The organism is Rahnella sp. NRRL B-41462, assembly GCF_003263525.1.
Lineage (GTDB): Bacteria > Pseudomonadota > Gammaproteobacteria > Enterobacterales > Enterobacteriaceae > Rahnella > Rahnella aceris.
Map to the genome: position 1 here is coordinate 1 of NZ_JYDF01000090.1, position 51,579 is coordinate 51,579.

A 51,579-nucleotide genomic window follows, 5' to 3' on the forward strand; every position below is an offset into this window, starting at 1 on the left:
TCGGCCAGATGCTGATCCCCAGACCGGTATAGCCGAGGAACACCAGCGCCAGCGTCAGCAGGAACGGCGCGTGATGCGCATTTTTGCTGATGGCGCGATACATCCACGCGGAGACCAGCACCACCAGCACCGGTACCGGCAGGAACCAGTAAAGATTAGGGCGCGAGAACCAGCGGGTGGCGATATCGCTGTGGGTCAGTGGCGTCCACAGGCTGACTGCAAGCGTCACCAGCAGGAATACCAGCAACAGGGGTTTAGCGATTTTGTGCATCGCTTCCTGCAATTCGCCTTCGGTTTTCATAATCAGCCAGGTGCAGCCGAGCAGGGCATAAGCCACCACCAGCGCAAAACCACAGAACAGCGTGAACGGCGTCAGCCAGTCCAGTGCGCCACCGGCATAAGTCCGGTTCACCACCGGAATTCCGTTGATCACCGCGCCCAGCACTACGCCCTGACAGAAGGTGGCGATCACCGAACCCCAGATGAAAGATTTGTCCCACACGTGACGTTTGGCCGGACTGGCTTTGAAACGAAATTCAAAGGCTACGCCACGGAAAATCAGACCGAACAGCATCAGGGTCAGCGGGATAGTCAGTGCATCCAGAATCACCGAGTACGCCAGCGGGAATGCGCCATACAATGCCGCACCGCCGAGCACCAGCCAGGTTTCGTTGCCGTCCCAGACCGGCGCAACGGTGTTCATCATCACATCACGGTCGTGTTCTTTTTTCACCAGCGGGAATAGCAGGCCGATACCCAGGTCGAATCCGTCCATCACCACATACATCATCACGCCGAAGATGATGATCAAAAACCAGATCAGCGGTAAGTCGATACCCATTATCAAGCTCCCTTATTTTCGTCAGTCAGTGATTCTGAAATCGCAGACAGCGGACGCGCAGGCGTGCGGTGCTGGCCCGGACCACCGTGATCAACACTTTCACCTTCGTGCGCCTGCGGACCCTTGCGGATCAGACGCATCATGTAGCCGTAACCGACACCAAACACCGAACAGTAAATGACGATGAACAGGATCAGGCTGACGCTCATTTGCAGCACATTGTGGTTGGATACCGCGTCTTTGGTGCGCAGCAGTCCATAAACCACCCACGGCTGACGCCCCATTTCCGTGGTGACCCAACCCGCCAGCAACGCCAGCAGACCGGAAGGCCCCATCAGGAAAGCAAAGCGCAGGAACGCTTTAGAGGTATACATTTTGCCGCCACGGCGCAGGATCAGGCTCAGCACCCCCAGCAAAATCATCAGCATGCCCAGACCGGCCATGATGCGGAAGGTATAGAAGATGACGGAAGAGTTCGGGCGGTCTTCTTTCGGGAAGGATTTCAGCGCCGGGATCTGATGGGTCAGGCTGTGCGTCAGGATCAGGCTGCCCAGATACGGGATTTCAATCGCGTAACGGGTTTCTTCACGGTTCATATCGGGATAGCCGATCAGCACCAGCGGGGAAGGTTTGTTGTCTTTATTTTCCCAGTGGCCTTCGATGGCCGCGATTTTAGCGGGCTGATATTTCAGGGTATTCAGGCCGTGCGCATCGCCCAGGAATGCCTGAATTGGCGAGACGATCAGCGCCATCCACATTGCCATCGACAACATGGTGCGAATGGCTGGCGTATCGCGACCGCGCAGCAAATGCCATGCCGCAGCAGAGCCCACGAAGAAGGCAGACGCCAGAAACGCGGCGGTGGTCATGTGCATTAAGCGGAACGGGAAGGACGGGTTGAAGATAACCTTCATCCAGCTGACCGGCACCACCAGGTTGTTAACAATCTCGTAGCCCTGCGGGGTTTGCATCCAGCTGTTGGAAGCGAGGATCCAGAACGTCGACATCAGTGTGCCGAGCGCCACCATGCAGGTAGAGAAGAAGTGCAGGCCCGGTCCGACGCGGTTCCAGCCGAACAGCATCACGCCGAGGAAGCCAGCTTCAAGGAAAAATGCAGTTAGCACTTCGTACGTCAGCAGCGGACCGGTAATGCTGCCCGCGAATGACGAGAACATACTCCAGTTGGTGCCGAACTGGTAAGCCATCACCAGACCGGAGACCACGCCCATACCGAAGTTAACGGCAAAGATTTTCGACCAGAAATGATACAGGTCGCGATATGCCTCTTTCTTTGTTTTCAGCCACATGCCTTCCAGAACAGCCAGAAAACTGGCAAGCCCGATAGTAATAGCGGGAAAAATGATGTGAAAAGAGACGGTGAAGGCAAACTGGATCCGGGCCAGTTCTAGCGCATCAAGACCAAACATAACAACCTCTTTTGTGTGTCAGGTTACCCTTCCAAACAGCAATACCGGTACGGGAACCGGCGATGTATGACATTCGCAGGTGAAGTCATGAATGAAAGGGTGGGACTGCCGGGGTTTTGCGAGAAATCGATTTAAGCACATCGCGCGAAGGGATTAACAGGGACCGTTCCGTGGGGAAATTAGTCGCTGAAACACTTTCAGTACGGGTAAAAAGCAGGGGCGGGAAAACTAAATTCGGAGAAAAGCGGGGGAAGGGAATTAACCACAAAAAGTGAGAGGTCATGTTGTTGCATTGATCTGGATCAAAAAGTTGTGATGTTTTTCAAATGTAATTTCCCTGCATTCGGTAATGGCTTGTTGTGTGCAAAATTGGTAACAAGAAAGTTAAATTTGCAGGAGCGGCAGCGCATTCTTATTTTTAATGCAATGTAAATTTATGTCATCGGTTTTGGTGAAAAATGCAGCCGGAAGGTAATTTTTGTAGCATTTTTTTACATTTTAAAGGAAGTCTGCCCGGGTGACAGAGGAAAAAAGACGCCCGAAGGCGTCAGGGTAATAAGCCTTCTATCAGCTCAAAAAAGGCATCTTCACTAAACGCCCGCTCTGGCCCGGTGAAGGGATTTGCAGGGCGCCATGTCCAGTCCCTGTTTTCGCCAGCACGCATAAACAACCGGCACAGGACAGTCACGCGACCCTGAATGCAAAGACTGGCTTCCACACAGCCTGTGACGCCCTGGCCGTATAAATAGACCGGCGTGAATTTCACCTGCCTGTCTTCATAAAACAGCTGTATACCCGGAACGCTGAATGATTTCCCGCCCATCAGACATTCAACCAGTGAGATAGTGGTGCCTTCGATCCGTATACCGGTGCCTTCCAGCCATTCTTCCATGTTTTCCTGCAGCAGGCTGATCCGCTGCCGGAACTCGGCGATATCCGCCTGACCTTTATTTTCAAAAGAGCCAGTGCGAGGCTGGCTGTCTTGTAATTTTTTTAGAAACCGTTCTTTTGCTGACATACTTCCTCTGTATTTAAGGTGGCTGGCGTCCGCCGCCACAAACATCAGTCAGTGATCTGCCTGACCATTTTTTTCGGTTGTCGCCGGTAAGTTCTGGAGGAGCAACACATACCTGTTCAGCAACTGCGTGAACTGGTTATCCACTTGCATAATCCGCTGCGGGGATATGCCTTTTTGCTGCTGTTTATCCTGCGCCAGTTTGCGCAGCGATTCTTCGACTGGCGGCGAACTGTTCAGCGCCTGCTGGATGGCAAACACGGAGGATTTTAGCTGCGACACGGTCATGTATTTACCGCGTTGTTCATCCAGCCCGTTGAGTTTGTCCGCCAGTTGCTGTAACTGCGTATTCGCCTGTTGCCAGCCATCGAGGTTTTCCTGCGGTATCGCACTGGCGTTAAGCTGCTGGGTCCAGTTTTTTGCCAGTTGTTGAGATGCGGGGTTATCCGGCCAGAGGATTTGCGCCTGTTTTACCAGTTGTGCTCCGGTGTCCTGTGCCCAGCGCGGTGACAATGCTGCCAGCTGGCGTGTTTGCTGTTGGGTGGCGGCCAGAAATGCCGGTGCCTCGCGGTGGAGCATCTCAGCCTGCTGGTTCTTAAGTGTTTCCAGCGCCTGTGCGTTCAGCGATTTTGGTAATACCGGCAGCGTCGCCATCAGTTGCTCTGCCGTTTGCGGATGATAAAAAGCATCTATCCCGGCTTTAAAACCGGTACTGGCCAATGCCGTCACCACGATACCTGCGATAAACCCTTTCCACTGCACCGGACGTTTCACTGGCGAAGGCGGTGCAATCACGTGCGGTTCGGCAGGTCCGCTCTGCGCAACATACACCCATTGTTCACCGGGTTGCGCGGTCCACTCTTTTTCCGCTTTTTCTGCCGCTGCCGCCGGTAAAACGATTGCTGCATCGCTGGTCGCGTGCATATTCTCCAGCCTGACGGCAGTACCATGCATGAAACTAGTCAGTGCTTCCAGCTGGCTGACGTGTTTCAGTTCAAGGCGTTGCAACACATTGCAAAGCGAAGCGATCAGTTTTTCTGCCTGATAAATCTGCGATAAATCATGATATTCCAGTGACATACCGCGCAATATTTGCTGAAGACGCTGACTCAGACCCGAAAGAATTTCCATCCGCGCGTGCACCGGCTGCGGCCACAGTCCCGGCCACTGACGTGAAATTAATGCCTCGAGGATCGCCAGCCCTTCATTTAATCCCGGCATGCCCGCTAGCCGCGCTCTGGCCTGTGTGTACCAGGAGGCCGTTTGCAGCTCGATACCGTTTTGCTGGAACAGGTTCAGACACAGTTGTTCCACCTTTTTCCAGTCCACATCGGGACGCGCCGGATGGGTTAATTTGCTCAGTTCTTCGCGTAAAACCGCGTAATCAGCCAGCGCACGCGGGTCATCCCCGGTGCGCAACTGGCGTTCAATAGACATGGTTGTTTTCCTTAACTGACGTAATTCTGCTGTTTCATATGGCGCATCAGTACGCGGCCTTCCGGCATAAACTCTGTTCCGAAGCGCACAAGTCCGAGGTCTTTCAGTTCGGCGTCGATGGCGTATTCGAGATGTCCCGGCTTGGACTGCGGCAGCAATATCACATTGATTTTTCTCAGGCGGGGTTCGTATTTGAGTAACGTGCCGGAAAGCGTGGTCAGCAGCGAGTGCGCCGTACCGGGCATTCCTTGCAGGATTTTGCTCATGTCCGGCAGACCGTAATCCGGCAGATGGGTAAGCGTTCCGGCTCGGCAATTGAGGATGCGCTGCATGTTATCAAGCACAGAGAGGATCACCTGATTTTCTTCGCTGACGTTGTGCAGATCGAGGCCGCCAGCAAAGTTGCCGAGCAGCATTTCGTAAAGTGAGGGTTGCGACATATCACTTATCCTTCAGTGGCAGCAGTTTCATTCCCTGATTATTCAGTTCGATCTGGCGCGCCTTTTCCGGATCCAGATCGTTACGGCTTAGCACGATACGCCAGGTATTGTTGGTAATATCCGGTGAAAGGAACATACCCGCGACCGCCACAAACTGTGCTTTTTCATTCATCGGCACGTCGATAGTCACTGCTGCCCCCGGAAGAACCCGGATATCTTTTTGCTCCAGCAGATCGGCTTTTATCGCCTGGCTGTCTTCGGTAAACAGCGACGGATAATCGGTATCGTCAAAGACTTTTCTGTCTTTCAGCTGATAGATACGCACCACCGTTGAAAGCGGAGCGCCGCTGGCATTGTTGTTGATAGCGTCGCGTGCTGTGATATCCAGATGCAGCGTTTTCACCTGCTTGTAAAAAATGGATTTGGTCACAGCAACCGTACCGTCGCTGACTTTCTGGGTCAGCCCGCATCCGCTCAGGGTCGTTACCATTGCCAGCATCAGTAATGTAAAACGGGTTTTACCAGCGGTAGTCGCCATATTCATCAGTTTCCCTTCTGTGAAGATTTTCCTGAACGCGCTGATAGCGGCCCAGATTAATAGTGATCATTTCAGTTTTATTTTGGGGTGCAGACGTAATCCTTAACCTGCGCATCACTGCGGTTCTTCCCAGCAGCACACCGGATTTTTCCGGGCGGCAGGAAAGCTTTGCATCGGGCAGCAGCGCGCGTGACACCGACAGTTGTAAACGGACGTGCAACCGGGAGCCGAGATACACCTGCAACAACGCCAGCAAATCGGTGTAAAGCTGGCCACCCGGAAGCCATTCACGGGCTTCATCCGGATTTTCAGTTTTCAGTTTCAGCAAAACCTGACAGTTCACATCGACGGTCTGGCGCCCCATCACAGGGCTGCTGCTCATACTGACCGGCGCGCTGGCGCTCATGGTCAATTGCTTGCGCAGGGGAATATTGCAGCGGTCATGCGCCAGTACCTGCGCCTGTGTATCCGGTGCCAGCAACTGAACCAGCGCGATAATGCCTTCGCTGGTGCGTGTCGGTAGCCGCATCATGCTGGTGAGTGCCAGAAAACGGGAAACCGGCGTGGCGATATCTTGCGTACATCCCTCTATGCCCAGCCCGCAAAGGCTCAGCAGATATTTCGAGGTTTTATCCGTCCCGCCGGAGGCAAACGTGGCGGGATATGAGTATTTACGCCAGATCCGGTAATACTGCGTGGTCAGCCGGTGGTTAAAGATATCCAGAAAATCGGCGACAGCCTCGTAACCATCGCGACGCTGGGTAATGTCGTCGATATAGGATGTGGGCAGCGGCGATTCGACACCGTACAGCCCCATAAACGTCGTGCGGATGGTCGGCGGAAGATGCGGATGCTCCGGCATTTCCACCCGTTTAAACTCGCTGGCCGGAAATCCCATCCCCGGATGCGGTCGAAAACGCACGGGGTCGTGTCTGACCTGCCACTGACTGCCCAGCGCCGGTGCATCTGGCTGGCTTTGCTCCAGCAACTGACAAAGACGATAAAACTGGGTATAGGGCAGTTTATCTTGAAGTTGCTCGATCAGCCGGGCAGGCGCTGATTGTGATTCTCTTTCCATCGGATGCATTTCCCGGCAGGCTGAACGATAAGAGTTAACTGATTGAATAAATGGATATCAGCGTAAAGCGCAAAGAAGCGGTTGAGCATTTCCCCGAACAGGTGAATATCACCTTCACCGGTAAAACCATTGCCATCGAGCGTCACTTCAATATCAATTCCGCGCAGCAAAAAACCTTTCTCAAAACGTTGGATTTGATGATGTTGCACCTGCTGAATGGCATCCAGGCGGCGGTTGTTCAGTTCATCGCTCTGCCAGTTATAGAGCTCAAGCGTCCCGCGTAACACGTCTGCATTGCTCATCAGATTAAGATAACTGGAGCCAAGATGACTGAGCACGCGCCACTGGAAGTGATCTTCTGCCGGAGGATAAGAGGGCAGCGTGGGCTTGCTGAGATTTCGGACTTTCAGCGACGTCTGTAATACGGCCTCACAGCGATCAAGTAGGGTGCTTTGTAACGCTTTCCGTGGTAACTGACCGTTGGTACCGGTAATTTTCAGGGAGACGGGCTCGCGGGTGAATTCGCGATCCAGGGGTCCGCTTGGAAAACGGAAAATATCCTACGCTAAGCCTGTTTTTTGTACAGACCACTATCCACTGAGCGTAATGAACGGTATTTACCCTGTCCCAGCTTTAGATTTGTCCGCCAGACGTAATCCCCACTCAGATTGATGTGCTCCCATCCCAGCGGGGACAAATGAGAAATCAACTGGTCATTTAATGGGATCCCTTTTCGTCTCAGGAAATCTATGGCTCTTTCTATATATACCGTATTCCACAGGGAGATCGCCGCAGTCAGCAACGTCAGACCACTGGCCCGGTAGCTCTGATTCTCCAGCCCCCTATCTCTGATCTCACCCAATCGGTGCATAAAGACCGCTCGTGCAAGCGCATTGCGGGCCTCACCTTTATTCAGCCCCGCCTGTACGCGTCGGCGCAGTGATGGATCGCGAAACCAGTCCAGCATAAACAGTGCCCGTTCGATGCGTCCGATTTCCCTCAATGCCTTTGCAAGGCCATTTTGTTTAGGATAACTGGCCAGTTTTTTCATCATCAGCGATGCGGTAACAGTCCCCTGTTTTATCGAGTTTGCGAGGCGAAGTACCTCATTCCAGTGTGTCTCAATGTCTTTAAGATTCAGTGGGGTTGTGGATATCACAGATTGAAGTCCCGGATAACGCTCAGCCTTTCCATGAATAAACAGGCGCTTGTCATGAAGATCCCGGATCCTTGGTGCAAATGCGAATCCCAGCAGATGCATTAGCGCGAAAACATGTTCCGTAAAACCTGCGGTATCGGTGTAATGCTCGGTGATTTCAAGATCACTTTCGTGATATAGCAAGCCGTCAAGTACGTGGGTTGAGTCGCGCACGCGGCTGATGACTTTGGTGTAAAACGGGCTATATTGATCCGAAATATGCGTATAAATCTGCACACCTGGCTCCTGACCGTATTTGAGATTGACCTGACCCGCATAATGGCCGTGACTGCCCACCCGAAAATTCTGCCCGTCAGACGATGATGTTGTTCCATCGCCCCAGAATGCAGCCAGAGGCCGTTTTTTCTGAGCATTGACCAGCTCGGCCAGCGCTGCTGAATAGGTCTCATCCCTGATGTACCAGGCCTGAATCCCCTCCAGTGACGATTTTGTCGTTCCTGGACAAGATTCGGCCATTTTTGTCAGCCCAAGGTTGATGCCATCAGCCAGAATCGTGGTCATTAACAACTTTCTGTCTTTAGGTCTGACGTGATGATTTTTGAGATGTGTGAAATGGCGGGTAAAACCGGTCCAACTATCCACTTCATCCAACATTTCAGTAATCTTAGGGTGAGGCAACATGCCATAAACCAGATCGGCAAAAGGGGATGCTGATGAAGGGACGCTATTATCCAGCGGGGTAATTTTCACGCCTTTATCCGAGATATCCACATCGGGCAAATCACCGGCCAGCGCCATTGCATTCACTTCCTCCAGTCGCGATGCCAGAAGCGTCATGCGGCTCTTGATGTATTCATGGCAATCGGTCGGAATGGCAAGGGGTAACTGGTTATCCCGAAGTGACTTTTCAAAATCGGAAGATGGGATCAGATAATCATCAAAATTCCGGTAGCGGCGCGATCCTTTGACCCAGATGTCGCCAGAACGTAAAGCTCCCTTCAGCTCATTCAGTACGCAAAATTCGTAATATTTTCGGTGAATGCCTGTGGGAGTGAGCACCACCTTTCTCCAGCTTTCCGGAATGAACCCGGTTGGCGCGGAAGACGGTACTTTGCGGAGTTGTTTTCGATACATCTCTCTGACGGCATCAAGCGCATCACTGAGCTGCATTGCGGCAGGTACAGCCATGAACTGCAACGCGGACAGCATCCGGGGGGCGTATTTACGCAGCGTACTGTACTTCTCTGTGATCAGATGCAACGGGTCGAAGTTGTCCTTACGTGACAGGAACCGCGTCTCTTCCACGCTGTTAATGAATTCCTGCCAGGGAAGAACGTCTTCTATTGCGGTCCAGGGATCTTCACCGGACTCTCTGGCGTTAAGCAATGCCTGCCCGACGGTAACGTATTGCTTCAGCTTGCTTTGAATCAGCTTTCCCGTTTGCTGGAGTCGTTCGGCCTGCGTGCGTTTTGCCTTGCTAAACAGACTGCCCAGAATACGCTCATGCAGATCAATAATTTCGTCAGTCAGGGTGGCCCTGGCTTCCGATATGACACAAACCAGTGAGGCATAACGGCGAACATCCGTGAATTTTGCCAGGTCCCGGCTACTCATTTTTCTGCTTTCGCGAGCGAGTTTCAGGAGCCGGTTCTGGTGAACAGAAAGCGCAATGCCATCAGGCAGTGCCAGCGACTCAATCGAATTTAACCGGTCGATATGTTGCAGGACATTTTTGCCATTAATTTTCCCCGGAGGCTGAAGCAGCCAGGCCAGCCGTGAAGGTTGCTCACCCTCGGATACCAGCAGACGGTCCAGCGCCGCTTTATGTTCCGGCTCAAGCTGCGCGGTAAGCGCAGAAAAGACCGCCCTGTCTGCAAGCGTTGTTGCTTCGGCCAGAGTTCGTTCGATGACATCAACAGAGGGGAAAATCACCTTATTATTGTGGAGCCAGGTGAGCATTTCCTCCGCAAGCAAAAAGCCTCTGTCAGTCCGCATTGCGTGGGGATAAAGGTGGCGAATACAGTTTTTTTGTAGCGCCCGGTTGAAGGGAGATAATTCCAGGTAGCGATAAAGTTCGGCCAGATGTTCCCAGCGAGTGACCTCTCTTGATGCATACTCGGCCCACAAATCAGGCAGAAGTTTCAAATGAGCCGCTAGCCGGGAAACAACCCCGTCGTGAGGGGAGATATTTTTGTCGGGAGGAAACCCCGGCCCTCTCAAGTAGCAAAGTAAAACAGCAAATCCCATGCGGTTAGCTGGCCTGCGGTGTTTATTAATAAGCGCGAGGTCAGGTTCACTCAAAAAGCACATGCGCGTCAGAAGAACGTCATCATCCGGCACAATCAGCAAGCGTTCTTTTTCTTCACTGCTGAGTATTTGTCTCCGTGGCATAAATGCTTCCTCTGCATATAGTTCATTTTAGTTATTGATTTGTACTGACCGAAACCGGTCGGTTTCGTACACTAGTCAGCCATACTGTCCGAAAGTGAGTGAATTCACTATCGGACATACGTTATAATTCGTACATCCTTTTCGTACAGAAAATATCCCTATGTCACGTGTTTTTGCTTACTGCCGGGTTTCGACTCTGGAACAGAACACTGAAAACCAGCGCAGAGAAATTGAGTCGGCAGGTTTTGCCATCAGACCCCAGCGACTGATTGAGGAGCAAATCAGTGGTTCGGTTGCTGCCAGCGAACGCCCCGGATTTATCCGACTGCTTGATCGCATGGAAAATGGTGATGTGCTGATTGTCACCAAGCTGGACCGTCTTGGGCGTAATGCCATGGACATAAGAAAAACAGTTGAGCAACTGGCGGCGTCAGATATTCGCGTTCATTGCCTAGCCCTGGGCGGGGTGGATCTGACCAGCCCGGCAGGAAAAATGACCATGCAGGTCATCTCTGCTGTGGCGGAATTTGAAAGAGATTTGCTGCTTGAGCGTACGCACTCTGGTATCGCGCGAGCAAAAGCAGCTGGAAAACGGTTTGGACGTCCTTCAGTACTGAAGGAAGAACAGCAACTTACGGTGATTGCACGGATTAACGCCGGAATAAGTATCAGCGCCATTGCGCGGGAATTTAATACTACCCGGCAAACCATACTCCGGGTAAAAGCAGGGCAGCAATAATCCTGAGTGTAAATACAGCTCAAAACCTCTTAGCTGGATGGTCTGCTATGTGCCAAAAGCGGAAGTCGCAACCATCACAATATGCTAACTTTGGGGAGGAGAGATGCCAGCATGACTGCTAGTTTGTGCAAAACTCAAACGCCTCAGAGTTATCCAACTGGCCAACGCTAAAGGAAAGATGCATGGCTGTTGATAATATATCCAGAATGGGTATCGCCAAAGTGGCACTTTTGATGGATGAATCAGGTCATCAGGTAGTCGAGAAATGTCCTGTCAGTAATGTTGAGTATAGTTTTTATCAACATGCAGCAAAGAGCCTCGCTAAGGTAGACATTGCCACCCCAAAGCTCTTGTACGCCGATCCATCCTTAAGCAAGCTGAGACTGGAATATATCCCACATAAAGTTGGTCAGGACGAAGTTGCAGGAGATGAAGTTTTGTCATTTCTGTCTCGCTTGCATTGCTATCCATCTGACCCTTCGTGGGTTTATCACAATCACACTTGGTCAGAATCAGCGCTCGAAAAATCGCTCAATCTTTTGGCATTACCTGGCAGATCAGCACAACAGTTACGGCATTTCCAGCAGGCAAGTGATGCTCTGTTTAGTGGTCAGTGCTTAATTTCAGGTGATAGTAATGCCGGTAATTGGGGAAAAAGGGATGACGGTGATTTAGTTCTTTTCGACTGGGAGAGGTTCAGCATTGGAAGCCCAGCAATTGACCTTGCCCCCCTAATAAAGGGAATGGGCTCTATACAAAAATTTACCGATTTTTCAGAACGCTATAACTGTATATCTCGCCATTCTAAGCCTAATGATTTGGCTAAAGAAATTGCAATTGCCAAAGCATGGATTGTTACCGAGGTAGTGGTACTGCTTAATGAACGGCAGAAAAGTGATTTTCATTTATATCTCAACTGGTACAAAGAAAATCTTCCCGCTTGGTTAGATTACACTGTAAAAATGCTTTGATGTTCTCAAAACCACAGATCTACCATTGATGTGGATTCAAGTATGAATAGCGATGTCCGCTCCTCGCTCTTAACAAGCAATGAATTCGACGTTTAGACAATTTCGGGTATGAAACGAATGCTAAAAAATGAGTCATTACAGGGGGATTGTAAATTGAAAATAGATTGGCATAGCTCATTGCTTACACGTGCTACGAATGTTGATAAAAACTACAAAAACACTCAAAACGTCCGTCGTTTCATGATTAAGGAGTGTGGGGACGACTTTCGATTTAATCGAGAATTTATGGCCTGGATACGTAATGATGTTCCAAAAAATTTAGGTGATGTAGTCGATGAGTGGAAACGCAGACAGTAATTGCAGGTCTGCATTTCGCTCATAGGTGCCCTGTTCCTGTTTGGCCGTTGTGTGCCAGAAGCGGACGTTGTATCTTTGCACGCTGCGATAACTTTTTGATAATTTTGCAAACGCATTAAAAAGACAATTATCAGAGTGGCCTCTTAAGTGTTCTTATGCAGATTGCGGTAGCCACCTGGCGTTCTTCCGGTATGACGTTTGAATGCCAGCGAAAAAGAGGGAACAGATTTATATCCGGTTAATCTTGCTATCTCACTAATACTTAAGTGATGTTTCCTGAGTTCAGCGCATGCCAGCTCCATTCGCCATGACGTCAGATAATTCCCGGGCGTTGAACCGGTAAGCTGGTGAAACCGACTAGCGAACGCACTGCGGGACATGGCTGATTTAGCAGACAGACTTGCCAGCGTCCAGTCTGCAGATGGAGAAGAATGTATCAGTGACAGTGCGGTTCCTATTTTCCTGTCACCGAGCGCTTTCAGCCAGGATGTCCCTTTCTGATTACCCTCTAAGTATTCCCTCAGCATCTGCACCAGAACAAGTATTGCCATGCTACTGGCCACAATGTCGTGTCCGGGACGAAGCGCTGATGTTTCATGCGAAAGCAAAGTGATAAGGGCGGTGAGTGCAGGAGAAGAACTTTCCTCTCGTCGTGAAACCAGAACCGGAGGCAGATGTTTTAAAAGCAGCGGGCTGGAAGCCTCCTCAAATACGAATCTTCCCCCAATCCCCTCACTGATAAGTTCTCCCTGGCCGTAGCGGACCACGCCATCCGCTTCACGGTGAGAAGAGAATATCTGCCGTCCGTCACTCACCATCAATGCCGGACTTGAGCCACAGCAGTAAGCGTCACCCGAGGTCAGAAGATAGAAGTCCCCTTTTTCAAGCAGCAGAGGCTGCATTCCGACCATCCAGAGCCAGAAGTTCCCCTCAAGCACAGTGCCGAACTTAATGTGTTTATAAGAGGGAAACCGCATTGCCCAGGGGCCACGTGCTTCCATACGGGCCGTAAGAATGGCCTCTACCTTCAGGAGTGAAAGAATATCAGACAGCGGATCCATAACATCCTGGACGAATGAATAATAAAAAAGGGATTTCTATAATAAAAGAAAGCTTTTATCTGCGTCATTATCATTTGGAGCTTAACGGAGAAAACCAAATGAAATACGCAGAACTGGGTAAAACAGGGGTTTATGTTTCACGCATTTGTCTCGGGACGATGACATTTGGCGGGGCGGATAATGCCGCCGGTAATGCCATCGGCCGTCTGACGGGCAAAGAGGCGGATATTATCGTTGGTGAGGCGCTGGACGCCGGCATCAATTTTATTGATACCGCCGATGTCTATGGTTCGGGGGGCTCTGAAAGCGTGCTGGGCGAAGTGCTGGCGCAGCGCCGCGGTCAGGTTTTCCTTGCAACAAAAGCGCACAGCAGAATGAATGCGGGCCCAAATGATGCAGGCCAGTCGCGCTATCACTTGATGCAGGCGCTTGAAGCCAGCCTGCGGCGGCTTAAAACCGATCACATTGACTTATATCAGGTTCACAACTTTGATGCTGCAACGCCGCCTGAAGAGGTTTTACGGACACTGGATGATATGGTGCGACAGGGTAAGGTCAGGTATATCGGCTGTTCGAATTATGCGGGCTGGCAGCTTGCCAAAGCCCTGGGTGTCTCGGCTGAACATAAGCTTGAGAAATTTGTCAGCGTACAGTCTTTTTATTCGCTGGCCTGCCGCGACATTGAGCATGAACTCCTGCCGGCAATCAAGGACAGCCACAGCGGACTTCTGTGCTGGAGTCCACTGGCAGGCGGGCTGCTTTCAGGCAAGTTTGATCGCAGCGGCAATCATGACGCTTCGGGCAGGCGCGCGAAGATCGAATTTCCACCCGTCGACAAGAACCAGGCATGGGATATCGTGGATGTGCTCAGAGCAGTTTCTGAAAAACACAACACCACACCAGCCTGCATTGCGCTCGCCTGGCTGCTTTCGTCACCGCAGGTGACCAGCGTTATAGCGGGCGTGCGTAATGTGGAGCAACTCAGGGGCAACCTCTGCGCACTGTCTGTTGAGCTCAGTGAAGAAGAAAAAGGAATGCTCGATGAGGTCAGTCATCCAGGGATTCGTTATCCGGGCTGGATACAGTCATATAATGCCGCGAGTCGTTTCCCTGCGGGCTTTACCGATACCGGACCCAGTTGGGTGCTGGGCGAGTCACCCGTCTGAAATAAAATATATATGGGATGTCCGGTTCGTATTTAGGCCGAAAAGGGCTGGTACAAAATAAATGCCAGTAGAAGCTGAATATCTCAGTGTCAAAGATCCGCTGCTCGCTCATAGCCGCCCTTGCTCGTAGCAGTGGGCAGCTTTGTGCCATGAGCGTACACCATCACCCGCCATATTGCGGGTGCATTTTTCCGGCGGTTCACCCTCAGCCGTTCGTAGCTGAGCTACTTTTTGCTAACAAGATAAGCAGCAATGGCCGTTAATCCACCTATAAGGGGCATAGGCCCAGCGCCTGCCAGGAAGTTATCGCGATCTATCTGGTTATCTCGGCGAATATCAGCAAAGCGTGCAAGCGCGTTTTTTTCATTCGTGGCACTGACCTCTTCAAACTGTTTTTCGTAGCCTTGTTCAATCAGTTGAGAAGCTTTGCCCACGTCCGAGCTTTCCAGTACAACAATTTGCTTACCCTTTTGAAAAAAAAAGTAATTCAGCATTTCGTGCTCCATGTAGAAAAGGTGATATTTAAAAGAATATGTCCAGTTTGAGGGGATCCTGAAAACATTTTCAAGTTTATTTTTTAATCCGGTAAGAACTTCGATTTCTTATTAGCAATCCTTTGGCCTTGTGAGGGGCATATCCGTTTTTCACTCATAGCCCCATAGTTGCAGCCGTGGGCAGCTTTGTGCCAACAGCAGACGTTACTTCTTGCATATTTCAATTTTCTTCTCCCCACAGCGGTGTATCTCCTAACGCTTTAGCAATAAAATCAACAAAGCTGCGAACCTTGAAAGGAATACGGATCGCGCTGGGATAAACAGCCTGAATAGTAAGTTCAGTCGTCCGGTATGCTGGCAGCAGCTTTATCAGCTTGCCCTGCTTAATATGCTCGCCAAAAACAAAGTTGGGCCCGTAAGCAATGCCTGTTCCGGCCAGTACAGATTCAAGAAGCAACTGAATGTTATTGGCAGTCATACGGCATGGGCCTTCAATACTGTGCGGCCTGCCTTGTGCATCATAAATCGTCCAGTCTCCCGCTGAAACCGCCTGGCTGAACGCCAGTCGAGGCGCACGGGAAAGATCATCCGGCGTCTCTGGTGTGCCATGTTTTTTCAAATACTCCGGTGAGGCGCACAAAACCATCCTGCAAGGTGCCAGCCGCCGCGTAACCAGTGTCGGATCCTCAAGACGCCCAACTCGGATGGCAACATCGATTCGATTTTCGAGTAGATCGGCGTATTTATCCTCCAGTACAACGTCCAGACTGACCTCCGGAAATTGCTCCAGATAGCGTGATACGATCCTACCAAGATGCATTGCACCGAAGGCGACCGGTGCTGCAACGCGAAGCAACCCCTTCGGTGTTTTCTGAACATCACTGGCTTCCCGGTTCGCATCCTCAAGAACCTCAAGAATAACTTTGCAACGTTCATAATACCGCTCACCGGCATCCGTCAGGCTAAGACGGCGTGTTGAACGCTGAAGAAGTCGTACATTTAGATCAGATTCTATAGCGCTGACATGCTTTCCTGCCATTGCAGCCGAAAGCTTAAAACGTCTCGCGGCGGCGGCGAAACTGCCTTCATCCACTGCCGCGATAAAAATCTGCATGCTGGTGAACCTGTCCATTACTTACCACCATTCGATAATCAGAGTATCGGCTGTCGACACAATTACGCTGATTATCATCACTCATGACAGCAATTACCATTACCTTAATTACATGAAGAGGCATGAGACGATGAAAATTAAGGTGAATGGAACGGGTATCCACATTGAGCAACAGGGCAGCGGTGAAATTGCACTGGTATTTTTGCATTATTATGGCGGTTCATCCCGTACCTGGGAGAGCGTGATAAGTCAGTTACCTGACCACTACCGCACAGTTGCAATCGACCACCGGGGCTGGGGGGGCTCAGACGCACCTAAATCAGGATACCGAATTGGTGACCTTGCTCGGGATGCCGAAGGGGTTATTTCAGCGCTTGAGCTTAAACGCTACATTCTTGTTGGCCATTCGATGGGGGGAAAAGTTGCCCAACTGATGGCGTCGCGTCGGCCTGCAGGTCTTGAAGGCCTGATGCTTATCGCTCCCTCTCCACCTTCACCTATGCGTCTCACGCCTGAGCAGCGCGATACGTTATCCAGCGCATATAACAGCCGCGAATCTGTCGGCTTTGTGATTGATAATGTCCTGACAGCGGGGGCACTAAGTTCTGCTCTGCGTGAACAGGTAATCGAGGACAGTTTGAGGGCCTCATCCGAGGCCAAAGAAGGCTGGCCTAATACGGCTATCGGCGAAGACATTACCCAGGAAGTGGCCTCAATTAATGTCCCTGTGACGGTCATTTCAGGGGAGTTGGATCGTGTAGACCTTCCGGCTACTCTGCAAAGAGAATTGCTGCCCCTTATTTCACATGCATCAATGTATATCATTCCAGACGTCGGACATCTCTTGCCTCTGGAGGCCCCTACAGAGGTCGCCAGCCACCTGTTAAAATTTACAGCCGCCATTGAAGGGGGGACAGCAGTCTACCATTCGCCTGTCGAAACGATAGCCGCGTTTGATGATGCTTTCAATGCAGGCAGGGTTGATGACCTGCTGGCTCTGTTCAGTAACCGTGCCACTATGAAAATGACTGATGGTGTGGTCATCGAAAGCGATCCTGAAAAGCTTCGGGACACTTTTTTGTCACTGACATCATCCCAGCCAGTTATCAGAAACCATATCCGCTCGATCCTCTCCGCCGGTGAAATGGCTCTGCTTATTATTGACTGGACTTTGACCATAACCACTAAGGATAGAACACTGCACGAAGAGTCCGGTACAGCAACGCAGGTGTTGTTGCGAAGCGTTGACGGAGGTTGGCGGCTGCTGATTTCAAATCCATCAGGAACGTAGTGAGTTCAGTAAGAATAGCTTGCGCTAGCAATATCGCGTGGCTGCAGAGAGGTAAGTGACATCCGCCACCACCCGCATGCCGTTTTAAGGCATGCGGTAATAACGATGAGCGCAAGATTGCTGTTATGTCTTGCTGCTTTCGGAGCGCCTGCTTTTCGCTCGCAGCAGACCCTCAGCGTCACGTGTTTGTCCCCTGAGTGCCAGGAGCGAAAATCAGCCTTTTTAGCCGTCCTGCGGACGGCTCTTAGTTCATCAAAAGCTCCAGCCCGCCGCGGTCGAAAGCGACACGAACGGTCCGGCAAGCGTAACATTGTGATGTTCAATGATTTCATTTGCTGATAAATGATCGTTATCCATTGTTGTATGCGCATCTGAAATCAGCACGGTCCTGAATTCCAGTTCCGACGCGGCTCTACAGGTAGTGTCCACACAAAATTCTGTTTTCATCCCGGCGATAACCAGCTGCTTCACACCTCGCTGGCAGAGTTGAAGCTGCAGGTCGGTATCGCGGAAACAGTTGGGGTACTTTTTAATAAAGACGCTATCCCGCTCAGCGTTAACGTTCATTTCGGGTATCAGCTGTGTTAACGGACTCTGCTCTGAGAAGGGGGAGTCATCAGGTCCTGTGTGGCGGGCAAAAAAGACGGGCACCTGAACCTGCCTCGCTTTTGCAATCAGCAAACAAATATTCGACAGAACAGCTTCTGCGCAATGCGGAGAGGCCGGGCCACGGAAAAGCCCCTGCTGCATATCAATAACTAAAAGTGCATTATCAGATGAAATCACGATGTGTCTCCATTCAGAATGTTATGAACGGAGAAATTTTCTTCCCCGTCCGGTTTGGCGGGGAGTGAGGATCTGTTTTGTCAGGAGCCAGTCACAGATACGCCCACACCGCCGCAAGATGCGGTGGTGGTGACTGTCATTGTTGGCTGAACTGACTTAATCATTTTCTAACCTTCATTTATGACTTATTCATTGAATATCAGGAACAGGAAACAGAAGGGATCATAAAACTGCTTTTTTCTTATAACATCAAATAAATATCGATTTCAATATATAATCTGAACGAAGCGCTGCCTTTGCTGCCCGATATTTACCGTGCAAAGGCGCGGGAAACCAGCTTCCGCCCCTCGTTTATAGCGGAAAGAATCATCATTCTGACGACCTGAATATACTCAGGCAGGTTAAAAGAATTTAAAAATGTTCAATCAGATGATCCAGAAATGCCCGAGCAGCAGGATTCGAACTTTGATTCTCATTTTTATCCCGGAACCTCAGATCCTGAAAATGGGGGACGCAGTCCCCTTTAACATTAGCGTTTTTTAATCACCGCAAAATAACTTAGCCACTGCTTGCCGGGGATGTTTTCCGCTGCGTCAATGACGGTTTCGGCCTCAAACTCATGCAATGACTCAACGATAAAGCGTTCACGGAAGGTCTCAAAAATCTCATCAGCGTTAACACCTGCATCGATCCCGGTTTCTTTTTTGCAGGCCATAACATAAAGTCGGCCATTATCGCTGAGTAATTTACTCACGATATCCAGGTAAGCAGCCTTTCTCACCTCATCGCCTGAAAAAATATGAAACAGCCCACTGTCAATAATGCTCCGAAACTTCCGATCCCAACTGCCAATAGTGAAAAAATCTTTAACCATAAAGTCGATGTTAAGACCCGCTGCTTTCGCCTTCGCGGCAGCACGCCCGACCGCCTCTTCGACAAAATCAATCCCGGTAACCTGCTCACCACGCTTAGCGAAATAAGTGGCAAGCGTACCCGTGCCACAGCCAATATCTAAGATTGGCCCACGTATATCAGAGGCGCTTTCGATGAAAGGTTTTTGCGGGCGACCGATATCCCACACTGGCTTAGCATTATCGACATAATGCTCTCTGAACCCTGCGTGATGTGCTTTACTGTCGATGATGGTCATGATTATTTCCCTTCCTTGTAGTCACTGATATAGGCGTTAGCACCTTGTGTTCGGGCAGTGCGTTCGTCCGGATTTACTTCCGCCTGGACTTCATGCTCCATACGCTGGTTATACATCTGAATAGCGCCATCTAATGCCCTACGGATAACAGCCCCCAAAGGCACATCGATCCCTAATTCATCCTCTAATTTTTCCTTCCAGTCTGTGAAAACCTTCAGTTGTTCATCGGTTAATCTTACGGTTACTACATTATTTTTTCTGCTCATGTTTTCCTCAGCGTCAATCCGTAATTGATGTATACAATGTATACATTGTTTGCAAAAGAGGCAACCTGTGATTTTCTTAAGGATGACCTATTGCCAAAGTTCGCGGTATTAAACATGATTAACGGAGGTGAGATCAGGCAGATATGACATAAAAAGCCGGTATTTGCAGGTCACTAAATGAGAGGATGTTGCGAGGTCTGCTCCTCGCGCGTAGCAGGTATGACAATTCTTTTTTCTGGTGCCAGGCGCGGGCATCAGGATCCATTAATGCAATTAGCACAATGTTTTTGCGAAACAGACGGCCTCTTCTCTGCCTGTGTATGGACCATAATTCTCAATACGGACATACCCATTTTTCTTGTAAAAATTTACGGCCCGATGGTTGATATGTCGGGTTTCCAGTCTCAGCTCGAGATATCCCATTTCTTTTGCGGAGATTTCCAGGAAAGTGAGTAAAGCGTTACCCACGCCTGGCACACTTCGGTCTGAAAACATTCTTTTAAGCTCGGCTATATTTTGCGTTAATGGCCGGATAGCACCGCATCCTATCGCATCGCCATGAGCATTCTTTGCCAATACCCATAACGCTTTATCACCATTCATTGCATCAACAGTGAAATTGCTTTTGCCGTTATCACCCGTAATAGCGGCAAGTTCAGCTGACAGCATCTCGATTAATCGATGGGATTCTGAAGAAAATGGATCTGATTTCTCAACTGTTATCATGGTCATATCCTACAAAGTGATTCTCACCAGCATAGAGTATCCTGCCTGGAAAAGCAGCATCCCGAAACCGGTGACGGGACAACTCTGATTTCTGGCTATCCCGGGGATGCTATGTCCGCTTCACGCCCTGAGACATTCGACAAGCTTTTTATGGCTTCTGTAAGGACGACTTTCGCACTTCCAGTGCCAGCAGATATTTCGCTCAAAGTTGCCTGTCATGCCTGCTTAAAAAACAGGCTTAACGCAGGGTATTGTTCGGTTTCCAGGCAAGCCCTACAAAAGCAGAGTGAGGTCATTTGCGTTGAATCTCATCACTGCTGGTTTTAAATTCACACGTAATCATTTCCCTTTATGTTTATTAAGTTTTTTTGACAAAGCAATCATTCTTCATATTGAATTTAGCTTTTACAATAACTGGAAGAATGGATTGAAAACGGATTATTTAACTACCCACGTAAACAATACATAAACAAAAAAAATAAAAATTTAAAATAAATCACCCGCTCAACAACAATAAAAAACTCGCAAGGAAATATAATATTACATTATTAAATAAAGACCTCACAAATCGGTTGCTATGTTTATTCTGCAAGGTTATTAGGCATTCTTTTACCAGAAATAGAACCCCAACTTTTGACAATGAGGTTTTAATTATGAAAGTAAGCAGAATTGCAGCGTTGTTATTTATCTCCTTTACGGGTTATCCAGAGCAGCGGAACCACTCCATCACTTCAATACATCTTCTGTTGACCATCTGATTATTCTTGCAGGCGATGGCGGAGCAGGGGGCGCAGGTGGAACCGGAGGAAGCGGTAGCGATAATGGTGGCGATGGTGGTCATATAAATCCCATGCTGCCAGATCACACGATCTGACAGTTTTTATAACACGCAGTTGAGGAGACTTCTTTGTGAATATGAATCTTAAATTAGTAGCATTTTTGTTTTGTACTGAGTTTTGCTTGTCGGGTGCAGTACATGCTGAAGATGCAATAACGCAGAACAGTACAGCCACAATCCCTGTGTCAGCAGACCAGGCCAGTTCCCTTAAGGCAGTGACGGTAAAATGCGGGCATTCTGGTAAAGATGGGCAGCCAGGTAAGGACGGTAACAACGGGCAGGGCGGTAAAGGAGGTAAAGGAGGTAAAGGTGGTGCGGCTGGTAAAGGCGGCGCGGCCGTCCCATGTAGCAATTAAGGTAAGCGCTCTCAGGCAAATAGTGTTTTTCCAAAAAGGTGCTGCTTATGCGTCTGAAACTAATCTATATATTTACAGCTCTCGTTTATTTGGCGTCAACATCGTTCGCCCATGCGGACGCATCGTCCAGATGGTCATCAACGCAACACAACGTTAATGGGTTCGTTCTGGTTGATGGTTCTCCCGGGGCAAATGGAGGGCCAGGTGAGTCCTGTCTCAATTACACCGAGTACGCACCATGCTGTTGAGGAAGAAGTTGCTCAAAAAATATTGTTTCAATGCGAGCGTCAAAAAGATGCAATTGGTTGGCCTGTAAGTTGTGGGGCCACGGTAAACGTCCATCGTGAAAGCAACCGGAAACAAACAGTTAGCCACAATCAGTTCCGTTAAAAAATGATATAGCCTGATTGGCAGCCACCTGGAAAGCTGAAAGTATCCTACGTTAAGCCAGTTTTTAAAGCAGGCATGACAGGCAGTTGAGTGCCAAATTCGGACCTTGCGTGGCAGGACATTTGTGGTAAATGTATGCTATTCAGTTCCTGATGACGTGTGTGAGGTAAATGGTGCTAGCAAGATTACGGATTATAAGTGAAACCGAGAAAACACAACTGTGGGACTTACTTTCAGACTACCTTCACGAGTTGAGCCAATACGGTGAAGTAAACATTGAATATCCATTTTTTAGCAGCTATTGGACTGACGCAGCTCGCTGGCCATATTTCATCGAAAGCGGCGAAACTGTCGTAGGTTTTATTCTTGTCAATACGTGGTCTCCATCTGGAAAAGGTACAGATTTCGGGTTGGCTGAGTTCTACGTGCTCCCACAATTTCGTGGCCTGAATATTGGTAAAAGTGCTTTCAGTTCACTCTTGAATCTTCATCCAGGCAGATGGGAACTCAGCGTGATGCCGGATAATGAAACCGCAAAAAAATTCTGGAGTCAGTTAATATATTCTTGTGGTGTGTTGAATAAAGAGACAGCAGAACGTGGAGGAAAATTAAATTATCGCTTTGCCACAATCGTGGCATAAAGTCTGCTTTTCACTCTCAGCGGATTCACTGATGCTTGCTGATGTCCGCAGCGTGCCATTTGCGGACGTTCATAAGGTATGTAGTCATAATCCAGCGAAGCTATGCGGGATCATTTGCATTTGAATCTGATGCTACTCGGAGGCCAATCAGGCTTGCTTGAGCTATTCTGATCCTGATTTTTCTTAAGTAAGGATACTTCTCATATGCAGGTTACTGAAAGCGGCATTCGTGATGTTGTACAAGGCGAAAATGTCAGGGTGATAATGCCAGTAAACATCTATAAATGTGAATTAGGCGACGATGTTTTTGTAGGACCATTTGTGGAGATACAAGGAGGATGTGTCATAGGCAGGGGAACCAAGATCCAGTCCCACACTTTCATCTGTGAAAACGTCATCTTAGGTGATGACTGCTTTATAGGACATGGCGTAACCTTTGCTAATGACCTTTTCAAAAGTGGCGGCCCTGATTCATCTGCTGAGAACTGGATTCATATTAGTTTAGGTAATGCCGTCACAGTTGGGAGCGGAGCAACAATTCTCACAACAGAAATTTGCAGTGGTGCAGTTATTGGTGCTGGTAGCGTGGTCATAAAGCCTATAAAAGCTAAAGGGATTTATGCGGGTAATCCTGCGAAGCTTTTAAGATTACTTTAGTTATTTTATCTCACTGTGCTTGGCGGGTTTCATACTGTTCCGAACACGTCTGTTCCTCGCTCTCAGCAGACCTTCAGCGTCAGGTGTTTGTCTGCTGCGTGCCAGAAACGGACGTTCCCAGAATGGTGGCAATTTGTTAATCACGTCTTGTTTTCTACGATAAATATTCATCTAATTGCCAAACCATAATAGCTTTTTCCTCATAATGATTTCAGACAAGGAACATACGTGATTCATTTAAGAAAAGCTCAATACAGTGATGCCGATGCAATTGCACATCTCCACGCAGCCGGATGGCGAGATACATATGGAAATGTGATGTCTTCAGACTTTCTCGAAAATCATGCGCAAAATGAGCGTTTTTCCCACTGGCAGTCTCTGTTGCACCAGTGCAACCGAGATGTGGCTGTCTTTGTAGCAGAAAATGAAGAGAACATTGAAGGGTTTATATGTGTAATGCTAAAGAAGGACGCTCAATGGGGGGCGTATATTGACAGCCTGCATGTCAGTTCTGCACTGCGAGGCCAGGGCGCAGGAAAAAAATTGCTCCATCATGCAGCAGAGTGGGTATGCAGCGAAGATGCTAAGTCACCACTTTACCTATGGGTTTTTGAAGATAACGTCAGGGCAATCAACTTTTACCAAAGGCTAGGCGGAGTTATTACCGAGCATACAGTATCCGATATGCCTTCATCAGATAATGCCCCTGTATTCAGAATCAGCTGGAAAAATGCCGTTCAGCTTGTTATGAGTACCCGCTGACTCCTTCTTTCAGCCAATTTGAGAAGGGATATTCAGGGAAGGTCCGTTCCTCGCTCATAGCGGTCCTCCAGCTTCGTTAGCTCATCCGCTACGTGCCAGGAATGCACGTTAGACAAAAGTAGAATCTCCTTTTATAGGAGTTTTATTTCCAATCAAATGAAAGCAACTCTCTTAAGTCACCTGACCATAATACCAGCGTTCTCCCGTGAACCATTCATCCCGGTCCTCGCTTCCATAATATTCGAGTGTGATACCTATTTCCTGTATGTTAGCTGGTAGAACGAGTCCCCACTCAGCAGCAAGGCTACGATCTTTGATCAAAGAAGAAGCACCATTCTCAGAACGATCTTCAGTTATGAAGCCTTGATAATATTCTTCGGAGCGATAAAGACAGACCTCACTTGTAAACATATCCGGAAGACATACAACAGCGGTAATCCGCGGACTGTAATTCATACCAACAGTGGCCGTTATAAGGTTTGAACATGCGTTAATTAAAGCTTGTGCACAAGCTGCTTTGGTTTTAATCGTGCTGTATTTTCCCTGAATGAGATTAATTTCAACTGGAATTTTGAAATTCCAGTAATGCTCATCTTCTGAAAAAATGCTACGTTCAGGGCTATGAAAAGTACCAGCCCAACGATTAAGAGCTTTTATGCGTCGGGGAATATTTCTGACTTTGGTTCGATGATCTCTGTTAAGTCGCCTACTCATGAATAATTTACCTATTAGCTGCTCAAACGTTCACGTTGTGCTCCTACACAAGAGCATTCTATCCTAAGTTGTTCAGCTTATCGTTACGTCTGCAATTTAACGTACTGCAATCGGCTTACGAGAATTTATGTCCGTTCCTCGCTCACAGCGGACCTTCGAATCAACTGGCTAGTCCGCTTGGTGCCAGAAACGAGCATTCACATGCAGGTCAGTACAGCAGCATGTTGAAATTTTCGCGCACCTCCCAGCGCAAGCTGCAAATTAAAAGACCCGCCATACAGCAGGTCTTCCACATTAATACTTTTCATCTGAAGCCATCGGCAAAGGATACTGATTTTCTGCTAGGTTATTTCTGCTGGCAAATCAGTTGCAGCTTTGCAAGGTAACAGGCAGGAAACAAAAAGCCCTGCAATTTGTCCCGCTGCAGCCAGATAAAATGCAATTTGTAAGGCATTTTGGAGACTGTTTGTAGAGTTCACCTGATGCAGACTTACGGTCCCGCTTCCGGATAAAGCAACTAACAGAGCAATACCAATAGCGTTACCAACATTCAGCGTTGTAGAAGCCATACCTGAAGCAACCCCTTGCTCGTAATGCTTTACGCCTGAACCAGTAGCTACCCACATTGCCGTCCAGACAATTCCCTGGCCTATTCCTGAAATGACAAGTCCCGGTAATACGCTTAAATAAGATGCACCTGAATAGGCTGATGGAACCAGTGCCAGCGTACCCGCAATTCCAGTTAAAAAACCGGCCAGTAAAACTTTGCGTAACGACAGACTATTTGCAAGTCGGGCTCCGAATTGCGTTCCGACAAAAATTGCCAGCGAAGGAGCTATAAACGCCAGGCCGGTCTGCAAGGCGCTGTATTCCATAATGTTCTGAAACATAACTGTCAGAAAATAAGGCAGAGCACCGAAGGTTCCCATATAAATAAACGTGATCACCATGCCTGTTGTCAGACTTCGATTCCTGAATAATCGTACCGGCATTAATGGGTCAGGGCTGCGAAATTCTATGGCGGCAAACGCCAGCAGAAATACCACTGACAGACTCAGTGATAAGAGAATATGCTCTGACAACCAACCCTCTTCAGGCCCCTGAACCAGAGCATAAACCAGCAGAATTGCTCCTGTGGTGACTGTCACAGCGCCCGGCAAATCGAAGCTGCGGCGCTCTTCCTGGAAACTGTCCTTCGGTAACACAAAAAAAGCGGCGCATATTGCAATCGCTGCCAATAAAACATTGACGAAAAATACTGACGGCCAGCCATAGACACCTGTAAGTATCCCGCCCGCGAGCGATCCCAGTGTAAGACCACTTGCGCCTGCGCCGCCCCAGACTGCCAGTGCCCGGTTGCGCAACGGCCCTTCCTCGAACAGTCTGTTTATAAGCGAAAGCGTGGCAGGAAAAAGTAATGCCGCGCCTATACCCTGTATGGCTCGTGCAATGACAATGACGACAGGACTCCACGCTAATCCACCTGCCAGTGAGGAGAGCGCGTAGAGCCATAACGCACCGATAAAAACCCGACGTTGCCCCAGAAGATCTGCTGCTCGTCCACCGAACAATAAAAATCCCCCACAGCATACCGTATAAGCACTGACCACCCACTGGAGCGTGTGCTCCGAAAACCCCAGTCCCGATCCAATTTCCGGTAGTGCTACAAACACAATATTGATATCAAGGGAGTATATGAGTTGGGCAAAGGCAAGCAGCGCAAGGCTGAGGTGTTGAAAGCGAGGGGCACCTGATTCCCGTAAGGCAGTAACCATAAATAATCTCCAAATGAACTAATGTTCGAGTACATGCGTACATTTAATGTATGTATGTACTCGTACATTAGTCAATCGATAAAATTTAAAGTATAGTGTTGGCATGTTTACAATCTGCTGAGAAACCCCATGCTTTCTAAACACCCTGATGCGGAACAAATACGTCTTGAAAATGTGCTGACAGCTTTGGGGAATCCATTACGTCTGACGGTGGTTCTGGTGCTGGCGGGCGGCGGTGAGCATGCTTGTAGCGCCGTGCTGAGTGGGATTCCTAAATCGACGCTGACTCACCACTGGCGTGTCTTACGGGATAGTGGCGTTATCTGGCAGCGCCCTTTCGGGCGCGAAAATTTACTATCGCTGCGCCGGGAAGATCTTAATGCTCGCTTTCCCGGGCTGCTGGATGCTTTGTTGGGTGCTGTGGAAAACGACGCACTGACACAGGAATCAACAACCAGGAATCTGCCGATGCCATCCACAGAACAGAAAGCACGCGCAGAGGAGAAGTAAAAGGAATTGAGCGCGTACTTCCGCTCCTCGCTCAAAACTGCCTGTCATTCCTGCTTAAAAAACAGGCTTAACGTAGGATATTTTCCGTTTTCCAAGCGGACCCTATTTACTGCCCCAAATATTCTTCTGCCAGATCGAGGCCGGATGATTATGACGGAGAATTTCACAACATACGTAAATCAATCCCGGCGTTCAAAAGCCACGATATGAATGACCACGTGATCTACACCGGTACGCTCAGTAAAACAATTATGCCTGCTATGCGTATCGGCTGTATGGTAATGCCACAGAAGACGATAACGCGTTTTAACGAACTCAGTGAAATGCCTGAAACAGGTCTGCCGTTGCTGTCGTAAAAGATCCTTGCGCAGTTTCTCAGCGAAGGACATCTTTACTGGCATGTTAAAAAGATGCGCTTACCCTCTATTAGTAGCGTCGCCGCATGATGCTTGAGGCAGTTGAATCGAGCGTCCATCTATCGCCGCTCAGTCACGCCCGGGCTTTCTAACCGCTTCCAGATAAACCGTGCACATCAGCACTAATTGCGCGTGAACGGCCTCAGCTTCAGCGGGGAAAAGACTTCGCTCGAACACGCTACGAATTGTCCCGAAGATAACGTTAAGAAGTGTGAGACTGACGCCTGGTAGATCAGTGAAAGCGGCATCAGACGCACTCGCGAGCATCTCGGCGGTAACGGTGTCGACACGTCGACTGAATTCCTCAATCAACGGGCCGTTATCCAGTTCCGCAATGGAACGGTAAAGAGCCCGGGTAACTTCAGGTCGCTCCATTTTGGCATTCCAGTAGCTTGTAAGAAGTGCTTCGACCATCTGGCGGATTGGCGCTCCATGTCGTGCCGCGCAGGCGATTTCCACCTTATCTGCCAAAGCATCCATGTAGCGCTCATTCAGGGCATAGAACAAAGCCTGCTTGTGCGGAAAATATTGATACAGGGTGCCGACCGAAACCCCTGCGCGCTCAGCAACGCGAGTGGTTGTCAGCTGGTAAGGCCCATCAACCAGCAAAACCTGAATGGTCGCCTCAAAAATTGCATTCAGCGTAGCCTGAGCACGGGCCTGACGTGGCTTTTTACGGGCATTTAGATGGAAAGGCACTTTCGACGACATAAGCGAATTCTCAAACCGAACAATCCTTCAGATAATAGCAGCACAGGCAGCTCATCGAAGAGGGATCAATTATGAATAATACAAAACGCATTGCGCTCGTCACGGGCGCGAACAAAGGTATTGGAATGGAGATAGCTCGCCAGCTCGCGCGCGCTGGGGTGTTCGTCATCATTGGCGCTCGCAATATGGAACGCGCCAGAGCTGCGGTCGCTGACCTGGCTTCTCAAGGGCTGAGTACAGAGTCCCTGCGGATAGATCTCAATGACGCTGCTAGCATTAAAGCGGCAGCCGAATTGATCCAGACGAAACATGGCAGACTCGATATTCTCGTTAATAATGCCGGCATCGTGGATACACAAGACGGGCCGCCGAGCATGGCCGCACCTGAAGCAGTTCGTCGCATCATCGAGACTAACTTCATTGGCACACTGCAGGTGACACAGGCCATGCTGCCTCTGCTACGTAATTCTGTGGCGGGTCGGATAGTCAATATGTCCAGTTCTCTCGGCTCACTGGAGCTTAATGGAGATCAAAACTCAAAATTTTACGCCGTGCGCCTGACTGGCTATAACGCATCTAAGGCGGCACTCAATATGCTTACCGTTCTGCTTGCGGAAGAGCTACGCGGAACATCGATTGTTGTCAACTCTGTCTCTCCTGGCCATGTGAAGACGGATTTGAACGGACATCAGGCAGAGATCGAAGTTGAAGATGGTGCGAAGCTACCGGTCGAGTACGCGCTTCTTGGTGATAACCCGGCATCAGGTCAGTTCATCGAAACACCGAACAACCAAATCCCGTGGTAATTCACAGAGTAATGGAGAAATAGTCTGTAAAAATTTTAATCACTGATGCCAGCGGATTCATCGTCATAATGTGATTGCCCTTGCTCGCGGTGATATCCAGGCTGCGAAACTTAGCGCTAAGGGCATTCGGTAGTCGGTGGGCGTAGACGCATTTGGCGAAGTGATGCCGGAGTTTGCAAAATGGGCGCTGAATGCGGCTAATTTTACCGAAGTGCTGTCGATTTATGGCGGACACTTTCACGATATGCTGTTCCATGGTGTCGGTTTCCCGGAAAAACTGGAAGCAATAGCTGTTAACCAGATCCCGGTTACCACTATTACGGAAACCGGGGAGAAAGTGCCCTTGACCTGCTCCCCGTGGAATAGCGCACTCTGATTTTAGTCATACTTCCATTGTGTCATAATTGCCTCTGCAAACTTTATAGCCGGTAGGTCCGCTCTTCACTGGATGTGTCCACATCGGCTGCGATCACTCAATTGCCTTTCTATCCACCTGAGGGATAATGCCGTCGTCGGTATGAATTTGCTGACCACCATTACGGGGAACACCGTCAGACAGGGGGAAGATTATGAAAAAAACTAGCAACATATTTTATGGTCCAGAAGGGGCCAGTCCCAATTATGATGAAGAGAAAGTCGCACCATATGAACTACCTGATTTATTCTTAACTGTTGCTGGTGAGCAGGTTTCTTCATTTGACGAGTGGTTTTCAGTAAGAAGACCTGAAATATTAAGTGCCTATGAAAAAAGTATTTTTGGAACTTCACCTTTACAGGCTCGAGTTAGCTTTCGGAAATCCGGTCCAGAAAGAGTGGATGCTACAAAAGGCATAAGGGCTCAGCTTTATGATTTGTATCTGGATGATAAAAATGCCCTTCTGGCACAATTTATAGTTTTCACCCCATTGAATGCTAAGGAGGCTGTTCCTGCGTTTCTCGGTCCAAATGTATTGGGGAACCAGTCACTGACTGACCTGTTTTCCCTTCCGTTATCTATTTCATGGGTTTATCCACGTCCTGCGCTTGGTATCGATGCTACGGGATATGCAACAGTAGAATCTGTCGGTGTGCATAGTTCCAGATGGCCTCTCGATATGATCATTAAACGGGGCTTTGCAGTAGTTAGTTTCCATTACTCAGACCTGTTTCCTGATAAACCAGGTGGGAGACCAGAGAGCATACAGCCACTCTTTGACGTTTCTTCCAATAGAGCATATTCATGGGGAGCGGTAGCAACATGGGCATGGGGCATGATTAAGGTGATGGACTGCCTTAAAGATATCGATGCAATTGACGAACAGAAAGTCATCGCTACAGGGCATTCAAGGTTAGGTAAAGCTTGCCTATGGGCCGGAGCTCAGGACAAACGTTTTGCGGGTGTCATTGCTAATGAATCGGGTGAGGGTGGTAGTGCGATTTCGCGCCGTAAATTCGGGGAAAGAGTTTCTGATATTGTGAGGCACTTTCCACACTGGTTTAACGATGAGTATTGTTCGTTTGTGGACAATGAGGAGAACATGCCTGTTGACTCTCACTTTCTCATTAGTCTTCTGGCTCCTCGTGCGGTATATGTCGCAAGCGCTGAGGATGATTTATGGTCCGATCCGAAGGGAGAATTTGCAGGACTAGTTGGGGCTTCGAAGGTATGGAAGTTATACGGTAATATTGCCGATCTTTCCTCGTATAATGAAATGCCACTAACCGGAAAACCGCTGTCCGAAATTTTAAGTTATCACGTCCGTTCGGGCGGGCACGATATAACAGCCTACGACTGGAAACAGTTCCTTGATTTTGCTGATAAATTTATTAAATAAAAACAACTTTCAGCAATGATCACCATTGGTGATCATTACTGACCATATTAATCGTCATAGCTAATCTAGACATTTTCGGACCGTTGCTGATCTGATATAACGTCCGCCTCTCGCTCAGAGCTGCCTGTCATGTGTGCTTAAGAAATGGCCTTAGCGTAGGATATTTTCCGTTTTCCAAGCGGACCCCTTTAAGAGTAAATCCTCCGCTATAACCTTTTGGGAATTCAAGCTTAGGAGAGTCGAGACTTGAGGAGCCCATTTTCTGTACATTAGCGGCTTTCAAAAGAATATTACCCGGCGCACCCAGCTCGATATTACCACCGCTAATCTTGATGTAGGCCCCTGCGCAGTTAAGTATCAATTCCTGGCTGGCATTCACCGTCACTTTTCCTTCCGTGCTGGTGATAGTCACATCTTTTTGAGCTGATGCAGCGAGTTCATCCGCCAGTGCCCGAATATCGACTTTGCCATTACCGGCAAAAAACTGCATTCCTGTACTCTGCGCAAATAGGCTTACGGTATCCCGGGCTGAAACTGTGAAGGACTTACCGCTGCTTATATCCGTGTTTCCGCCCGACACCACGGCAATGCTTTCATTGCCCGATGCCACACGTATGGCTTTTGGACTTACGAGGCCAATGCCGTCTGGGGCTGATATGACAATACCCGGAGCTTTCATCTTGCTGAGCGACTTATTCAGTGCCTGCTGGAAATCTGTATCACCTGGCGTTGCCTTTGCTGTTTGTGCTGCTTTCGACATGCTCCGGGCTAGTGTGAGCGCCTGCTCAAGCTGGGCTATCGCATCGTCCATTTCCAGCATTTGACCGCTGGCTCCCGGCTGCGTATCAGCACTAATAAATAAACCCTTCCCGCCGCGTATCGCCCCCCATTTATCGGTTCTCAGCTCAAACCCTTCACCGCGTTGTGTTTTGTTTGCATCGACGTTATGCCCAAGGTTCAGCTGGGTTTTGCCGCCGTATTCCGTACTGAGTTTTATATGCTCTTCGCCGCGTTTATCTTCCATACGCAGCTTGTTATTTGCAGGGGTACGGATAACGTTGCGGGTATTATTGGCTTCTGTCACATGGTCGGTGTGGCGTGAATCGTGCAGGGCATGGGCGATATAAGGGCGGTCGGGGTCACCGTCATGAAACGCGATCGCCACTTCGGTGCCCTGGATCAGCGGGAAGTGAATACCATACACATCGCCACCGTAAGGTTTGGCGAGGCGGACAGGCATGCTTTCCTGGCCCTGTGCTTTATCATCCTGATCGGCATCGAATTTAACACGGTATAAACCGGACGCATCCTGCCAGGCGTAGATATCGTTGGTTTTCGCGCTGGTGACGCGTGCCATCATCGTGCCGCTGACTTTTGGGCGCGGCTTAAGAGCAGGGCGCCAGCACAGGGTTTCGCTGTAAGGGACTGCGCTAAACCCTACATGCAGTGGCGTAGAGCGACTGGCCCAAAACCGTAATCCAGTGATGACGACCGGTGTTTGCCATACAGAAGGAAGTGAAGATGGAATATCGCTATCCATCACAGTCAGAACCTCTAACAAACGCAGTGAAGCATCTGTACTGCTCCCCTGTAATTGAGTTTGTGCAGCCAAAAATCTTTCATGTTCAAGGCGTGCCCAGAAATTACCACTTTCTGGTGCTGGCGTCGTTGCATCTCCACGTGTTAAGTGACGGGGCTGGTACTGGTACACGTCGCCATACGTTATTCCATCCCCATCTCCTCTGGTCATATCCGCTCGAGAAGAAAGCAGAGAAAGTTGAGCCTCACGGTGGTTGTAATCTTTAGCTTGCACTGAGGATTCAACTACTTGATGTCGCTGGGACAGCCCCCAAACAGACTCGACGCCGTTATCGTTCATTCCTGCCGGATTACCCAGCGGAAGTGTTTTACCAAACACATAACAGCTTTGCTTATCTCCCAGAATAAGTACTTCGGTCTGTGTGTCTTGTTGTAATGCAAAAGTATAGAAAATTCCTACTTCAGACATCAGGCGCTCGATAAAATCTCTGTCGCTTTCTCCGATTTGGTTGATTTGTTCACGTATCGGATAACTCTGCTTTAGCTTGAACTCAAATTCCCAGCCTTTAAAATTGTGCTCACATAATATTTGCTCTATGACTTCTGGAATTGATTTATTGAGAAAAAAGCGATGAGTGCGTTTTTGCTTATCTAATAATGCAAAAAAAGGTTCAACAGTTATTTGATAATGTGCTTCATCAGCGGAACCTGACACTCGAGTGAAATTTGTTACTACCCCGTGGACTACTTTTTGAACTTGGGCTGCCGACAGACCTGGCATCAGTGCACCCGCTGTTTGCATTATCAATGTAGTGCTGCGGTTAAGCATTGCTTGCTGGCTAATGTCCTGGTTGGTACTAGTAAAGTCTATTTTATAGCGATATCCTGAGCTTACGAATTCTTGACCAGAAAAAGACTCAACATCCAGGCATGCTTCGCAACCCTGAACATCAAGATGGTAACGATTGAGACTTATGGAAACGGTTTTTTTTGCATCGGATAATGTGTCGGTAATATTCATTGTTCTTCCTCCTGCACTGTATTTATCCGGAAGCAGAAAGATGAGCTCCGGTAATATGCATTCCTTTAAATAGTTAATATTTATAAATTAATCTGGCTGCGTATACTTTTCTTTCCCCAGCGTTAATTTTCACAACGGAGAAACTGACATTATATTCAATGCCACTAATGAATTTATATCCCATCAAGGGTAGGCATCTATTTTTTGCATGTTGTTGACCAGGAATGTTGGCCTTGAATTCTACTTTCTCGCCTGATTTTTGTATTTTCATCTTCTCGTAAATAAAATCACTGTTTATTCCAGGGGCAAGCAAGCAGACTTCTTGCCCGGATTGTCTAACCTCAGCAGGATCCCAGGGGATTTTGTCACCCAAACACCCAGTTAGTAAAAAAACACAGATGATAATTATTTTTTTCATAAAGCCTCCGGGGAGGGGAAAGAACCTAATATATTTTCATACATACGTAAAAGGTCACCTTCTGCATAATAACTATCTTTATTTATGAAATTGTTCCCCCAGAGATCTTGCCAGACGCTGTATCCGAATTCCCGAAGGATAAAGTAGTCTGATACGATGGATGCTTGTTGCTCCATTGAGTAGTCTGAAAGCCGGTGTTTAACCAAATTATAATGATAATCGGCAGCCCAACTGAATAATCCACATATCTTAACCATCATGCCATGTTGGTACTGCCAGACATGACATAATTCATGAAGATAAACATGTTTGCTGTCTATACTTACATTTTTGGCTGAAAAATCAGGTAAGTAATAACCTTCGCGAAAATAGATTTCACCATTTGGTGTCATCGCCACGTTTTTTGACTGTAAACCGAAAGGAAGATAGCTGTCACAATGGATCCAAACGCTTGAGTAATTTATTTGGTTGCTGTATAAGCTCTGAGCTAATGCGATTTCTCCTGGTGTCATTATCCTAAGCTTTCCCTCTCCTTCCGACATAGGTATCTCCTTAATAGAAATTAAAATCGTATGTACTTACTAAACCTAGCGTCATGCCAATTCCCGTAACGAGTCGGGGAATAATTATGAGGAAGAAGTTTTTTATATTCACTTTCACTCGATTCAAAAGTGTTACTCATGTATTAACGGTAATCTAATTTAATGACTATTTTTATGATTGTCTTGGGATTCAATAAAACATGAGTTTTTCATGTGTGGTTAGTAGTAATTATCCCACCTTTGGTGAAGGTTGGGGAATGCATATCAGTAGATTAAATATCCAATGGTAATTAATAAAATAGAACATTCACCCCAGAAAAACTATATTCGCCATCGGAAATAAAGAAAAATCATGCACAAAGAATCGCTCCGGAAATAACCATTGTTGAACCTATCGCGCCGGCAATTTTATAAATAAAAGTGACTACAATTCTTATTATGTTCATAATGCCTAAATAACAAAAGTTACGGGCAGCGAAGTAAAATCTTTTCCAACAGCACCCCAAAATCCATCGCTATCTACATTGATAGCATCAAGCATGTCGCGTGCAATCTCTTTTGCACCTTCCATAATGATTTTCCCCATTGAGAATCTGGAAACTATTTTACGCCGGATTACCCGGCGCTCCATTACCGATCTTTATTCTGCGGCAGCATCGTCAAATTCCAGCGTGATCCCTTCGTCCTCATCCCAGCCCAGTGCCAGCGCCGTGGTGCGTTGTTGCGCTGCCATGCGTTGCAACAGTTGCTGGCTCAGTACCGGCAGGATTTGCTGATTGAGCAGGCTGTCGATGTTGCGCGCACCGGTATCCGGCAGCAGGCAGGCAGCGACCAGCGTGTCGTACAGACTTTCTTCGATGGAGCAGGTCAGGCCATAGTGCTTGTTCAGACGTTTCGCGACTTGTGCCAGTTTCATCTCAACGATAGTGCGCAGTGCGACGGCGTTCAGCGGACGATAAATCAGTGTCTGGAAGCGGGCGAGCAGGGCGGGCTGGAAATGATCGCGCAGGATCGGGCGCAGCAGTTCCTGTAAATCGCTGTCAGTGGTTTCCGGCTGTTCATCCAGCAGTTGCATCAGGTGGTCGCTGCCGAGATTGGCGGTCATCAGGATCACGGTATTGCGGAAGTCGATTTCACGTCCTTCGCCGTCGCGCATAAAGCCGCGGTCGAACACCTGATAGAACAGGTTGATGACATCACGGTGGGCTTTTTCCACTTCATCGAGCAGGACGACGCTGTACGGACGTTTACGCACGGCTTCGGTGAGAATACCGCCCTGACCATAACCGACGTAGCCCGGAGGTGAGCCTTTCAGCTGGGATACGGTATGCGCTTCCTGGTATTCGCTGAGGTTAATGGTGATAAGGGATTTTTCGCCGCCGAACAGGCAGTCAGCAAGGGAAAGTGCAGTCTCCGTTTTACCCACGCCGCTCGGACCGACCAGCAGGAATACGCCCAGCGGGCCGTTCTCGGACGTCAGACCGGTTTTGGCGGCGCGCAGACGTTGTGCCATGTCGGTCAGGGCATGATCCTGTCCGACGACCCGTTTGTTCAGGTGATTTTCCAGTTGCAGTAAATCGGTCTGCTCATCTTTCAGCAGGCTGGTCAGCGGCACGCCGGTCCAGTCGGCAATGACTGTCGCAACGGTGCGGACGTCCACGTCAAGAGACAGCAGCGGGGCGCTGCCCTGCAACTGGGCCAGTTCTTGCTGCAGCGCGTGAATATCTTCCTGACGGCTGATGTCCTGACGGATTTCCAGCAGCTTATGCGTCAGGGCTTTTTCGACTTCGTACTGCGCTTCGAGAGCGGAAAGCTGGGCATTGAGTTCGCGGTCCAGCTCACCGATTTTTTCCAGACGTTCACCGTGGGTCTGACTGCCGAGCGCGATATCTTCCAGCAATGCCTGCTCCTCCATTCCCAGTGCAGCTATCTGCGCCTTAAAGCGGGTCAGCTCTTCCGGCAGGGTATCGAGGCTCATGCGTACACGGGCGGACGCGGTATCGAGCAAATCGACGGCTTTGTCCGGCAGCTGGCGGCCGGTGATGTAGCGGCGGGAAAGGCTGACGGCGGCTTTGACGGCTTCGTCGGTGATGTGAACACCGTGGTGCTGTGCGTAGCGGGACTTCAGGCCACGCAGCATCAGGCAGGCCATTTCATCGTCCGGCTCATCGACTTTGACAATCTGGAAGCGGCGCTCAAGGGCGGCATCGCGCTCAAAATACTGTTTGTACTCAGACCATGTGGTAGCAGCAATCGTGCGCAGTTCGCCACGGGCGAGCGCAGGTTTGAGCAGGTTAGCAGCATCTGCGCTACCGGCCTGATTGCCTGCGCCAATAATAGTGTGTGCTTCATCGATAAACAGCAGAACCGGCGTGGGTGATTTTTGTACGGCGTCGATGACGTTTTTCAGGCGTTGCTCAAACTCGCCTTTCACACCGGCACCGGCCTGCAACAGACCCAAATCCAGCGTGCGCAGGCTGACGGTTTTCAGGCTGTCGGGCACATTGCCTTCCGCAATACGTAATGCCAAACCTTCCACCAGCGCTGTTTTACCGACGCCCGGTTCACCGACCAGAATCGGGTTATTTTTGCGGCGACGGGAGAGAATATACACCATCTGACGGATTTCATTGTCGCGGCCAAACACCGGATCAATCTGACCCGCTTTGGCTTTTGCCGTGACATCCAGCGTGAATTTATCCAGCGCGGCCTGCAGCGCTTCGCTTAACGACTGGCCGGTAACACCAGACTCTGCTTTTTGTGTCGCTGAGTTTTCAGAAAGCGCGGAAGGTGTGCGGCTAAGGCTTTCCTGTTGTTGCAACTCCGGGCGCTCTTCGGACAAGGCATCCAGCACGGGCTTGAGGCGACGGATATGTTCTTCGCTCAGGCTGAACAGCGGCCATAAACCTTCGCAGCGCAACAGGCGCGGTTGCGCCATCAGCGCCTCCAGCAAATTGACACTGCGGATGCTCTGGTTGTCATCCTGCAGTGATGCCGCCAGCCAGCCCGCTTTCATCAGCGATTGCAAATCCTGAGAAAGTTGAGGACGCGAATGCACGGAACGCGGCAGGGCATCCAGATGTGCCAGCAGGCTTTGCCACAGCGCATCCATATCCCATTCGTAGCGTCGGGCCAGCACGGTGATGTCGCCTTCGCCCAGTTCCAGCAGTTTGAGCAGCCAGTGCTCAACGGTAATTTCATTGTGGGCGCGGGTCTGGCAGAGCGTCGCGGCGGCTTCCAGCGCTTTCGCGCAGTACGGATTTAAGCGGCGAAGTAAGACAGCTGACTGATGTTCCATGCTAAATTCCTTTTTTAGGTACGCTACCGCCCTTAGCCTTTTCCGTTGCAGGAAACCCAGGCCCATAAGGTCGATGTCCGGTTGTGTTTTTGTTTGCTCAACCGCCAGGCAGCGGCTCAGGAAACAAAAACAGCAGACGGCGAACCGTCTGCTGTGGGGTGTTACGCGGTAGTACGTTCGTTCCAGGAATCGGAATGAATGATGTTGCCGTCTTTGTAGGTCCAGGTGATTTTTTCGTAACGCAACTCGATAGCTTCGAGGTGGTTGTGTTTCTCTTTAGCCGGATCTTTGATGTCGTGCATTTTTGGCGCGACTTTTACCAGCTTGACGTTTTCCAGTTTAGTGTTGAAATACTCCACTTCCTGGCCCGCGTCATTGATGCGATACCATTTGAACTCAGCAGATTTCAGGGTCTGGCCAGTGGTCACCGCTTTGTACAGGTACGGGCTGGAGGAATCGATTTCTTTGGTAAACAGGAACGGGGTGTGAATACGAGTACCCGTCAGTTTGCCGGTGTTGTTATCGGTCGGGATATACAGGTTGTGATCCTGTGCAACCACTTCGATGCTGCCTTCGCGATCTTTAACGTCTACGGAGCCTTTAATGTCCGCACCGCCGTCGTCTTTCAGCCACAGATAAACAGGAATTGCCATGGGTAGTTCTCCATTTCTAAGGTAAACATTCATCAATCATTTGATGAACTTGGGGTTGCTGATGCTTTGCAGGCATCTGCCTGTGGCACCAGACTGATTTCGACACGACGGTTAGCCGCACGGCCTTCCGGGGTATCGTTTGTTGCAACAGGGCGTGTTGCGCCGTAGCCCTGTACGGCAAAGCAGCTTTCGGACACGTCGCCGGTATCACGCATCCAGTTGCGTACTGACTCTGCACGTCTGAGTGATAACATTTGATTGGATTTATCATCACCTGTGTCATCAGTGTGACCCGCTACCACTATCAGCCAGCCCGGTTTGGCTTTGATCCCAACCAGCGCGTTGATCAGCACTTTGGTGGAGCTTGTTTTAAGTTCGGATTTACCCACGTCAAAAAGTGACAGGGAATCTAGCCGGATCGTTTTCGGCCCCTGAACAATTTGATTGATCACCGGCGGAGGCGGAGGGGGGGGAGTCCAGCTATTGATGGCGGTCTCCAGTGGTGCGACCAACCGCATCCCCTGATATAAGCCCAATGACATACGCATTGGTGCTCCGCTGCGCAGCCAACCATCCAGCAAACCGGCGTCGGTGCGTAATTGTTGCTGAGCAATGAGCTTTGGCGAGGAGGGTGTGCCGGTGAGACGGTTATACAGGGCGAGATGGTCACCCACGCTTTGCACCAGACGCTGGTTATTTACAAAAGACGCCAGCAGGGCGAAGAGCAGGAAAACACCACATAGCAGCCCTGCCAACTGACAGGCTTGCATCAGCCGGGAAACGCCATGACGTTGCGGCAGATAGGGCAGCAACACCTCCGGCAATGGCAGGCATTCTTGTGAATGGACAACGCCGGGGGTTAGCGTAGTCACGTCACCTATGTGCGCTTGCCACAGATTGTCCAGACTCCCGGCGACGGGCGTAAAACAAGCACCCCATGCGCAAGGGGTCAGCGAGGGGACATCGCTTTGCTGACGCGTCAGAATGCTGCTGACGTGAGTTTCAAGCCAGGGCAGCAGGCTTTCTATCCAGAAGACCGTGCTCAACCTTTCCTGAGTGTTTCTGATATCCAGTTGCTGGCTCCAATCCATCAGCGGTATGACGCCTGCCCCTGCTTCATGAACCTGAACGTTTTTATTTCCCGGAATGATGGTAAACCACCGCTCAGCCAGGGTGTCTGTTACCACAGGCGGAGATAGCCAGGTGCTGACCCAGACGGGGGGAATTCCAGCCAGCCAGTTTTTGCATTGCACAATGGCACGGTGCCAGACATGGAGTTTTTGTGCGAAGTCGTCCTTATCCTGATGTTGCTCGGGGACTATGGCCAGAAGAATGGAGATCTGGGCGGTTAGCGCCGGGCGTTCTGCCGCGAGATGCTGTGCCAACAAAGGCAAGTGCTCTGGAAAAGTGACTGGCAGATACCAGCCCTGACCTGTTTCACGGAAAGGGACCGAGTCGGAGAACAGCGGAGCACTGTCGCCACAAACCAGCACAACAGCGCCCTGAAAATCCTCAGGCGGAAGAACAGCGTCCGAAATATGTGCATGTGCAATTTCATTACGGTGATTTTTACGCCACTGAATATAGCCCGTAGCACCACTAATGATGACCACCAGCATGCTCAGTGCCATACGGCTTCCTGTGCCGAGCGGCCAGAAGCCGAGAATCAGCCATAAGGACAAACAGGTCGCCAGAAGCAGCAGTATTAGCTGTGTTAATCCGCGCATCCGTCAGTGGTTCCCTGTTAGCTGAGAAACCATGTGTGTCAGTTGCGTGTTCAGCACAAACCAGAGCGCAATCAGAATCACGGTGCCCGCTACCCACGAAAGCCAGTAGGTTCTGCGTCCGGAGCGCAATCGCAGCGAACGTGAAACAATGGGCATTTCCTGAGCCGAGGCGAAAGGCGGCACTAACTGATTTAGCTTGCGAACCACATCTTCTCTGCGCTCATCCCCTTGTTCGCGATAACGGCCAGAGAAACCCAACGTCAGCGCACGGTAAAAGCAGGTGAGCACCGCAATATCAGGAGCAGGTTCATGGAGCACATTGCGAATACGTTCCCATAACTCTTCCCCGGCATTCAGAGTATTGAAGTAGCGTGCCTGAAGTGGGTCTTTAAGCCATTTGGTGTTTCCGCTATCGGGTTCCTGGCGGTTAAGTACACTTTCATCTAATAAGGCACATTGCGTATAAAGCATGTGGTCGCAACTAGATTCGCTGAATCCTGCGCGTGATAAGGATTCTCTCGCGCCATCAATCCAGTCGCAGGCGCGGCGGTAAAGAGCCTCACCATCTTCGATTTTCTGGCCGTTACGCAACTGGCTGACCATCAACCAGCAGGGATAAAAAACTTCATCAACAATTGATCCATTTATCTTGCTCATGAGCGCAACACCGCAAATAGTTCAAGTTTGATTTCACCCAGTGAACCTGGGGTATAGAAAGCGCAGTTTCCAGCATCCAGCATTGCCTGGGCGGCAGCACTGTTCAGGTCCAATGCAAAATATTGGTTTTCAAGGCGCAACGGGATAGCGGCCGGTACATGAGACAGCGCCTTCATTACGACACCATTCAATGCCACGTTGACCACGTCAGAAACATCCTCAAAACTCCCTGCTTTGCAGAGCAGCGGGAACTGAGTTTGCAGCAGGTGGTTTGGAATGGATGAGCGCACGGAAAGATAGAAATCAGCGCCGTCGCGCAGACGGGAATCATGCAGCGATCCGGTCCAGAACTGGCCTTCATGCGTCAGTTCAATCGCGACCATACGTGATGGCAGACTGGCTTCGAGCAGGGCATCCAGCAGGGTAAACAGCGGAGGGAAAACGTTTTCCGGCGCATTATGCTGATACAGAGGAATATCTTCTGCCTTATGCTCGAGGGAAAACGTCAGCAGACTGCCCGCCAGACGCACCAGTTCACGATAGAACAGTTCAGGATGGCGGGCAGGGGACTGATAAAGCTCCATCAGCACAGGTTCGGCACTGTTCAGTGCGTTCAGTAACCAGAACAACGATACGTCGGCTACTGCAAAGTCGGCCATTCGCTCATTGCTTTCGCGGCGCATCGCCATCAGGCGTCGACGGCGGGCCTGAAGGCGGTGAATTAAATCACCGAGTTCCGTCAGGACTGCCGGAGAGGACGACAACGAGAGCATTGGCGGAATGAACTCTGCATCCGGTGTCCATTGGCCTTGTGCATTACGCACAAGACGTACAACAGGGCAGGTCAGATACGCGCTGTTTTCCTGATGGGCAAAACGGAGCGTTATCGCATAACGCTGAATAGCCAGTTCTGTCCGTTCATGCCCTGATAACTCCTGCACGGTGACCCATTCCTGCTGCCAACGACGTGGACGTTCACTGTCCTGACCGTCATCCAGATTGCCGCCATTGGCTGAAAGCAGAGGTAATGCCAGCACGACATCAACGCTGTCCCGGTCAGAAATTGCAGATAAATCGCAAGCTGGAGGCAAATTATCCGCCAGCTCGGTATCAATCAGCGTCCCATCAGGAAAACGAACCTTCAGGCGTAAAGCATTCAACCTGGAAAGGGCTAATGAGCCGATGTCGAATGTTGCATCAATCACTCCCCAGGGATTTGCCAGAGCCATATGAGCAACTCTGTCAGACACAAAAGCATCCCAACGGGCTTGTTGCTGGAACTGTTGCGGGGCCAAAAAGGCCCCGTCGCTCCATAATGGGCGATAAATTTTCATCGTTTCTCCGCTTATGCCTTAGCTTTAGGCATCTGAGAAACCAGAGACAGATTCACGTCCATACCTTCCACCTGGAAGTGCGGTACGGCGTACAGTTTCACGCGGAAGAAGCCCGGGTTGTCTTCGATATCTTCTACGGTCACTTTGGCATCACGCAGCGGGTGAGAGGCCTGCAGGTCATCGCCCGGGTCGGTCATTTCGGTTACCAGCGTGCGGATCCAGGTGTTCAGCTCCAGTTCCAGCAGACGACGGTCTTTGGTGGTGCCGATATTTTCCCGCTGAATCAGCTTCAGGTAGTGTGCGATGCGTGAAAGCAGGAAGATGTACGGCAGGCGCGCATTGATGCGGCTGTTTGCGGTGGCATTGGCAGTATCGTACAGCGCCGGTTTCTGCGCAGAGTTTGCGGAGAAAAAGCAGGAGTAATCGCGGTTTTTGTAGTAAGACAGCGGGATAAAGCCCAGATTGGCAAATTCAAATTCGCGGGTTTCCGGGATCATCACTTCTGACGGGATTTTCACCTGATTGCCGGTGCCGAGATCGTACAGATGGATCGGCAGATCAGTCACTGCACCGCCCGCCTGTGGGCCACGGATTTGCACACACCAGCCATTTTTGATGAAGCTTTTCACCATGTTGGCCGCAAAGGCGAACGCCGCGTTTGTCCAAAGATATTTCTCGTGATCCGGACCTTTCACTTCTTCAACGTAGTTGAAGCTGCGAACAGGAACGGTATCCGGACCATACGGCAGGCGACCGAGTACGCGCGGCATGGTCAGACCGATATAGCGGGAATCGTCAGAATCGCGGAAGGATTTCCACTTGATGTATTCCGCACGGTCAAAGTAGTTGCCGATATCTTTAATCGCCGCCACTTCTTCCATGGAATCTTTCAGGAAGAATTTAGGGCCGACCGCACCGACGAATGGCATATGCGCAGCGGCAGATACTTTAGAAATGTTACGCAGCAGGGCGACATCTTGCGCCGACGCGTCAAACTCGTAGTTGGAAATCACAGAACCGATTGGCTCGCCGCCCGGTGTGTCATATTCCTGAATGTAGGTATGACGGTACAGGCCGCTCTGGATGATCTCAGGACAATCTTCGAAGTCCTGACGGAGGTTGTCTTTAGACACATCCAGCAGTTCAATTTTTACGTTCTGGCGGAAATCAGTACGATCAACCAGGAACTTCAGACCACGCCAGCCGGATTCAATACGCTGAAATTCCGGGTGATGCATGACCACATCCAACTGACGGCTGATCTGGCTGTCGAGTTCGGCGATATGATGATCGAGCAGGGTTTTGTCCAGACGTTCAACCGTCTGACCGGACAGCTTCAGGCGCTCAAGGAAGACCTGTACAGCGGCAGTGACACGCTGATCAGCGGTAACATCTGCCAGCGCAGACGTATCCTGAAAATCGTTCAGATCACCCAGTGAGGACACAGGCGTCAGGTTGATTTTATCAAACAGGGAAGCGTATACCGTACCGGCTTCAGGGCGATCCAGAACCGTTGTCTGGCTGGAAGAAGAGTTTTCAGTGTTGACTGACATGAGCATTATCTCGCATTAATCCATTAAGTGGAGGCAATTACGCCTTTGGCGCCAGGGCATTAAGTTCAGTGCGCAGTTCATTGCTCAGCGCAGGATCTTTTAGAATGGCTTCGAGCTCTTTACGGAAGGTGACGTTGTCGAGCAGATTGGATTTGAGGTCACGTAATAAGTTACGCATTGCCAGCATCGCGCGCAGTTGGGGGATCTGACGGGCAACCTGTTCTGGCTCAAAATCTTTCATTTCATTGAAATTGAGAGAGATATTTTCTTCGCTGCGATCACCTGTTAGCGTATTTTCCACAGTCAGGTTCAGTGAAGGGCTGAATTCAGCCAGTACGCTGTTAAAGTTATTCTTATTAATGTTAACTTTTTCGCGTTCAGATAACGGACGGTTCTCTTTTCCATTACTGTAATCACCCATTACCATCAATTTTAACGGTAATTCGACTTTCTTCTGTGCGCCGCCAGTGTGTAGATCAAGTTTTATGTTAACGCGCGCTTTCGGAATTTCATTCTGGAAGCTATTAGACATGCTTATCCCTTACTTATAGAGTGATAAACGCTGCCAATGATTCTTAAAATATGATATTGGCAACCCTGCCAAAACTACATCCTTTTCCGAGGAAAACGTCGGAATAATTCAGGGTCACAAGCGATTCAAAATATTTATGAGAAACATTTCGCAGTGTGTTTTGAATTTTTCTGAAAATAATATTGCAGGTAAATACCTGTGGTGACATTTTAGGTAAATATTACGCAGCATTGACATTTAAATGGTGTAACAAAACATTTCTATTGGTGCGGCGTGACACATTCGCTTATGTTCATTGATATATAGGAGTTTTATCCGAACTTTCAGCAGGCCTTATAGAATGCGGGTGTGACTTAAGTAAAATTTTATGAGGGTATGCAGATTCAAGTGAAAAGTGACAAAAAATAAATTAACTATTCTTTTAAATTGCTTCATTAAAACCATTCAACTTAACTCAGTATCGTATTTAATTCATAATCATTTCTCTATAAAAACAATAATAGTATTCACGGTGGTAATGTTTACAATTAATTTTCAAAAATAGTTCCATGAAAATTTTTTCATTTTTAGTGGGGTTAGTTGTATTAATAACGATAAGCAGGGGGGTAAGTATCCTGCATGAGGTCATATTCATATCTTTAATATAAGTGTTAGCAATAATTTTTTTGGGAAACACTCAGATTACTCACAGGTGTTTTGACTGCAGTAAACGTCTTTAAACATGTTCGGAAATTTCTCCTACGATCGATCATCGTGCCACAAATTGCAGATAGTGCGCTGGAAATATTAAACATTTGAACAGGAATGCCGATAAACAGATTCCCGCTTTATTTTGAGAATCTCCCGATGTCGCTTAAAAAGTCGTCTTTACTTGTTCTTGTTATTCTTTTCGCACTCTTTTTCACCAGTATGCTTTCGAATGTTTGGCTGCTCACCCGGAGTAATCATTCACTGGATGATGTGAACAAGGAAATCCGTGTGGTGCTTTCTATTATCGACCCAATTAACCACAGCCGAACCTCGCGTGTTCGCGTGATGGAATATATGAAAGAAATTGAAAATGGAGACGGTCAGCAGTCAAAATCTGCTCTGGACGGAGTCACTGAGGTCATCGGTAAAGCCGATGCGGCGTTTCAGACGTATCTTGATGTGCCGAAATTGCCTGGTGAAAGTGAACTGGCCGATGAATACCGCAATACGTACCAGGACTATCGCCAGAACGGTATCCAGCCCTTGATTGACGCTGCAAAGTCCGGTGATCAGGCAGCGTTCAAAACCCGGATCCCTGCGGTGGTGAAACTCGATCGTCAGTATGAAATCGTGTTGGATAAAGTGTTGGCCCTCCATGAACAGTACGCAAAAAATCTTAATAATGTTGCACAAAGTCATTTCAAATTTGGTATCGGTTTGACGGTCGGTTTTGGTTTGTTATTTCTGATCATCATTATCAGTGTTCTGGTGTTAATGAAGCGCTTTGTTCTGCTACCGCTGCTGAGTTCTCGCGATCACTGCCGTCAGATTGCTGAAGGTTATCTCGATACGCCAGTACCGGTGAAGGCCAAATCCCGCAGTGAGATTGAAGAGTTGATGCAGTCGATAGAACATATGCGTCAGTCGCTGACCAGAATTATAAGGCAGGTACGCGACACCAGCCATACCGTGGCGCATGCATCGCAGGAAATCTCCGCAGGTAATATTGATCTGGCTTCCCGCACTGAACAACAGGCCGCAGCGCTGACACAAACCGCCGCCAGCATGGAAGAACTTGGTGCGACGGTAAAACAAAATACCGAAAATGTCTCCCGGGCAAGCAGTCTGACACGTGAAGCTGTCCAAAACGCGCGCGCAGGCGAGAAAGTCGCTCAGGACGTGATTGGTACGATGGGGCGTATTAACAGCAGTTCGAAAAAAATCGAAGATATTACAGGTGTGATCAATAGTATCGCTTTTCAGACAAACATTCTGGCGCTCAATGCCGCTGTTGAAGCGGCACGCGCGGGTGAGCAGGGGCGTGGATTTGCAGTGGTGGCCAGTGAAGTGCGCAGTCTGGCGCAGCGCAGCGCCATGGCAGCAAAAGAAATCGAAAGTCTGATTTCTGAATCGGTGGCGAATATTCGCGAAGGGTCGGATGAGGTCTCACGCACCGGCGATTCCATTTCAGCGATCATTTCCTCTGTCACTCAGATTAATATATTAATGGAACATATCTCGATAGCCTCTGATGAACAAAGCCGCGGGATTAGCCAGATTGAACAGGCGGTGACAGAAATTGATGGCGTGACGCAACAAAACGCAGCGCTGGTTCAGGAATCGGCTGCCGCAGCGGCCTCGCTGGAAGAACAGGTTCTTCATCTGACCCGCTCAGTATCAGCGTTCAGACTGGCAACAGTGTAATCAGATCGTTGTAATGACATAGCTTATTGAAATAGATGCGGTGATTAGCCGCCTCTATTTTACTGAATAACGTTACCGGAACACCCCCACGGCTTCAACCAGACGGTCGGCCTGTTGCTTCAGACCTGAAGAAGCATTGGCACCTTCCTGAACCTGAATGGAATTTTGATGTGTGATGCGGTCCAGTTCTTCAATGGCTTTGGCAATATCCAGTAATCCCTGATTTTGTTCGCCAGTGGCGCATCGGATTTGCCCGATGAGTGACGTCACATTTCGCACCTGAGAGACGATGTCGGCCATCGTTTTCCCTGCCTGATCAACCTGCTTCGATCCCGACACTACCGTTTCCACACTGCTGTCGATCAGGCGTTTAATTTCGCTGGCTGCGCTGGCACTTCGTTGCGCCAGGCTGCGCACTTCTCCGGCAACCACGGCGAAGCCTTTGCCTTGTTCACCCGCGCGAGCCGCTTCAACTGCGGCATTGAGCGCCAGAATGTTCGTCTGGAAAGCGATGCCATCAATAACATTGGTGATGGTGGCAATTTGTCGTGAACTGCCGGTGATTTCCTGCATAGTGCCGACAACATCCTGCATAGCATTGCTGCCTTTTTCTGCCGCCGCACTTGCTATCAGTGAAAGTTTGTCGGCTTCGGCTGCCGTCTGTGTGTTGCTTTCAACTGTCGTGCTCATCTCATTCATTGCTGCAGCAGTTTGTCCAACGTTAGCGGCAGTTTGTTCAGTACGTTGACTCAGGGCTTCATTACCATTCGCCAGTGACTCACTGGCCGTGCGGACTTTGTGCGCCTGATCGTTGACATCATCCACCATCCAACGGCAAATCAATCCGAGCTGGCCAACAGATCGTAACGTCATACCAATTTCATCGACCCGCTCCATTGGCGTGATCGTATGACTCGCGCCGCTGGCAACACGCAAGGTCTGACTGCAAAGCTGTTCGACCGGGCGGGTAATCTGCCATTCCATCCAGAAATTCAGCAACAGAATGAAAAATGCATTGAGTGCCAATGCGGTATTCATCTGTATCACGGGCAGGGCAGTCAGCGCAGAAATGACGAGTGAGTTAAGGACGAGTAAAACCAGCAAACCGCTGCGGATCCGCCAGCGCACAGAAAGCGTTTTTAAAATAGAAAAACTGCGGGTAATGCCGGTACGGATCAACAACCCCCGATGCAAGCGGCGGTTGTTCAGTTCGCCGCGATTCATTTTGTCATAAAGCGCCTGGGTTGCATTAATCTCTGGAGTAGTCGGTTTGGTGCGGACAGAAAGGTAACCTTTGGTTTTACCGCCACGAATGATCGGTACGACGTTGGCACGTACCCAATAATGATCGCCATTGCTGCGGCGGTTTTTCACCAGTGCTGTCCAGGGGAAACCCTGTTGTAATGTAGCCCACATATCTTTGAATGCCGAAGGAGGCATATCGGGATGGCGCACAACATTGTGAGGCTGCCCGATAATATCTTCACTGGCAAAACCGCTAACTTCTATAAATGCATCGTTGGCGTAGGTAATACGGCTTTCGGCATCTGTCGTTGACATCAATGTTGCGTCGTCAGGGTATTGATATTCCCGTTGTGATATTGGCTGATTATTGCGCATAGTGACATTTCCATGGCCAGACTGCGGTTTAAGTGAGATTAAGGATCCTTAACTATTAACATTTCGGCATAAGCAAAATTTTCTTTAGGGAAGCATGACGTTATTTATGACGACAACCGTTATTAGGGCGAATGCATACGGGTGAAAACGTCGGTTTTTTCGCCAATCCATAACGTATAACGAAGATATGAGTAAAAAATATGCGTTATATCATTATGTCTGTTGCTTTTATGAACAACACACAACGGCTGGCTCACCATAAATCCCCTTCATAATCGCTCTATTTTTCGTTATTAATGATCTGTGTGACTCCAGACTTAATAGGTCTGGAGTCATAAACCTTTTGCCTAAGATCCTCAGGCTTGTTATAACTCCGGCCTGTGATTTTTGAGGTGAATTGGGCAGATGAGTAAGATCGGATCCGTAACAACAGTCGAAGGAGATTTTGCTGCCGGGAATGTTGGTCAGCATGTTTTGGCTTATCTGCAGAATGTGAAAATGACACCGCTTGCCAAACTGGATGATTTTGATGAGGAGGGCAATGCAACGGTCGGGCAGGTGATCAATATCTGGATCCGGCTTTCATTGATCCTGACACGACGCCGGCCAGAAATTGCTGTTTCATCCCTGATGAAACATGTGTTGCCAGTGATCGGCGAAGTGCCTCTGAATAAAATCACCCGTTTACGACTGAACCGTTTGTTTAATGTACTGCTGGCGGACGGGAAAGTTTCAGAAGCAAAACGGGTATTCGCGCTTTGTAAGCAATTTTTTGGCTGGGCAGAAACCCAGGGATATCTGGCACATTCGCCACTAAGTACCATGAAGCGCCGCGACGTCGGCGGTCGGAATACCCCGCCACGCGAACGAACGTTAACCGATGCTGAAATCTGGGTTTTCTGGCATAGCCTTGATTTATGGGATATTTCTGAACAATGTCGCTGGGCATTGCGGTTGTGCCTGCTGACTGCACGACGACCAGATGAAGTGGTGCGCGCCAGAAAAGATGAGTTTCATTTGCAGATCGGCATCTGGCGACAGGGTACGCGAAATAAATCGGCCCGTGATCACAGCCTGCCGCTGACGCCATTAATGATCACCTGCATCAATGCTCTTCTATCAGCCAGTCCGAAACACAGTCCCTGGCTGGTGCCTTCACCGCTCGATGCACAAAGACCGTTATCACGCGGTGCGGTGACACAGGTTATACGCCGCCTGCTACGCGCGGAACGGGGGCCGGGGATTGATGCTTTTACCACCCGCGATTTACGCCGTACGGCGCGTTCCAAGTTATCCTCCCTGAATGTGCCGAATGATGTTGCGCGCAAAATTATGAATCATTCGCTTGAAGGGATCGACCGTGTTTATGACACTCACGATTATCTGCCGCAGATGAAACAGGCGCTGGAAGCATTTTCTGACAATATTCAGGGCATCATTGATGCACCAGATTACTACGATTTACGTCATCATTTTGAGGGCGAATCTCTGCATGTTCGTGAAATTTCGCTGTTGTTTATGGAGAGATAGCGAGCATAGGCCCGATTTTAAGGTTATGTTAATGTCTGACGATTGAGAATATAAAGCCGGTAAAAACCAGACCGGGAATAAGCCAAAGATGTGACCTGCTACAATTGTGTATTGATTTGGCAACGCAAGAAGACAGAGGACTAATAATGCTTTCAACACAAAACAAGGCTATCGGGTTGCCAGAACCGACGCAGACCATTTTGCTAAGCACCGGAACAGCGGAAGAAAAACGTCAGGAAATTCGCGATTATTTCATTCAAACCTGGGAGCTGTACGAGAGCCTGTTTGATTGTCTCGCTGATGAAAGAGCCTATTTCAATAAGGCAATTTCGCTTCGCCACCCGCTGATTTTTTATTTCGGTCATACCGCCACTTTTTATATTAATAAGCTGATGGCTGCGGGGCTGATTCCTCAACGTGTTGATTCACACATCGAAGCGATGCTGGCGATCGGTGTGGATGAAATGAGCTGGGATGATCTCGACGATCAGAACTATAACTGGCCATCTGTTGTTAACTTGCGTCAATACCGCGACAAAGTACGTGAAGAAGTGCTCGGTATTATTGACACCATGGCGCTGAGTTTACCCATCGGATGGGACAGCCCTGCCTGGGTGATTCTGATGGGCATTGAACATGAGCGCATTCATCTGGAAACATCCAGTGTATTGATCCGTCAGTTGCCGGTGGAATGGGTTAAGCCACAATCTCACTGGCCGGTGTGTGGAATCGCCCGTCATGACCGCAACAGCGTACCTGATAACACTATGCTGGCGGTGAAAGGTGACATTGTCACGTTGGGTAAGCAGGATGATACCTACGGCTGGGATAACGAATACGGCACATCTCAACAGAAAATTCAGGCATTTAGTGCCAGTAAGATGCTGGTCAGTAACGCTGAATTTTATACTTTCATACAGGCGGACGGCTATCACGATGCCCAGTGGTGGGATGAGGAAGGGCTTGGCTGGCGGGATTTTGCGCGGGCTGAAATGCCCACTTTCTGGGTGGGTTCGCCCCGGGAACCTGAACGGCTGAAACTTCGCCTGATGACGGAAGAAGTGCCGATGCCATGGGACTGGCCTGCTGAAGTTAATCAACTGGAAGCGGCAGCATTCTGTCGCTGGAAAGCGGCGCAGACCGGTGAATCAGTACAGTTGCCGACTGAAGCTGAATGGATGATTCTGCGTAATCAGGTGCAGGGTGATCAGCCAGACTGGGAAACAGCACCGGGAAATATCAACCTCGCATGGTGGGCATCATCCTGTCCGGTTGATCATTTCGAACAAGGTGATTTTTATGATGTTGTGGGGAATGTCTGGCAATGGGCGTCTACGCCGATCAGTGGATTTGACGGCTTTCGTGTTCATCCTTTATATGATGATTTTTCGACGCCAACATTCGATGGTAAACATTCCATGATCAAAGGCGGAAGCTGGATTTCAACGGGCAATGAAGCGCTAAAATCTTCGCGTTATGCTTTTCGTCGCCACTTTTTCCAGCATGCCGGTTTCCGCTATGTGATTTCCAGCCATCAGGAAGTGGTGAAAGTGAATCCTTATGAAACTGACGGGCTGGTGGCGCAGTATCTTGATTTCCAGTACGGTCCGCGTCATTTCGACGTAACGAATTATGCAGTTCAACTGGTTGATATTGCAGTTGAAAATACAGTTAATCGTGGCAGGGCGCTGGATATCGGGTGTGCTACGGGACGTGCCAGTTTTGAACTTGCGCGTCATTTCGACTCTGTGGTTGGAATGGATTATTCCGCGCGATTTATTGATGTCGCTCTGGCTCTGGCACGCGGTGAAGCCTGTCGGTATGTAATCCCGGAGGAGGGCGAACTGGTGGATTATTGCCAGGCTTCGCTCGCTGATGTCAATATCTCAGCAGAGCAGACAGTGCGGGTGAATTTTGTGCAGGG

47 protein-coding genes and 1 pseudogene are annotated in these 51,579 nt (G+C 49.3%); 17 read left to right on the forward strand and 31 right to left on the reverse strand.

Going from position 1 to position 51,579, the window contains the following annotated elements; translation table 11 throughout:
- From cydB to UC14_RS19980, 9 genes and pseudogenes are all read right to left on the reverse strand, one after another.
- On the reverse strand, positions 1-841 hold an 841-nt coding region (cydB, locus tag UC14_RS19940), incomplete at its 3' end, for a cytochrome d ubiquinol oxidase subunit II (protein ID WP_112198276.1).
- Positions 842-843: 2 nt separating this feature from the next.
- Entirely contained in the window at positions 844-2,268 is a 1,425-nt protein-coding gene (locus tag UC14_RS19945; RefSeq protein ID WP_112198277.1) for a cytochrome ubiquinol oxidase subunit I, read from the reverse strand.
- Positions 2,269-2,815: 547 nt separating this feature from the next.
- Entirely contained in the window at positions 2,816-3,286 is a 471-nt protein-coding gene (locus UC14_RS19950; protein WP_112198278.1) for a hypothetical protein, read from the reverse strand.
- A gap of 48 nt (positions 3,287-3,334) precedes the next feature.
- Positions 3,335-4,720, reverse strand: a complete 1,386-nt coding sequence (locus UC14_RS19955; protein ID WP_112198279.1) for a VasL domain-containing protein — start codon at positions 4,718-4,720, stop codon at positions 3,335-3,337.
- Between the two features lie 11 nt (positions 4,721-4,731).
- Positions 4,732-5,169, reverse strand: coding sequence for a type VI secretion system baseplate subunit TssE (gene tssE / locus UC14_RS19960; RefSeq protein WP_112198280.1), 438 nt, complete (start codon positions 5,167-5,169; stop codon positions 4,732-4,734).
- Positions 5,162-5,698, reverse strand: coding sequence for a type VI secretion system lipoprotein TssJ (gene tssJ, locus UC14_RS19965; RefSeq protein WP_276145821.1), 537 nt, complete (start codon positions 5,696-5,698; stop codon positions 5,162-5,164). Before tssJ ends, tssE begins: the two co-directional genes overlap by 8 nt.
- Positions 5,679-6,776 carry a type VI secretion system baseplate subunit TssG gene (gene tssG, locus UC14_RS19970; protein WP_112198281.1) on the reverse strand — a complete coding sequence of 366 codons (1,098 nt, stop codon included), beginning with the start codon at positions 6,774-6,776 and terminating at the stop codon, positions 5,679-5,681. Before tssG ends, tssJ begins: the two co-directional genes overlap by 20 nt.
- Positions 6,740-7,306: pseudogene (locus UC14_RS19975) on the reverse strand (type VI secretion system baseplate subunit TssF); the annotation flags it as partial. The gene tssG and the pseudogene UC14_RS19975, both read right to left, overlap by 37 nt.
- A gap of 35 nt (positions 7,307-7,341) precedes the next feature.
- Positions 7,342-10,326, reverse strand: a complete 2,985-nt coding sequence (locus UC14_RS19980) for a Tn3 family transposase (protein WP_112198282.1) — start codon at positions 10,324-10,326, stop codon at positions 7,342-7,344.
- Positions 10,327-10,486: 160 nt separating this feature from the next.
- On the opposite strand from UC14_RS19980, the gene UC14_RS19985 reads away from it, so the two are divergent.
- From UC14_RS19985 to UC14_RS27150, 3 genes are all read left to right on the forward strand, one after another.
- Entirely contained in the window at positions 10,487-11,065 is a 579-nt protein-coding gene (locus tag UC14_RS19985; protein WP_013578376.1) for a recombinase family protein, read from the forward strand.
- A 182-nt stretch (positions 11,066-11,247) separates the two neighbouring features.
- On the forward strand, positions 11,248-12,036 hold the full coding sequence (locus UC14_RS19990) for a phosphotransferase (protein WP_112198283.1): 789 nt from the start codon (positions 11,248-11,250) through the stop codon (positions 12,034-12,036).
- A 153-nt stretch (positions 12,037-12,189) separates the two neighbouring features.
- A complete protein-coding gene (locus tag UC14_RS27150) occupies positions 12,190-12,393 on the forward strand; it encodes a DUF6434 domain-containing protein (protein ID WP_112198305.1) in 204 nt (67 codons plus the stop codon).
- 143 nt (positions 12,394-12,536) lie between these two features.
- Here the strand turns inward: UC14_RS27150 and UC14_RS20000 are convergent, their stop codons facing one another.
- Positions 12,537-13,454 (reverse strand): AraC family transcriptional regulator, encoded by a 918-nt coding sequence (locus tag UC14_RS20000; RefSeq protein WP_013199736.1) that lies wholly within the window; start codon positions 13,452-13,454, stop codon positions 12,537-12,539.
- Between the two features lie 98 nt (positions 13,455-13,552).
- On the opposite strand from UC14_RS20000, the gene UC14_RS20005 reads away from it, so the two are divergent.
- On the forward strand, positions 13,553-14,620 hold the full coding sequence (locus UC14_RS20005) for an aldo/keto reductase (protein WP_013578385.1): 1,068 nt from the start codon (positions 13,553-13,555) through the stop codon (positions 14,618-14,620).
- Between the two features lie 224 nt (positions 14,621-14,844).
- Here the strand turns inward: UC14_RS20005 and UC14_RS20010 are convergent, their stop codons facing one another.
- Both UC14_RS20010 and UC14_RS20015 read right to left on the reverse strand, forming a co-directional pair.
- Positions 14,845-15,114 (reverse strand): hypothetical protein, encoded by a 270-nt coding sequence (locus UC14_RS20010; RefSeq protein ID WP_112198284.1) that lies wholly within the window; start codon positions 15,112-15,114, stop codon positions 14,845-14,847.
- 220 nt (positions 15,115-15,334) lie between these two features.
- On the reverse strand, positions 15,335-16,228 hold the full coding sequence (locus UC14_RS20015; protein ID WP_112152621.1) for a LysR family transcriptional regulator: 894 nt from the start codon (positions 16,226-16,228) through the stop codon (positions 15,335-15,337).
- Here UC14_RS20015 and UC14_RS20020 point away from each other — a divergent pair.
- Complete coding sequence (locus tag UC14_RS20020; protein WP_112152620.1) at positions 16,227-17,519, forward strand: alpha/beta fold hydrolase; 1,293 nt, start codon at positions 16,227-16,229, stop codon at positions 17,517-17,519. The two genes, UC14_RS20015 and UC14_RS20020, sit on opposite strands and share 2 nt — an antisense overlap.
- 252 nt (positions 17,520-17,771) lie before the next feature.
- Here the strand turns inward: UC14_RS20020 and UC14_RS20025 are convergent, their stop codons facing one another.
- From UC14_RS20025 to UC14_RS26755, 5 genes are all read right to left on the reverse strand, one after another.
- Positions 17,772-18,305: a cysteine hydrolase family protein gene (locus UC14_RS20025; RefSeq protein ID WP_112152619.1), complete on the reverse strand. Its 534-nt coding sequence runs from the start codon at positions 18,303-18,305 to the stop codon at positions 17,772-17,774.
- Positions 18,306-18,834: 529 nt separating this feature from the next.
- Complete coding sequence (locus UC14_RS20030; protein ID WP_112152618.1) at positions 18,835-19,455, reverse strand: bifunctional 2-polyprenyl-6-hydroxyphenol methylase/3-demethylubiquinol 3-O-methyltransferase UbiG; 621 nt, start codon at positions 19,453-19,455, stop codon at positions 18,835-18,837.
- 2 nt (positions 19,456-19,457) lie between these two features.
- The gene (locus UC14_RS20035) at positions 19,458-19,721 is read right to left on the reverse strand and encodes a hypothetical protein (protein WP_112152617.1); all 264 of its coding nucleotides are present in this window, start codon (positions 19,719-19,721) and stop codon (positions 19,458-19,460) included.
- 273 nt (positions 19,722-19,994) lie between these two features.
- Complete coding sequence (locus tag UC14_RS20040; protein WP_112152623.1) at positions 19,995-20,447, reverse strand: GNAT family N-acetyltransferase; 453 nt, start codon at positions 20,445-20,447, stop codon at positions 19,995-19,997.
- A gap of 700 nt (positions 20,448-21,147) precedes the next feature.
- On the reverse strand, positions 21,148-21,288 hold the full coding sequence (locus UC14_RS26755; protein ID WP_157962136.1) for a hypothetical protein: 141 nt from the start codon (positions 21,286-21,288) through the stop codon (positions 21,148-21,150).
- A 68-nt stretch (positions 21,289-21,356) separates the two neighbouring features.
- Here UC14_RS26755 and UC14_RS26760 point away from each other — a divergent pair, with 68 nt between their 5' ends.
- The 4 genes from UC14_RS26760 (at position 21,357) to UC14_RS20060 (ending at position 24,091) form a co-directional block, all read left to right on the forward strand.
- A complete protein-coding gene (locus tag UC14_RS26760) occupies positions 21,357-21,641 on the forward strand; it encodes a hypothetical protein (RefSeq protein WP_157962138.1) in 285 nt (94 codons plus the stop codon).
- Between the two features lie 560 nt (positions 21,642-22,201).
- Positions 22,202-22,672, forward strand: coding sequence for a GNAT family N-acetyltransferase (locus UC14_RS20050; RefSeq protein WP_112198286.1), 471 nt, complete (start codon positions 22,202-22,204; stop codon positions 22,670-22,672).
- A gap of 204 nt (positions 22,673-22,876) precedes the next feature.
- Complete coding sequence (locus UC14_RS20055) at positions 22,877-23,329, forward strand: acyltransferase (protein ID WP_013578391.1); 453 nt, start codon at positions 22,877-22,879, stop codon at positions 23,327-23,329.
- 228 nt (positions 23,330-23,557) lie between these two features.
- Positions 23,558-24,091: a GNAT family N-acetyltransferase gene (locus tag UC14_RS20060; protein WP_112198287.1), complete on the forward strand. Its 534-nt coding sequence runs from the start codon at positions 23,558-23,560 to the stop codon at positions 24,089-24,091.
- Between the two features lie 171 nt (positions 24,092-24,262).
- Here the strand turns inward: UC14_RS20060 and UC14_RS20065 are convergent, their stop codons facing one another.
- Together UC14_RS20065 and UC14_RS20070 are read right to left on the reverse strand one after the other, a co-directional pair.
- Positions 24,263-24,805, reverse strand: a complete 543-nt coding sequence (locus UC14_RS20065) for a DUF3916 domain-containing protein (protein ID WP_112198288.1) — start codon at positions 24,803-24,805, stop codon at positions 24,263-24,265.
- A gap of 341 nt (positions 24,806-25,146) precedes the next feature.
- Complete coding sequence (locus UC14_RS20070; protein ID WP_112198289.1) at positions 25,147-26,580, reverse strand: MFS transporter; 1,434 nt, start codon at positions 26,578-26,580, stop codon at positions 25,147-25,149.
- Positions 26,581-26,709: 129 nt separating this feature from the next.
- Here UC14_RS20070 and UC14_RS20075 point away from each other — a divergent pair, with 129 nt between their 5' ends.
- Both UC14_RS20075 and UC14_RS27155 read left to right on the forward strand, forming a co-directional pair.
- Positions 26,710-27,090, forward strand: a complete 381-nt coding sequence (locus UC14_RS20075; RefSeq protein ID WP_112198290.1) for a helix-turn-helix transcriptional regulator — start codon at positions 26,710-26,712, stop codon at positions 27,088-27,090.
- A gap of 206 nt (positions 27,091-27,296) precedes the next feature.
- Entirely contained in the window at positions 27,297-27,446 is a 150-nt protein-coding gene (locus UC14_RS27155; protein ID WP_232829712.1) for a hypothetical protein, read from the forward strand.
- A gap of 129 nt (positions 27,447-27,575) precedes the next feature.
- On the opposite strand, the gene UC14_RS20085 is transcribed toward UC14_RS27155, so the two are convergent.
- The gene (locus UC14_RS20085) at positions 27,576-28,217 is read right to left on the reverse strand and encodes a TetR/AcrR family transcriptional regulator (RefSeq protein ID WP_112198291.1); all 642 of its coding nucleotides are present in this window, start codon (positions 28,215-28,217) and stop codon (positions 27,576-27,578) included.
- A gap of 71 nt (positions 28,218-28,288) precedes the next feature.
- Between UC14_RS20085 and UC14_RS20090 the strand changes: the two genes are divergently transcribed.
- The 3 genes from UC14_RS20090 to UC14_RS20100 all read left to right on the forward strand — a co-directional run bounded on the left by UC14_RS20090 (position 28,289) and on the right by UC14_RS20100 (position 30,837).
- A complete protein-coding gene (locus tag UC14_RS20090; protein WP_112198292.1) occupies positions 28,289-29,023 on the forward strand; it encodes an SDR family oxidoreductase in 735 nt (244 codons plus the stop codon).
- A gap of 136 nt (positions 29,024-29,159) precedes the next feature.
- Entirely contained in the window at positions 29,160-29,399 is a 240-nt protein-coding gene (locus UC14_RS20095) for a hypothetical protein (RefSeq protein ID WP_232829713.1), read from the forward strand.
- Positions 29,400-29,592: 193 nt separating this feature from the next.
- Positions 29,593-30,837 (forward strand): acetylxylan esterase, encoded by a 1,245-nt coding sequence (locus tag UC14_RS20100; RefSeq protein WP_112198293.1) that lies wholly within the window; start codon positions 29,593-29,595, stop codon positions 30,835-30,837.
- A gap of 127 nt (positions 30,838-30,964) precedes the next feature.
- On the opposite strand, the gene UC14_RS20105 is transcribed toward UC14_RS20100, so the two are convergent.
- From UC14_RS20105 to tssB, 10 genes are all read right to left on the reverse strand, one after another.
- A complete protein-coding gene (locus UC14_RS20105; RefSeq protein ID WP_112198294.1) occupies positions 30,965-33,397 on the reverse strand; it encodes a type VI secretion system Vgr family protein in 2,433 nt (810 codons plus the stop codon).
- Positions 33,398-33,470: 73 nt separating this feature from the next.
- Positions 33,471-33,815 (reverse strand): putative T6SS immunity periplasmic lipoprotein, encoded by a 345-nt coding sequence (locus UC14_RS20110; RefSeq protein ID WP_037033062.1) that lies wholly within the window; start codon positions 33,813-33,815, stop codon positions 33,471-33,473.
- Positions 33,812-34,357 carry a hypothetical protein gene (locus tag UC14_RS20115; protein ID WP_037033061.1) on the reverse strand — a complete coding sequence of 182 codons (546 nt, stop codon included), beginning with the start codon at positions 34,355-34,357 and terminating at the stop codon, positions 33,812-33,814. The genes UC14_RS20110 and UC14_RS20115 overlap by 4 nt, the downstream gene beginning before the upstream one ends.
- Positions 34,358-34,997: 640 nt before the next feature.
- Positions 34,998-37,655 carry a type VI secretion system ATPase TssH gene (tssH, locus tag UC14_RS20125; protein ID WP_112198296.1) on the reverse strand — a complete coding sequence of 886 codons (2,658 nt, stop codon included), beginning with the start codon at positions 37,653-37,655 and terminating at the stop codon, positions 34,998-35,000.
- 161 nt (positions 37,656-37,816) lie between these two features.
- Positions 37,817-38,308 (reverse strand): type VI secretion system effector Hcp, encoded by a 492-nt coding sequence (hcp, locus tag UC14_RS20130; protein ID WP_013577830.1) that lies wholly within the window; start codon positions 38,306-38,308, stop codon positions 37,817-37,819.
- Positions 38,309-38,340: 32 nt separating this feature from the next.
- Positions 38,341-40,035, reverse strand: a complete 1,695-nt coding sequence (locus tag UC14_RS20135; protein WP_112198297.1) for an OmpA family protein — start codon at positions 40,033-40,035, stop codon at positions 38,341-38,343.
- A 3-nt stretch (positions 40,036-40,038) separates the two neighbouring features.
- A complete protein-coding gene (gene tssL / locus UC14_RS20140; protein ID WP_112198298.1) occupies positions 40,039-40,692 on the reverse strand; it encodes a type VI secretion system protein TssL, short form in 654 nt (217 codons plus the stop codon).
- Entirely contained in the window at positions 40,689-42,026 is a 1,338-nt protein-coding gene (tssK, locus tag UC14_RS20145) for a type VI secretion system baseplate subunit TssK (protein ID WP_037033058.1), read from the reverse strand. The genes tssL and tssK overlap by 4 nt, the downstream gene beginning before the upstream one ends.
- 11 nt (positions 42,027-42,037) lie before the next feature.
- Complete coding sequence (tssC, locus tag UC14_RS20150) at positions 42,038-43,585, reverse strand: type VI secretion system contractile sheath large subunit (protein WP_112198299.1); 1,548 nt, start codon at positions 43,583-43,585, stop codon at positions 42,038-42,040.
- Positions 43,586-43,616: 31 nt separating this feature from the next.
- The gene (gene tssB, locus UC14_RS20155; RefSeq protein WP_013577825.1) at positions 43,617-44,111 is read right to left on the reverse strand and encodes a type VI secretion system contractile sheath small subunit; all 495 of its coding nucleotides are present in this window, start codon (positions 44,109-44,111) and stop codon (positions 43,617-43,619) included.
- An 846-nt stretch (positions 44,112-44,957) separates the two neighbouring features.
- Here tssB and UC14_RS20160 point away from each other — a divergent pair.
- A complete protein-coding gene (locus UC14_RS20160) occupies positions 44,958-46,505 on the forward strand; it encodes a methyl-accepting chemotaxis protein (protein ID WP_112198300.1) in 1,548 nt (515 codons plus the stop codon).
- Positions 46,506-46,577: 72 nt separating this feature from the next.
- On the opposite strand, the gene UC14_RS20165 is transcribed toward UC14_RS20160, so the two are convergent.
- Positions 46,578-48,125 (reverse strand): methyl-accepting chemotaxis protein, encoded by a 1,548-nt coding sequence (locus UC14_RS20165; protein WP_112198301.1) that lies wholly within the window; start codon positions 48,123-48,125, stop codon positions 46,578-46,580.
- A 405-nt stretch (positions 48,126-48,530) separates the two neighbouring features.
- Here UC14_RS20165 and UC14_RS20170 point away from each other — a divergent pair, with 405 nt between their 5' ends.
- A complete protein-coding gene (locus UC14_RS20170; RefSeq protein ID WP_112198302.1) occupies positions 48,531-49,655 on the forward strand; it encodes a site-specific integrase in 1,125 nt (374 codons plus the stop codon).
- Between the two features lie 146 nt (positions 49,656-49,801).
- Positions 49,802-51,579: 5-histidylcysteine sulfoxide synthase (ovoA, locus tag UC14_RS20175; protein WP_112198303.1), on the forward strand; the 1,778-nt coding region annotated here is incomplete at its 3' end.

Excerpts from the sequence above, each read along its gene's own strand:
- UC14_RS19980 (WP_112198282.1), bottom strand. The coding sequence starts at position 10,326 with ATGCCACGGAGACAAATACTCAGCAGTGAAGAAAAAGAACGCTTGCTG.
- UC14_RS20050 (WP_112198286.1), top strand. The coding sequence starts at position 22,202 with ATGGTGCTAGCAAGATTACGGATTATAAGTGAAACCGAGAAAACACAA.
- tssJ (WP_276145821.1), bottom strand. The coding sequence starts at position 5,698 with ATGGCGACTACCGCTGGTAAAACCCGTTTTACATTACTGATGCTGGCA.
- UC14_RS20020 (WP_112152620.1), top strand. The coding sequence starts at position 16,227 with ATGCTGGTGAACCTGTCCATTACTTACCACCATTCGATAATCAGAGTA.
- UC14_RS20160 (WP_112198300.1), top strand. The coding sequence starts at position 44,958 with ATGTCGCTTAAAAAGTCGTCTTTACTTGTTCTTGTTATTCTTTTCGCA.
- tssH (WP_112198296.1), bottom strand. The coding sequence starts at position 37,655 with ATGGAACATCAGTCAGCTGTCTTACTTCGCCGCTTAAATCCGTACTGC.
- UC14_RS20105 (WP_112198294.1), bottom strand. The coding sequence starts at position 33,397 with ATGAATATTACCGACACATTATCCGATGCAAAAAAAACCGTTTCCATA.
- UC14_RS20100 (WP_112198293.1), top strand. The coding sequence starts at position 29,593 with ATGAAAAAAACTAGCAACATATTTTATGGTCCAGAAGGGGCCAGTCCC.
- UC14_RS20170 (WP_112198302.1), top strand. The coding sequence starts at position 48,531 with ATGAGTAAGATCGGATCCGTAACAACAGTCGAAGGAGATTTTGCTGCC.
- UC14_RS20015 (WP_112152621.1), bottom strand. The coding sequence starts at position 16,228 with ATGCAGATTTTTATCGCGGCAGTGGATGAAGGCAGTTTCGCCGCCGCC.
- UC14_RS19985 (WP_013578376.1), top strand. The coding sequence starts at position 10,487 with ATGTCACGTGTTTTTGCTTACTGCCGGGTTTCGACTCTGGAACAGAAC.
- UC14_RS20135 (WP_112198297.1), bottom strand. The coding sequence starts at position 40,035 with ATGCGCGGATTAACACAGCTAATACTGCTGCTTCTGGCGACCTGTTTG.
- UC14_RS20005 (WP_013578385.1), top strand. The coding sequence starts at position 13,553 with ATGAAATACGCAGAACTGGGTAAAACAGGGGTTTATGTTTCACGCATT.
- UC14_RS20110 (WP_037033062.1), bottom strand. The coding sequence starts at position 33,815 with ATGAAAAAAATAATTATCATCTGTGTTTTTTTACTAACTGGGTGTTTG.
- UC14_RS20010 (WP_112198284.1), bottom strand. The coding sequence starts at position 15,114 with ATGCTGAATTACTTTTTTTTTCAAAAGGGTAAGCAAATTGTTGTACTG.
- UC14_RS20040 (WP_112152623.1), bottom strand. The coding sequence starts at position 20,447 with ATGATAACAGTTGAGAAATCAGATCCATTTTCTTCAGAATCCCATCGA.
- UC14_RS19945 (WP_112198277.1), bottom strand. The coding sequence starts at position 2,268 with ATGTTTGGTCTTGATGCGCTAGAACTGGCCCGGATCCAGTTTGCCTTC.
- UC14_RS26755 (WP_157962136.1), bottom strand. The coding sequence starts at position 21,288 with ATGACCACCATCGCCACCATTATCGCTACCGCTTCCTCCGGTTCCACC.
- UC14_RS20065 (WP_112198288.1), bottom strand. The coding sequence starts at position 24,805 with ATGAGTAGGCGACTTAACAGAGATCATCGAACCAAAGTCAGAAATATT.
- tssB (WP_013577825.1), bottom strand. The coding sequence starts at position 44,111 with ATGTCTAATAGCTTCCAGAATGAAATTCCGAAAGCGCGCGTTAACATA.
- UC14_RS20055 (WP_013578391.1), top strand. The coding sequence starts at position 22,877 with ATGCAGGTTACTGAAAGCGGCATTCGTGATGTTGTACAAGGCGAAAAT.
- UC14_RS20075 (WP_112198290.1), top strand. The coding sequence starts at position 26,710 with ATGCTTTCTAAACACCCTGATGCGGAACAAATACGTCTTGAAAATGTG.
- UC14_RS27155 (WP_232829712.1), top strand. The coding sequence starts at position 27,297 with ATGAATGACCACGTGATCTACACCGGTACGCTCAGTAAAACAATTATG.
- tssK (WP_037033058.1), bottom strand. The coding sequence starts at position 42,026 with ATGAAAATTTATCGCCCATTATGGAGCGACGGGGCCTTTTTGGCCCCG.
- UC14_RS19990 (WP_112198283.1), top strand. The coding sequence starts at position 11,248 with ATGGCTGTTGATAATATATCCAGAATGGGTATCGCCAAAGTGGCACTT.
- tssL (WP_112198298.1), bottom strand. The coding sequence starts at position 40,692 with ATGAGCAAGATAAATGGATCAATTGTTGATGAAGTTTTTTATCCCTGC.
- UC14_RS20085 (WP_112198291.1), bottom strand. The coding sequence starts at position 28,217 with ATGTCGTCGAAAGTGCCTTTCCATCTAAATGCCCGTAAAAAGCCACGT.
- hcp (WP_013577830.1), bottom strand. The coding sequence starts at position 38,308 with ATGGCAATTCCTGTTTATCTGTGGCTGAAAGACGACGGCGGTGCGGAC.
- UC14_RS20090 (WP_112198292.1), top strand. The coding sequence starts at position 28,289 with ATGAATAATACAAAACGCATTGCGCTCGTCACGGGCGCGAACAAAGGT.
- UC14_RS20030 (WP_112152618.1), bottom strand. The coding sequence starts at position 19,455 with ATGACCATCATCGACAGTAAAGCACATCACGCAGGGTTCAGAGAGCAT.
- tssC (WP_112198299.1), bottom strand. The coding sequence starts at position 43,585 with ATGCTCATGTCAGTCAACACTGAAAACTCTTCTTCCAGCCAGACAACG.
- UC14_RS19955 (WP_112198279.1), bottom strand. The coding sequence starts at position 4,720 with ATGTCTATTGAACGCCAGTTGCGCACCGGGGATGACCCGCGTGCGCTG.
- UC14_RS20070 (WP_112198289.1), bottom strand. The coding sequence starts at position 26,580 with ATGGTTACTGCCTTACGGGAATCAGGTGCCCCTCGCTTTCAACACCTC.
- UC14_RS20115 (WP_037033061.1), bottom strand. The coding sequence starts at position 34,357 with ATGTCGGAAGGAGAGGGAAAGCTTAGGATAATGACACCAGGAGAAATC.
- UC14_RS20035 (WP_112152617.1), bottom strand. The coding sequence starts at position 19,721 with ATGAGCAGAAAAAATAATGTAGTAACCGTAAGATTAACCGATGAACAA.
- UC14_RS20165 (WP_112198301.1), bottom strand. The coding sequence starts at position 48,125 with ATGCGCAATAATCAGCCAATATCACAACGGGAATATCAATACCCTGAC.
- UC14_RS20000 (WP_013199736.1), bottom strand. The coding sequence starts at position 13,454 with ATGGATCCGCTGTCTGATATTCTTTCACTCCTGAAGGTAGAGGCCATT.
- tssG (WP_112198281.1), bottom strand. The coding sequence starts at position 6,776 with ATGGAAAGAGAATCACAATCAGCGCCTGCCCGGCTGATCGAGCAACTT.
- UC14_RS19950 (WP_112198278.1), bottom strand. The coding sequence starts at position 3,286 with ATGTCAGCAAAAGAACGGTTTCTAAAAAAATTACAAGACAGCCAGCCT.